42 protein-coding genes (2 of these 42 running past the window's edge) are annotated in these 57,671 nt (G+C 62.8%); 26 read left to right on the forward strand and 16 right to left on the reverse strand.

Annotated features, from left to right (window positions below; all coding sequences use genetic code 11):
- The 4 genes from WCL58_RS03005 to WCL58_RS03020 form a co-directional block, all read left to right on the forward strand.
- Nucleotides 1-322 carry the 3' portion of a DUF1428 domain-containing protein gene (locus tag WCL58_RS03005; protein WP_038871540.1) on the forward strand. It extends 29 nt beyond the left edge of the window, so only the last 322 of its 351 coding nucleotides appear in the window; the start codon falls outside the window, past its left edge; its stop codon occupies nucleotides 320-322.
- Nucleotides 323-333: 11 nt separating this feature from the next.
- A complete protein-coding gene (locus WCL58_RS03010) occupies nucleotides 334-807 on the forward strand; it encodes a VOC family protein (protein WP_060439899.1) in 474 nt (157 codons plus the stop codon).
- Between the two features lie 26 nt (nucleotides 808-833).
- Nucleotides 834-1,523 carry a VIT1/CCC1 transporter family protein gene (locus WCL58_RS03015; RefSeq protein ID WP_038871544.1) on the forward strand — a complete coding sequence of 230 codons (690 nt, stop codon included), beginning with the start codon at nucleotides 834-836 and terminating at the stop codon, nucleotides 1,521-1,523.
- A 108-nt stretch (nucleotides 1,524-1,631) separates the two neighbouring features.
- Nucleotides 1,632-2,969 (forward strand): D-serine ammonia-lyase, encoded by a 1,338-nt coding sequence (locus tag WCL58_RS03020; protein ID WP_336850456.1) that lies wholly within the window; start codon nucleotides 1,632-1,634, stop codon nucleotides 2,967-2,969.
- Nucleotides 2,970-3,017: 48 nt separating this feature from the next.
- Here WCL58_RS03020 and WCL58_RS03025 read toward each other — a convergent pair whose 3' ends face one another.
- The 3 genes from WCL58_RS03025 to tet(41) all read right to left on the reverse strand — a co-directional run bounded on the left by WCL58_RS03025 (nucleotide 3,018) and on the right by tet(41) (nucleotide 6,730).
- Nucleotides 3,018-4,454 carry a 6-phospho-beta-glucosidase gene (locus WCL58_RS03025; RefSeq protein WP_087762786.1) on the reverse strand — a complete coding sequence of 479 codons (1,437 nt, stop codon included), beginning with the start codon at nucleotides 4,452-4,454 and terminating at the stop codon, nucleotides 3,018-3,020.
- Nucleotides 4,455-4,584: 130 nt separating this feature from the next.
- Nucleotides 4,585-5,319, reverse strand: a complete 735-nt coding sequence (locus tag WCL58_RS03030; protein WP_047730675.1) for a MurR/RpiR family transcriptional regulator — start codon at nucleotides 5,317-5,319, stop codon at nucleotides 4,585-4,587.
- 256 nt (nucleotides 5,320-5,575) lie between these two features.
- Nucleotides 5,576-6,730 carry a tetracycline efflux MFS transporter Tet(41) gene (gene tet(41) / locus WCL58_RS03035; protein WP_336850457.1) on the reverse strand — a complete coding sequence of 385 codons (1,155 nt, stop codon included), beginning with the start codon at nucleotides 6,728-6,730 and terminating at the stop codon, nucleotides 5,576-5,578.
- Between the two features lie 76 nt (nucleotides 6,731-6,806).
- On the opposite strand from tet(41), the gene tetR reads away from it, so the two are divergent.
- From tetR to WCL58_RS03060, 5 genes are all read left to right on the forward strand, one after another.
- Nucleotides 6,807-7,448, forward strand: coding sequence for a tetracycline resistance transcriptional repressor TetR (tetR, locus tag WCL58_RS03040; RefSeq protein ID WP_336850458.1), 642 nt, complete (start codon nucleotides 6,807-6,809; stop codon nucleotides 7,446-7,448).
- A 175-nt stretch (nucleotides 7,449-7,623) separates the two neighbouring features.
- Nucleotides 7,624-8,097 carry a (2Fe-2S)-binding protein gene (locus WCL58_RS03045; RefSeq protein ID WP_060418803.1) on the forward strand — a complete coding sequence of 158 codons (474 nt, stop codon included), beginning with the start codon at nucleotides 7,624-7,626 and terminating at the stop codon, nucleotides 8,095-8,097.
- Complete coding sequence (locus tag WCL58_RS03050) at nucleotides 8,094-10,352, forward strand: xanthine dehydrogenase family protein molybdopterin-binding subunit (RefSeq protein WP_336850459.1); 2,259 nt, start codon at nucleotides 8,094-8,096, stop codon at nucleotides 10,350-10,352. The genes WCL58_RS03045 and WCL58_RS03050 overlap by 4 nt, the downstream gene beginning before the upstream one ends.
- A gap of 28 nt (nucleotides 10,353-10,380) precedes the next feature.
- Nucleotides 10,381-11,679: a c-type cytochrome gene (locus WCL58_RS03055; protein ID WP_060439906.1), complete on the forward strand. Its 1,299-nt coding sequence runs from the start codon at nucleotides 10,381-10,383 to the stop codon at nucleotides 11,677-11,679.
- Nucleotides 11,680-11,748: 69 nt separating this feature from the next.
- The gene (locus WCL58_RS03060; RefSeq protein ID WP_038871554.1) at nucleotides 11,749-12,354 is read left to right on the forward strand and encodes a nitroreductase family protein; all 606 of its coding nucleotides are present in this window, start codon (nucleotides 11,749-11,751) and stop codon (nucleotides 12,352-12,354) included.
- Between the two features lie 209 nt (nucleotides 12,355-12,563).
- On the opposite strand, the gene WCL58_RS03065 is transcribed toward WCL58_RS03060, so the two are convergent.
- Together WCL58_RS03065 and WCL58_RS03070 are read right to left on the reverse strand one after the other, a co-directional pair.
- Nucleotides 12,564-13,136 carry a hypothetical protein gene (locus WCL58_RS03065; protein ID WP_060418809.1) on the reverse strand — a complete coding sequence of 191 codons (573 nt, stop codon included), beginning with the start codon at nucleotides 13,134-13,136 and terminating at the stop codon, nucleotides 12,564-12,566.
- 133 nt (nucleotides 13,137-13,269) lie between these two features.
- Nucleotides 13,270-14,181: a DMT family transporter gene (locus WCL58_RS03070; RefSeq protein WP_147839940.1), complete on the reverse strand. Its 912-nt coding sequence runs from the start codon at nucleotides 14,179-14,181 to the stop codon at nucleotides 13,270-13,272.
- A gap of 129 nt (nucleotides 14,182-14,310) precedes the next feature.
- Between WCL58_RS03070 and WCL58_RS03075 the strand changes: the two genes are divergently transcribed.
- Both WCL58_RS03075 and WCL58_RS03080 read left to right on the forward strand, forming a co-directional pair.
- Nucleotides 14,311-14,880 (forward strand): helix-turn-helix domain-containing protein, encoded by a 570-nt coding sequence (locus WCL58_RS03075; RefSeq protein WP_047730677.1) that lies wholly within the window; start codon nucleotides 14,311-14,313, stop codon nucleotides 14,878-14,880.
- Nucleotides 14,881-15,003: 123 nt separating this feature from the next.
- The gene (locus WCL58_RS03080; RefSeq protein ID WP_336850463.1) at nucleotides 15,004-16,929 is read left to right on the forward strand and encodes a DUF3857 domain-containing protein; all 1,926 of its coding nucleotides are present in this window, start codon (nucleotides 15,004-15,006) and stop codon (nucleotides 16,927-16,929) included.
- Between the two features lie 38 nt (nucleotides 16,930-16,967).
- Here the strand turns inward: WCL58_RS03080 and WCL58_RS03085 are convergent, their stop codons facing one another.
- From WCL58_RS03085 to WCL58_RS03095, 3 genes are all read right to left on the reverse strand, one after another.
- The gene (locus WCL58_RS03085; protein WP_047567396.1) at nucleotides 16,968-17,324 is read right to left on the reverse strand and encodes a DUF1937 family protein; all 357 of its coding nucleotides are present in this window, start codon (nucleotides 17,322-17,324) and stop codon (nucleotides 16,968-16,970) included.
- 99 nt (nucleotides 17,325-17,423) lie between these two features.
- Nucleotides 17,424-18,656, reverse strand: a complete 1,233-nt coding sequence (eutH, locus tag WCL58_RS03090; protein WP_033640245.1) for an ethanolamine utilization protein EutH — start codon at nucleotides 18,654-18,656, stop codon at nucleotides 17,424-17,426.
- On the reverse strand, nucleotides 18,649-20,109 hold the full coding sequence (locus WCL58_RS03095) for an FGGY-family carbohydrate kinase (RefSeq protein ID WP_336850465.1): 1,461 nt from the start codon (nucleotides 20,107-20,109) through the stop codon (nucleotides 18,649-18,651). The genes eutH and WCL58_RS03095 overlap by 8 nt, the downstream gene beginning before the upstream one ends.
- A gap of 257 nt (nucleotides 20,110-20,366) precedes the next feature.
- Here WCL58_RS03095 and WCL58_RS03100 point away from each other — a divergent pair, with 257 nt between their 5' ends.
- From WCL58_RS03100 to WCL58_RS03110, 3 genes are all read left to right on the forward strand, one after another.
- Nucleotides 20,367-21,770: an NAD(P)/FAD-dependent oxidoreductase gene (locus tag WCL58_RS03100; protein WP_064291345.1), complete on the forward strand. Its 1,404-nt coding sequence runs from the start codon at nucleotides 20,367-20,369 to the stop codon at nucleotides 21,768-21,770.
- A complete protein-coding gene (locus WCL58_RS03105) occupies nucleotides 21,760-22,983 on the forward strand; it encodes an FAD-dependent oxidoreductase (RefSeq protein ID WP_336850467.1) in 1,224 nt (407 codons plus the stop codon). The genes WCL58_RS03100 and WCL58_RS03105 overlap by 11 nt, the downstream gene beginning before the upstream one ends.
- Before the next feature lie 113 nt (nucleotides 22,984-23,096).
- Nucleotides 23,097-23,867, forward strand: a complete 771-nt coding sequence (locus tag WCL58_RS03110; RefSeq protein ID WP_039566063.1) for a DeoR/GlpR family DNA-binding transcription regulator — start codon at nucleotides 23,097-23,099, stop codon at nucleotides 23,865-23,867.
- Between the two features lie 63 nt (nucleotides 23,868-23,930).
- Here WCL58_RS03110 and WCL58_RS03115 read toward each other — a convergent pair whose 3' ends face one another.
- The 3 genes from WCL58_RS03115 to WCL58_RS03125 form a co-directional block, all read right to left on the reverse strand.
- Nucleotides 23,931-26,225, reverse strand: coding sequence for an FdhF/YdeP family oxidoreductase (locus WCL58_RS03115; RefSeq protein WP_336850469.1), 2,295 nt, complete (start codon nucleotides 26,223-26,225; stop codon nucleotides 23,931-23,933).
- A gap of 205 nt (nucleotides 26,226-26,430) precedes the next feature.
- Nucleotides 26,431-28,104 carry a gamma-glutamyltransferase gene (ggt, locus tag WCL58_RS03120; RefSeq protein ID WP_100395771.1) on the reverse strand — a complete coding sequence of 558 codons (1,674 nt, stop codon included), beginning with the start codon at nucleotides 28,102-28,104 and terminating at the stop codon, nucleotides 26,431-26,433.
- Nucleotides 28,105-28,265: 161 nt separating this feature from the next.
- Entirely contained in the window at nucleotides 28,266-29,129 is an 864-nt protein-coding gene (locus WCL58_RS03125; RefSeq protein WP_126180279.1) for a LysR substrate-binding domain-containing protein, read from the reverse strand.
- Nucleotides 29,130-29,272: 143 nt separating this feature from the next.
- Here WCL58_RS03125 and WCL58_RS03130 point away from each other — a divergent pair, with 143 nt between their 5' ends.
- Entirely contained in the window at nucleotides 29,273-30,409 is a 1,137-nt protein-coding gene (locus tag WCL58_RS03130) for an agmatine deiminase family protein (RefSeq protein ID WP_336850471.1), read from the forward strand.
- A 23-nt stretch (nucleotides 30,410-30,432) separates the two neighbouring features.
- Here the strand turns inward: WCL58_RS03130 and WCL58_RS03135 are convergent, their stop codons facing one another.
- On the reverse strand, nucleotides 30,433-31,101 hold the full coding sequence (locus WCL58_RS03135; protein ID WP_204275783.1) for a TetR/AcrR family transcriptional regulator: 669 nt from the start codon (nucleotides 31,099-31,101) through the stop codon (nucleotides 30,433-30,435).
- 82 nt (nucleotides 31,102-31,183) lie between these two features.
- Between WCL58_RS03135 and WCL58_RS03140 the strand changes: the two genes are divergently transcribed.
- The 5 genes from WCL58_RS03140 (at nucleotide 31,184) to WCL58_RS03160 (ending at nucleotide 39,064) form a co-directional block, all read left to right on the forward strand.
- Nucleotides 31,184-32,698: an MDR family MFS transporter gene (locus WCL58_RS03140; protein WP_060418834.1), complete on the forward strand. Its 1,515-nt coding sequence runs from the start codon at nucleotides 31,184-31,186 to the stop codon at nucleotides 32,696-32,698.
- 129 nt (nucleotides 32,699-32,827) lie between these two features.
- Nucleotides 32,828-33,970 (forward strand): efflux RND transporter periplasmic adaptor subunit, encoded by a 1,143-nt coding sequence (locus WCL58_RS03145; RefSeq protein ID WP_336850472.1) that lies wholly within the window; start codon nucleotides 32,828-32,830, stop codon nucleotides 33,968-33,970.
- Between the two features lies 1 nt (nucleotide 33,971).
- Nucleotides 33,972-37,109, forward strand: coding sequence for an efflux RND transporter permease subunit (locus tag WCL58_RS03150; protein ID WP_336850473.1), 3,138 nt, complete (start codon nucleotides 33,972-33,974; stop codon nucleotides 37,107-37,109).
- A gap of 1 nt (nucleotide 37,110) precedes the next feature.
- A complete protein-coding gene (locus WCL58_RS03155; protein WP_145958030.1) occupies nucleotides 37,111-38,553 on the forward strand; it encodes an efflux transporter outer membrane subunit in 1,443 nt (480 codons plus the stop codon).
- A 157-nt stretch (nucleotides 38,554-38,710) separates the two neighbouring features.
- On the forward strand, nucleotides 38,711-39,064 hold the full coding sequence (locus WCL58_RS03160) for a DUF1493 family protein (RefSeq protein ID WP_049200624.1): 354 nt from the start codon (nucleotides 38,711-38,713) through the stop codon (nucleotides 39,062-39,064).
- A gap of 7 nt (nucleotides 39,065-39,071) precedes the next feature.
- On the opposite strand, the gene WCL58_RS03165 is transcribed toward WCL58_RS03160, so the two are convergent.
- On the reverse strand, nucleotides 39,072-39,641 hold the full coding sequence (locus WCL58_RS03165) for a DJ-1/PfpI family protein (protein WP_004937978.1): 570 nt from the start codon (nucleotides 39,639-39,641) through the stop codon (nucleotides 39,072-39,074).
- A gap of 135 nt (nucleotides 39,642-39,776) precedes the next feature.
- Here WCL58_RS03165 and WCL58_RS03170 point away from each other — a divergent pair, with 135 nt between their 5' ends.
- Nucleotides 39,777-41,315 carry a long-chain-fatty-acid--CoA ligase gene (locus tag WCL58_RS03170; RefSeq protein ID WP_225528777.1) on the forward strand — a complete coding sequence of 513 codons (1,539 nt, stop codon included), beginning with the start codon at nucleotides 39,777-39,779 and terminating at the stop codon, nucleotides 41,313-41,315.
- A 39-nt stretch (nucleotides 41,316-41,354) separates the two neighbouring features.
- Here the strand turns inward: WCL58_RS03170 and WCL58_RS03175 are convergent, their stop codons facing one another.
- Nucleotides 41,355-42,629, reverse strand: coding sequence for a Glu/Leu/Phe/Val family dehydrogenase (locus tag WCL58_RS03175; protein WP_060418845.1), 1,275 nt, complete (start codon nucleotides 42,627-42,629; stop codon nucleotides 41,355-41,357).
- Nucleotides 42,630-43,169: 540 nt separating this feature from the next.
- Nucleotides 43,170-43,517, reverse strand: a complete 348-nt coding sequence (locus tag WCL58_RS03180) for an antibiotic biosynthesis monooxygenase family protein (protein ID WP_060418847.1) — start codon at nucleotides 43,515-43,517, stop codon at nucleotides 43,170-43,172.
- 514 nt (nucleotides 43,518-44,031) lie between these two features.
- Between WCL58_RS03180 and WCL58_RS03185 the strand changes: the two genes are divergently transcribed.
- Nucleotides 44,032-44,652, forward strand: a complete 621-nt coding sequence (locus WCL58_RS03185) for a helix-turn-helix transcriptional regulator (protein WP_060418849.1) — start codon at nucleotides 44,032-44,034, stop codon at nucleotides 44,650-44,652.
- 50 nt (nucleotides 44,653-44,702) lie between these two features.
- Here the strand turns inward: WCL58_RS03185 and WCL58_RS03190 are convergent, their stop codons facing one another.
- Entirely contained in the window at nucleotides 44,703-46,892 is a 2,190-nt protein-coding gene (locus WCL58_RS03190) for a TonB-dependent siderophore receptor (protein ID WP_336850475.1), read from the reverse strand.
- A gap of 201 nt (nucleotides 46,893-47,093) precedes the next feature.
- Between WCL58_RS03190 and fes the strand changes: the two genes are divergently transcribed.
- The 4 genes in view from fes to entS are tightly spaced (at most 60 nt apart) and all read left to right on the forward strand, a layout consistent with a single transcriptional unit that may run on beyond the window.
- Nucleotides 47,094-48,401 (forward strand): enterochelin esterase, encoded by a 1,308-nt coding sequence (fes, locus tag WCL58_RS03195; protein WP_336850476.1) that lies wholly within the window; start codon nucleotides 47,094-47,096, stop codon nucleotides 48,399-48,401.
- Nucleotides 48,402-48,431: 30 nt separating this feature from the next.
- Nucleotides 48,432-48,656 (forward strand): MbtH family protein, encoded by a 225-nt coding sequence (locus tag WCL58_RS03200; protein ID WP_060419694.1) that lies wholly within the window; start codon nucleotides 48,432-48,434, stop codon nucleotides 48,654-48,656.
- Between the two features lie 51 nt (nucleotides 48,657-48,707).
- Nucleotides 48,708-57,218, forward strand: a complete 8,511-nt coding sequence (locus WCL58_RS03205) for an amino acid adenylation domain-containing protein (protein ID WP_336850477.1) — start codon at nucleotides 48,708-48,710, stop codon at nucleotides 57,216-57,218.
- A gap of 60 nt (nucleotides 57,219-57,278) precedes the next feature.
- Nucleotides 57,279-57,671: the start of an enterobactin transporter EntS gene (gene entS / locus WCL58_RS03210; RefSeq protein WP_336850479.1), read on the forward strand. The gene runs 891 nt beyond the window's last position; the window shows 393 of its 1,284 coding nt (coding positions 1-393); it begins with the start codon at nucleotides 57,279-57,281; its stop codon lies beyond the right edge, outside the window.

Below are 57,671 nucleotides of genomic sequence, written 5' to 3' on the forward strand. Positions count from 1 at the left end.
GGTGCCGGCCGCCAACAAGGAGGCTTATCACCGGCTGGCGGCCGCTGCGGCGCCGCTGTTCAAAGAGTTTGGCGCCACGCGCATCGTGGAGTGTTGGGGCGATGACGTGCCCGACGGCAAACTCACCGACTTTCGCGGCGCGGTAAAGGCGCAGGAGGGCGAAGTGGTGGTGTTCAGTTGGATAGAGTACCCCTCCAAGGCGGTGCGCGACGCCGCCAACCAGAAAATGATGAACGATCCGCGCATGAAGGCGCTGGGCGAGATGCCGTTTGACGGCAAACGCATGATCTTTGGCGGGTTCGCGCCGATCCTCGATGCCTGAAGGAGGCGCCGATGGCCAGAATTACGCAACATCTGTGGTTTGAAAAAGACATGGAGGCGGCGCTGAATTGCTACGTCGCGCTGATCCCCGGTTCGTCCGTGAACTGGTTTTCCGATCTGCCGGCGGATACGCCGAGCGGCCCGGCCGGCAGCGTGAAGCTGGCCTCCTTCACCCTGGGTGACCAGCGCTATGCGGCGATCGAGGCCGGGCCGTTGGATCCGTTCAATCACAGCTTTTCCGTGATGGTAGAATGCGACGATCAGGCGGAGGTTGACCGGCTGTGGGATGCGTTGAGCGAGGGCGGCGAGGCTGAGCAGTGCGGCTGGCTGCGCGATCGCTGGGGGCTGTGCTGGCAGATCGTGCCGCGGCGCCTGACCGAGTTGATGAACGACCCCGACGCCGCGCGCGTGCGGCGGGTCACGGAAGCGATGCTGCTGATGGGCAAAATCGACATCGCCGGCCTGGAAGCGGCGGCGCGGGACTAGCGGAAAGAGAACGTGGGAGAGAAAGGATGCATCGAGAGCGGCACAGTATTGAACGCATCGGCTGGCTGCGGGCGGCGGTGCTCGGCGCCAACGACGGCATCGTCTCAACGGCCAGCCTGCTGCTGGGCGTAGCGGCGGCCAGCGCCTCGCATTCCGCACTGATGATCGCCGGCGTCGCCGGGTGGGTGGCGGGCGCGATGTCGATGGCCACCGGCGAGTACGTGTCGGTGTCGTCGCAGGCGGACACCGAGAAGGCCGCGCTGGCCGAGGAACAGGCGGAGCTGCTCGAAGACTATCCGGGGGAGTTCCGCGAACTGACGTCTATCTACGTGCATCGCGGGCTGGACCCGGCGCTGGCCCGGCAGGTGGCGGAAAAGCTGATGGCGCATGATGCGCTGGAGGCCCACGCGCGCGACGAACTGGGCATTTCCGCCGCCACGCGCGCCCGGCCGCTGCAGGCCGCGTTGGCATCGGCCCTCAGTTTCTCTCTCGGCGCGCTGTTGCCGCTGCTGGTGGCGCTGTGGGTGCCGGTTGCCTGGACGCGGCCGGCGCTGGTGGCATCGGCGCTGATTTCCCTTGGCATTCTCGGCGGTATCGCCGCGAAAACCGGGGGTGCGCCGATCTTGCCGGGCGTAGCGCGTATCCTGATCTGGAGCGCCCTGGCGATGGCGGTTTCCTCCGGCGTCGGCATGCTGTTTGGCGTCGCGGCCGGCTAGCGCCGCGCTTGCATCAATCTGTTGCACCTCAAGTTCAGTATTTATCATTTGTCAGCCGCCGGCGTTCGCGGCATGGTGACGGCAACGCCAAATCAGTCAGGGACATTTATGCAAAAATCACAGATTCAACCGTGGGTTGCGCAGCATCCGCTGTTGCAACGACTGGTCGCCCTCGAGCCTATCACCTGGTTCAATCCGCGTGCGACAACGCTGGCCGCAGGCTTGCCCCATGTCGGCCTGACCGCCGCCGACGTCGCCGCAGCGGAGCAGCGCCTGGCGCGCTTCGCGCCTTATCTCGCCGCGGCCTTTCCCGAAACCCAGCCCACTGGGGGGATCATCGAATCCGAGCTGGTGGCGATCCCCGCCATGCAGCAGGCGTTGAATCGGCGCTATGGGCTGCGGCTTGGCGGGAAGCTGCTGCTGAAAAAGGACAGCCATCTGCCGATCTCCGGCTCAATCAAGGCGCGCGGCGGCATCTACGAGGTGCTGACGCACGCGGAGACGCTGGCGCTGGAGGCGGGGCTGCTGCAGACCGGCGACGACTACGCCCGGCTGTTTTCCGACGAGTTTCGTCAGTTCTTCAGCCAGTACCGCATCGCCGTCGGATCGACCGGCAATCTGGGATTATCCATCGGCATCATCAGCGCCCGGCTGGGGTTTGACGTCAGCGTGCACATGTCGGCGGATGCGCGGGCGTGGAAGAAGCAAAAGCTGCGCGATAACGGCGTCACGGTGGTGGAGTACGCCGAAGATTACGGCGTGGCGGTCGAGCAGGGGCGCAAGCAGGCGGCGAACGATCCGCGTTGTTTCTTTATCGACGATGAAAACTCGCAAACTCTGTTCCTCGGCTACGCGGTGGCCGGCGGCCGCCTGAAGCGGCAGTTCGCCGAACAGGGCATCGTGGTGGACGCGCAGCACCCGCTGTTCGTGTATCTGCCGTGCGGCGTCGGCGGCGGGCCGGGCGGCGTGGCGTTTGGCCTCAAGCTGGCGTTCGGCGATCACGTTCACTGTATTTTCGCCGAACCGACCCATTCGCCCTGCATGCTGCTCGGCGTCTACAGCGGGCTGCATGACGGCATTGCGGTGCAAGATCTCGGCATCGACAACCGCACCGCGGCGGACGGGCTGGCGGTGGGGCGCGCCTCCGGTTTTGTCGGCCGGGCGATGGAGCGCCTGCTGAGCGCGTTTTACACCCTGAGCGACGAAGAGATGTTTGCGCTGCTCGGGCTGTTGGACAAGCACGAGCATCTTCAGCTGGAGCCGTCCGCGCTGGCCGGCATGGCCGGGCCGTGGCGCGTTGCAGCCCATGCGAAGGCGCTCAGCGAGCAAGGCATCAGCGCCGAGAGTCTGGCGCAGGCGACGCACCTGGTATGGGCGACCGGTGGCGGCATGGTGCCGCCGGCGGAAATGGCGAAGTATCTCGCCGCCGGGCAGGCGGCGGAATAAGGCGCAGTAAAAAGGGGCGAAAATCGCCCCTGATTGCCTGCCGTGCGGTTACAGCTGTTCGCCGTTGCTGGCGATCACCCGGCGGTACCAGTCGAAGCTCTTCTTGCGCGAACGCTCGAGCGTGCCGGTGCCGTCGTCATGCTTGTCGACGTAGATGAAGCCGTAGCGTTTGCTGTACTCGCCGGTGGTGAACGACACGCAGTCGATGCAGCCCCACGGCGTATAGCCGATCAGGTCTACGCCGTCTTCAATCACCGCTTTCTTCATCTCTTCGATATGGGCACGCAGATAGTCGATGCGATAGTCATCGTTGATCCGGCCGTCCGCTTCCACTTTGTCGAAGGCACCGAAGCCGTTCTCCACGATAAACAGCGGCTTCTGGTAGCGTTCATACAGCACGTTCAGCGAATAGCGCAGCCCGACCGGATCGATCTGCCAGCCCCAGTCGGAGGCTTTGACGTGCGGGTTGGGCACGTTGCCCGGGAAGCCGAACATGCCGTCGCTGCCGTCCACCGCGTTAGCCTGCAGGGCGTTGCTCATGTAATAGCTGAAGCCGATGTAGTCGGTGCAGCCCTCGCGCAGGATCTGCGCGTCCTGCGGCTGCATCTCGATTTTCAGCCCTTTGCGTTCCCAGTCGCGCAGCAGGTAGCTTGGGTAGTAGCCGCGCATCTGCACGTCGGTATACAGATAGCGTTGGTGCATCGCCTCGACGGCGTACATCACGTCGTCCGGCTTGCAGGAATACGGGTAGAACGGCACGCAGGCCAGCATGCAGCCGATCTTGAATTCCGGGTTGATCTGATGGCCGAGTTTGACCACCTGCGCGCTGGCGACGAACTGGTGGTGCAACACCTGGTACAGCGCCTGTTCCGGGTTGTCTTCCTGGGTGTAATCCACGCCGGAGCAGCAGTAGCCGAACAGCGGATAGCGGTAGTTGCTCTGGTTATTGATCTCGTTGAAGGTCATCCAGTACTTCACTTTTTCGCGGTAGCGGCGCATCACCACCTCGCTGAAGCGCACGAAGAACTCCACCACCCGGCGATTTTTCCAGCCGCCGTAGGCCTTCACCAGATGGTAAGGCATTTCGAAGTGGGACAGGGTGATCACCGGCTGGATGCCGTATTTCAGCAGTTCGTCGAACAGGTCGTCGTAAAACTGCAGGCCGGCCTCGTTCGGCGTCGCCTCATCGCCGTTCGGGAAGATGCGCGTCCAGGCGATCGAGGTGCGGAAGCATTTGAAGCCCATCTCGGCGAACAGCGCCACGTCCTGCTTATAGCGGCCGTAGAAATCCACCGCTTCGTGGTTAGGGTAGCGATAGCCCTCGAGCACGCCGTCGGTCATCACGCGATCCACGCCGTGCGAGCCGCCGGACAGCACGTCTGCAATGCTGGGCCCTTTGCCGCCCCGATCCCAACCGCCTTCAACCTGGTGCGCGGCAACCGCGCCCCCCCACAGAAAATCCTTCGGCAACTGTTTCATCGTCAATGTCTCATCGGTTTATTTAATGAAGGGTAATAACGCTGCGTTGAGAATAGAGTAGCAAGACCGAAAGAAATGTCACGATATAACAAATCACCGTGGAAAGTGATTTGTCACAATAAAAAAACAGCCTGTTTTATTTTGCCGAATTAATATGCCCGAGCCGTTTACCGATGGTTTCAATAATGTAAAGTACGGGGATCTGCGTGGTGATATTGTGATGCCCGCCGATCAAATGCTGCGGAACGTGGTAGGAGAGGTTGAAGTCCGCCAGCCTCGCCAGCGAAGAGGTTTCGTTGTTGGTGATGCTGATGATCTTGCAGTGATGCAGGCTGAACTGGCTGGCCAGCCGCAGGATCTCTTCGGTTTCGCCGGTGACCGACAGCATGATCGCCACCGCGTTTTTATACATGTCGCTGTTGACGGGATAATAAGGATCGTCGATGTGGGTGCTGAATTTCCCGACGTTGGAAAAGAAACGCGCGCCATATTTCCCCAACGCGCCTGAGGTGCTGATACCGACGAAAATAATCCGCTCGGCGGCGGCGATATGGTGCACCGCCTGATCGATCAGCTGATTAAACTCTTCGTTGCTGACGCTTTTAAAAAAGCTGAGGATTTCGCCGATGCCGGAATCGGCCGGCGGCGCATCGGTTTGTTCCAGGTACAGCTTGAAACGGATGCGAAATTCCGAATAGCCGTCACAGCCCATTTTCTTGCAAAACCGCAGCACGGTGGTGGTGGACACGCCGGCGGCCTCGGCCAGCTCGCGGATGGTCATGTACATCACTTGATTCTTGTGTTTGCTGACGTAGGTATAAACCATCAGCTCCAGGGCGTTGAGCTCGGCGATTGCTTTATGGGTAAACATGAGTCGGTCCGGCGGCTGAAAACGGGAAGCTTATCTGCGGGTTAACATAGCAAAATTCACCGCCGCTGGCACTGCCGGGCAAAAAGAAAAGCCGCACCAGTCAGGCGCGGCCCAGGGTTCACGACGAACAAATAAAGCAAAACGTTCCGGAAGACATGCCATGAAAACGGGTTTCATCACACCGGTTTAGCATAGGTCAGCGGATCCCGGCGGCAAAATGCCGGTTTCTGCTTTCTAAAGTTAAAGAACGGCAAAGTTATGGCGCCGCATCCCTGGCGCGTGAGCGTGCCAGCAGCGGCGGCACCACCAGGTACAGGGCGGCGGCCAACGCCCACACCAGCCCAGGCCAGACATCGCGCGTGGCGGCATACAGCGCCGTCGCCACCAGCGGCCCCGCGACGCCGATCAGGCTGCCCATGCTGGCGAGCGTTCCTTGCAGCTCGCCCTGATGATCGTCGTCCACCTTGTGCGCCATCAGCGCCTGCAGTGCGGGCAACGCCATGCCGCCCGCGGCGAAGAACGGCGCCCAGCCGCGCGTGGCGACAGACAACAGCGCCAGGCCCACGGCGTCGGCGGCCAGGCCGATCAGCAGCGCCTTGCGCTCGCCGAGCCGCGCGACCAGCGGGCCGATGGCAAAGGCCTGCGACAGCGCGTGGCAGGCGCCGTAGCCGGCCAGCGACAGGCCCGCCACCATCATGCTCCAGCCGAAACGATCCTGACCGTATAAAATCCACAGCGTGGCCGGCGCCTGCGAAACCAGCGCCATAACCAGATAAATGCCGGCCAGCGGCAGCAGGCCAGGCTTGCCGTGCAGCCGGCGCAATGACGAGAAGGGATTAAGGCGCATTTTCTCGGCGGCGCGGGGGCGGGATTTACGCGATTCGGGCAGCAGGAAAAACGCCATCACCAGGTTGAGGGCATTCATCATCGCCGCCGCCAGGAAGGGCGCATGCAGATGCCATTCGCCCAGCGATCCGCCGAGCAGCGGGCCGACGATAAAGCCGACGCCGAACACCGCGCCCACCAGGCCGAAACGCCGAGCGCGCTGGCCGGCGGGGGTAATATCGGTGACGTAAGCGGTGGCGACCGCCATGTTGGCGCCGGTGATGCCCGCCAGCAACCGCCCCAGATAGAGCCAGGCCAGCGTCGGCGCGAACGCCATCAGCAGGTAGTCGGCCGCCGCGCCGGCAAGCGAAATCAACAGCACCGGCCGCCGCCCGAAACGATCGCTCAGCGCGCCGAGGATCGGCGAAAACAGGAATTGCATCAACGCATAGGCCGCCAGCAGGGCGCCGTAATGCACGCTGCCGGCATCGAGACCGCCCAGCGAGCGCAACAGCGCCGGTAGAATAGGCATGATCAGACCGATGCCCACCGCATCCAGCAACACCGTCAACAAAATAACCAGCATGGTTTTTTTCAAAATTGTGACTCTAACAGTGATAGAGTATGGAGTATTCCACAGTTACCCTATCAGTGATAGAGAGATGAGCGAAAAAAATACTGCGGCGCGTTTAACGCGTGAAACGGTCCTGCGCGGGGCGCTGGCGTTACTGGATGACATCGGCATCGATGCCCTGAGCACCCGCCGCCTGGCGCAGCATCTGGGCGTGCAATCCCCCACGCTCTATTGGCACTTCAAAAACAAGGCCGAGCTGCTGAAGGCGATGGCGGAAACCATCATGTTGGACCACCGCGAAGAGGTGCCCGCCGACATGCCCTGGCAGGCCTGGGTGACCGCCAATGCGATCAATTTCCGCCGCGCGTTGCTGGCTTACCGCGACGGGGCGCGCCTGCACGCCGGCACCCGGCCGCAGGAACCGCAATTCGCCATCATCGAGGCCAAGGTGGCGCTGCTGTGCCGGGCGGGCTTTACGCCGGAACACGCCGTTAATCTGCTGTTCGCCGTCGGGCGTTTTGTGGTGGGTTGGGTGCTGGAAGAGCAGCAACTGCAGCCCGATGATGCGCTGAACGAAGCCGATCGCCGGCGCTACCCGCTGCTGTGTGGAGGCTGGGAAAAGCTGCAGGACAAGGGGGCAGACGCGCTGTTCGAAGCCGGCCTCCGGCTGTTGGTCGACGGCGCCGAGGCCGCGTTGGCGAACGCCAATAATCACGGCGCGCAATCATAAAACCAGGCTTATCTATAGGAAATTTATAGAAAATACCCACTTTTCGTTAAAGCCATGGCGGCTACATTCCCTTAACATTATCAAGTCTTTTGATGATAATTATTAGCACGCTGCACAATTATTCATCGCAGTGATGTTACGGATTAAATCCGTTTGCTTAAGGGATAGTTTCACCATGGAAATCAACGTTAACGGCCGGGTGGTTCCACTCGGCGATATCTCGCCCGACACCCCGCTGCTGTACGTTTTACGCAACGATCTGCAATTGAACGGCCCCAAATACGGCTGCGGCCTGGGGGAGTGCGGCGCCTGCACGGTGCTGATCGACGGCGTCGCCGCACGCTCCTGCTCAATGCCGCTGTCCGCCGTAGGAAAAAAATCCGTCACCACGCTCGAAGGCCTGAGTACACCGGAGGCGCTGCATCCGGTGCAGCAGGGGTTTATCGATGAGCAGGCGGCGCAGTGCGGTTACTGCACCAACGGCATGATCATGACGCTGGTCGCGCTGTTCGAACGCGAGCCGGAGGCGGACGAACAAACCATCAAGAAAGAGCTGGCCTACAACCTGTGCCGCTGCGGCACGCATATCGAGATCCTGCATGCCGCCGAGCGCGCCCGCGATCTGCTGGCCGCGCGGAGGCAAGCATGAGCCGCCTCGAACTGACCCGCCGCCAGCTGCTGCAGGCCGGCGGTGTGGTAATGGTCAGCAGCCTGCTGCCCGCGTCGTTTAACGCCTTCGCCGCCGAGGCGGTTGCATCGCCCGCCGAGCTGCCGCTGGATCGGGTGGACAGCTTTATCAGCCTCACCGCCGACGGCCGGGTGACGGCGTTCAATGGCCACGTCGATCTGGGCACCGGCATTCGCACCGCGCTGGCGCAGATCGTCGCCGATGAAATTTGCGTGCCGTTCGAGCAAGTCACGATGATCCTTGGCGATACGCAACGCACGCCGGATCAGGGGCCGACCATCGCCAGCGCCACCCTTCAGGTGACGTCGGTGCCGCTGCGACAGGCGGCGGCGCAGGTGCGGCACCTGCTGACGGCGCTGGCGGCCAAAGCCTTCGAACTGCCGGCCGAACAGCTGACGGCGGCGGCGGGGCAGGTATTTGTGACCGGGAACCCAGGGCGATCGCTGAGCTATGCGCAGCTGGCGAGTGGGCAAAATCTGCACGTGATGCTGGATAAAAACGTGCAGCTGAACAGTGAACGGCAGAACCAGTATGTGGGCCGCGCCGTGCCCCGGGTCGATATTCCGGCCAAGGTCAGCGGTGGGCTGACCTACGTACACGACCTGCGCTTGCCCGGCATGCTGCATGGCCGCGTGGTGCGCCCGCCATACGTAGGCGCCGACAGCAGCGCGCCGTTGGGCAGTGGCCTGCTGTCGGTGGATAAAAGCTCGATCGCGCACCTGCCGGGCATCGTGAAACTGGTGGTGATCAACGATTTCATCGGCATCGTGGCCGAGCGCGAGGAACAGGCAATCGCCGCCATGCGCCAACTGAAAACCACCTGGCAATCCTGGGTCGGGTTGCCGGATCTGTCGCCGGAAGCGCTGCCCGCCGCGCTGGAGGCCAATCCGAAAACCGACCGCGTGCTGCGCGACGACGCGGGCACGGACGCCGCGTTGGCATTGCTGCATACCGAAGTGCAGGCCGACTATGTCTGGCCTTACCATCAGCACGCCTCGATCGGCCCTTCCTGCGCGGTGGCGGAGGTCAAAGACGGGCGGGCGCAGGTGTGGTCCGGCACGCAAAACCCACACGATCTGCGCAAAGATATCGCCAGGCTGCTCGAGCTGCCGCCTGGGCAGGTGCACATCACCCGCATGGAGGCTTCCGGCTGCTATGGCCGCAACTGCGCCGACGACGTCTCGGCGGACGCGGCGCTGCTGGCACGGGCCACCGGCCGACCGGTGCGCGTGCAGCTGATGCGCGAACAGGAATCCGGTTGGGAGCCGAAGGGCACCGGCCAGCTGATTCGGGTGCGCGGCGGCCTCGATGCGCAAAACCGGGTGGCGGCCTACGAATTGAAAACCAGCTATCCCTCCAACAATGCCGTGACCTTGCCGCTGGTGTTGACCGGCAAAGTGGCCAACCGGGCCGACGTGCAGCAGATGGGCGATCGCACCGCCATTCCGCAATACGAGTATCCGCACATGCGGGTGGTCTGCCAGGACGCCGCGCCGATCGTGCGGGCTTCGTGGATGCGCGGCGTTTCGGCGCTGCCCAACGTGTTCGCCCATGAGTCCTGGATCGACGAGCTGGCCTGGCGCGCCGGTGAGGATCCGATCGCGTTTCGTTTGCGCTATCTGAACGATCCGCGTGCGGTGGCCTTGATTGAAGCCCTGAAACGGCAGGCGAACTGGCAAGACGGCCCGGCGCACCGGGCGTGCGCCGCCGGCGCCGAAGTGGTGAGCGGCCGGGGCTTCGCCTACGCGCGCTATTTCCACAGCAAGTTCCCTGGCTTCGGCGCCGCCTGGGCGGCCTGGGTGTGCGATCTCAGCGTCAACCGCCGCTCCGGGCAGATCACGCTCGATAAAATCTTCGTGGCGCATGACTGCGGCCGCATGATCAACCCGGCCGGGGTGCGCCATCAGGTGCACGGCAACATTATCCAGTCCGCCAGCCGGGTGCTGAAAGAGTTTGTGACCTTCAACGAGACGGGGGTGACGTCATTGGACTGGGGCGGCTACCCGATCCTGCGCTTCGACGAACTGCCGCAGATCGATATCCAGCTGATCGACCGTCCGGAGGAAGCGCCGATGGGCGCCGGAGAATCCGCCTCGGTGCCGAGTGCCGCGGCGATCGGCAACGCGCTGTTTGACGCGCTCGGCGTGCGCCTGCGCGAGGTGCCGTTTACGCCGGCGCGGGTGCTCGCCGCGCTGCGCGCTCAGGCCGGCCATTAACCCCCCGTAACGAACAAGGACAGCAAAGATGAGTAAGATGAAAAAAATCTTCGGGTGGGGTGGCTTCACGGCGATCGCCGTTGTGGTGGCCGGCGTTGTCGCCAGCTGGCAACCGGAAATCGCGCCGCTCGCCGCCGATGCGACGCACAGTTTCAGCGAGGCGCAGATCGCGCGCGGCAAAACGCTGGCCGATCTCGGCGATTGCGCGGTGTGCCACACCCGTTCGGGCGGTGAGCGCAATGCCGGCGGGTTAGCGATGGAGATCCCCTTCGGCACCATTTACACCACCAACATCACGCCGGACGTGGAAACCGGCATCGGCAGCTGGAGCTACGCGGCGTTTGAACGTGCCATGCGCCACGGCGTCGATCGCCAGGGCCGCTACCTTTACCCGGCGTTTCCCTATACCGCTTTTACCCGCACCCGCGACGACGATCTGCAGGCGCTGTACGCCTACCTGATGTCGCAGCCGCCGGTCAACTCCCGGCCGCCGGCCACCGATCTGCACTTTCCGTTCAATATCCGCCAGGGCATCTTCGCCTGGAACCTGCTGTTCCTGACGCCGGGCGCGATGCAGGAAGACCCGGCCCAAAGCGCCGCCTGGAACCGCGGCGCTTATCTGGCCGAAGGGCTGGGGCACTGTAGCGCCTGCCACTCGCCGCGCAACGTGCTGTTCGGCGAGAAAACCGGTAGCGACCACCTGGCCGGCGGCGTGGCGGAAGGCTGGACGGCGCCGGCGTTGACCGGCCGCTCGCCTGCGCCGCTCGATTGGACGCAGCAGGATCTGGTCGATTTTATGCGTACCGGCTACTCGGCCAACCACGGCGTGGCCGCCGGCCCGATGGCGCCGGTGATCGAAGAAGGGTTGTCCCGCTTGCCGCAGGCCGATCTGCAGGCGATCGCCGTCTATCTGCGCAGCTATCATCCTGAAACGGCGGCGAGCGCGACGGCGGCCGCGTTGAATGCTCAGGCGGAACGGCAGGTGGAGCCCCTGAGCTCGCAAGGCGCGCGGCTGTTTTCCGGCGCCTGCATGGCTTGCCATGCGCAGGAAAAAGGCGCGCAGATGGCAGGAGTGCGGCCGTCTCTGGCGCTGAACACCAACCTGTTTGCCGAGGCGCCGGACAACGCCATTCGCGTGGTGCTGGATGGCATACAGCGGCCGGCGAACGCCGAACTGGGCTATATGCCGGGCTTCCGCCATAACCTGGATGACGTGCAGATCGCCATCCTGCTCAACTACCTGCGGCAGCACTACGCCGGTCAGGCGCCGTGGCCCGATCTGGCGGCGCAGGTCGGCCGCCTGCGCGCCGAAACCGCGCAGAAATAGCCGCCGAGGGCTGGACAGGCGCGCCGCGTTGGCGACAATAGGGCCTTTCACATGGACAGAGGCAGTAAAATGAATACGTTAGACGCAATCCGCCAGCGCCGCGCCACCAAGCAGTTCGATACGCAGCACGTGATGACGCTCGAAGAGAAAAAAGCGTTGCTGACTATCGCGCTGCAGGGCGCACCCAGCGCTTTTAACCTGCAGCACTGGCGCCCGCTGCTGATCGAAGATCGCGCTCAGCGCGAGAAAATTCGCGAGGCGGCGTGGGGGCAGGCGCAGGTGACCGACGCATCGATGCTGGTCGTGCTGTGCGGCGATCTGTCGAGCTGGGAGTCACAGGTAAAAAACGTTTGGGCCGAGGCGGCGGAGCCGGTACAGCAGTTCATGATCCCGGCCGTCGATCAGTATTATCGCGGTAAGCCACAGGTGCAGCGCGACGAAGTGATGCGCAGCAGCGGCATCTTCGCCCAGACGCTGATGCTGGCGGCCAAGGCGCAGGGCTACGACTCTTGCCCGATGGACGGGTTTGATTTCGACGCCGTGGGCGAAATCATCAACAAACCGGCGCACTATCAGATCGCGCTGATGGTCGCCATCGGTAAGGCGGCGGGGCAACCTTATCCGCGCATCGGCAAACTGCCGTTCGACGACGTGGTAAAAACCGACCGTTTCTGATCTGAACGGTGAATGACAAAAGGGAAGGCTTGCGCCTTCCCTTATTTTTTTGCGACGCACAGTTCGTTCCAGTAGCTGAAACGGATGCGCCGTTGCAGGCGGTGATGCCACATAGAACACTCCTTCTACCCTACACGGTTTAAATAAATAGCACCGCGCCGGGCGCAAGACGAATGCCTTATTGTGCATAGCTTGCCCGCCGGATGGGATTAGCGGTATTTATTGACGTTGGCCACGGCGGAATCTAAAGACGTTACCTTATATTTCCAATAGGTTATTTTATTGGCCTGCGCTGCGCCCACCGCACCGAAATAGGTTTGCCACGCCGTGGCGCTGGTCAACAAATCGCTAAACATCTGCCCCAGGTCGGTCACGCTCCAGACGGTACGGTAGCCTTTCACCGCAGAAGGCGCCGGCGGCGTATGCTGAACATAGCCGCCAACCGAATACCGGTTCTCGTAGGCCATAAATACGGTGTAAACCCGTCCGTGCGGCGCCGTATGCTGGTACCAGGGGATCACCACAAAATGGTGGACGGGCGGGCCAATCATGAAATGCCAAACGGCGGTTTCCGAGTTCGCCCCAGAGAACCCCAGCGCGATATTGATATTCTTTTGCATGTCACGGTTATTTTCGATCGTGGTTCCGGCCCCGCTATCGTCCTGCGTTTTGCCATAAACGGCCCGGCTCATTTGGGCGGGGACGCCAGGGCAATTATTTATTGCCATCAGAGAATTATTGCTGACGATGGCATTGATTAATGTCTCACCGGTATTGCTCATATTGATATTTCTCCACACGCAAGGTAAATATTCTAATTATTTTCATGCTTAATAATTAGAATGGATTAAATAGGCTGAGTGGCGGCATCGATAATAAGGTTAGACATAAAATGCCTTCGGCATTCGTTTATGCTCATTTATTTTTCTGTCTCACGACGGCAGGCTCGGCTGCTGTTGAGATTGAATGGCGTTTATAAAACATCATGCCCGCCGCGGCGCCCAGGATCGCCAGCGTGCCCAGCAGCTGCAGCAGGCTGAGGCGGTGGCCGAACACCGCCCAGTCCACCACGATCGCCACCGCCGGGTAGATGAACGACAGGGCGCCGACCAGGGCCGTGGGGATCTTCTGAATGGCGCCATATAGCAACGTGGACATCAAACCGGTATGCACCAGGCCGAGGGTCGCCAGCAGCAGCCAGTCGAGGGGGGCCGCAGGCGGCGTAGCCAGGCCGGCGAACGGCGCCAGCGCCAACGCGCCGACGGTCAGCTGAATCAACACGATCAGCTGCGGCGGCAGCGCGGCCAGCTGTTTGACGATCGCCGCCGCAATGGCGTACATCAGGGCTGCGCCCAGCGCCAGCGCCACGCCAAGCAGGTAGCCATCGCCGCTGCCGCCGTTTTGCCGGCCGGCGACGATCAACACCACCCCCGCGAACGCCAGCAGAAGCCAGCCCAGCCGATCGGCCGTCAGTTTTTCGCCGAACAGCAGCGCCCCCAGCGCCACCAACATGAACGGCTGAACGTGGTAGGTGACGGTGGCGACAGCGATCGAAGCATGCTGATAGGCGGCAAACAGCAGCGTCCAATTGAGCACCAGGGCGATCCCCCCCAGAATGGCGAAGGCCAGCTGGCGGCGGTTGATCGCGCCTTGTTTCAACTGACCGAGTGCGGCGCAGGTCGCCAGCATGGCCAGCGCGCCGAACGCGCAGCGCCAAAACACCACCGTCGCAGGCGGCTGCCCCAAAACGAGCACCGGCCACCCCACGGTGCCGGAGATGGTCATGGCGAGGATCATTTGCACTGCACCGCGCGTTTTCGTTTTCATGTTGTTTCCTTCGTTGCCTGGCCGTACTTGTGGTGAAGCGGCTTAATCATTAAAATGAACAATCGAACATTATGATGAACACGAACACGAGTGTTCGTCAAGCCGAACAAATGGATGGCATAGCGAACAATGAGTGACGATCGGATGCAGAACATCACGCCTATCGGCCTGCTGTCGGCGGCAATCCGCCGCGAGCGGGAGCGGTTGAACCTGTCGGTGACCGAACTGGCGAAGCGAGCGGGCATCGCCAAATCCACGCTGTCGCAGCTGGAAGCCGGCAGCGGCAATCCCAGCCTGGAAACGCTGTGGGCGCTGGCGATGGCGCTGGACGTGCCGGTCAGCCGGCTGATTTCACAGCCGAGCAGGCAGGTGCAAGTGATCCGCGCCCATGAAGGTACGCCGGCGCTGTCGGAGCAGGGCAACTACGCCGCCACGCTGCTGGCCACCTGCCCGCCGGGGGCGCAGCGCGACATTTACCGGCTGCGGGTGCAGCCCGGCGAAGCCAAACTTTCCCGGCCGCATCCCCCCGGCACCGTCGAGCATGTGATCATCAGCAGCGGGCGGGCGCGCCTCGGGCCGGCGGACCAGCCGCTGGAGCTGAGCGCCGGCGATTACATCAGCTACTCCGCCGATCGCGAGCACGTTTTCGAGGCGCTGGAGCCGGAGACCACCGCCGTGATGCTGATCGAACAGGGGTAGCCCCGGTGTTGAAGGTCCGTTTATTGAAAATGATTCTCAATTATATTAGTGTGCCCGCCTGTTTTGACGCCGGGACGGGCGCGTAGCCCGGCGTCGCCGTTTATTGCCCTTCAAGGACCGAAGATGAAAATCGCTATTCCTTCCCTGCTGTTATTCGCCGGTTTGACGGCAACGCACCCGGCCACCGTGTTGGCCGTTGCACCGCCCGCCGCGGCGGATCAGGGCCAGAACGACACGGCCAACAACGATTTCAGCTTCGTACGCTATCGCGCGGATTACCGCGTCAACGCCAACGCCACCAACGTGAAAACGGAAAGCTACGAAATGCTGCTGAAGACCAAGGCGGCGGTCGAGAAATTCAGCCAGATCCGCCTGAGCTACAGCGAAAAAATGGAAACGCTGGAGGTGGTCGCCGCCTACACGCTGACCGCCGACGGCCAGCGCCACGACGTGGCGCCCGATCGCATCTATACCCAGGAAAGCTACTCCAGCGCCACGGCGCCGCTGTATGCCGACCGCAAAGTGCGCGTCATCGTGTTCTCCAACCTGGCGCCGGGATCGCGCGTGGTGTATGAGCTGCGCCGCACGCAAAACACCCCATACTTCCCCGACTATTTCGGCCTGTGGGAGACGTTCAGCGTTTTCGATCAGTTCGACGACGCCGAAGTGACCCTGCAGGCGCCGGCCAGGCTGCCGATGCATATCTTCACGCGCGGCGTGGAAGGCGGGGACCAGCCGCAGATCCGCGACGGGCAGGCGCACTGGCGCTGGCATTATTCGCGCAGCACGCCGATGAAATCACAAAACTGGGCGGCGGACAGCTGGACCTTCAGCCCGACCATCATGGCCAGCACCTACCGCGAGTGGCCGCAGCTGGCCAAGGCCTACCAGCTGAAGGCCGGCGCGGCGGCGCAGGTGACGCCGGGCATTCAGGCGCTGGCGGACAACATCACCGCCGGCATCAGCGATCGGCGCGAGCAGGCGGAGGCCCTCTATCGCTGGGTGGCGCAAAACATTCGCTACGTGGCGGTGTACCTGGGCAACGGCGGGCTGGAGCCGAATTCGGCGCAGAGCATTCTCGACAACCACTACGGCGACTGTAAGGACCACGTGGTGATCCTGGAGGCGCTGCTCGCCGCCAAGGGCATTGCAAGCTCGCCGGTGCTGATCGGCATGGACGAAGGCCCGATACTGCCTAAGGTGCCGCTGCTCAGCCGCTTTAACCACGCCATCACCTACGTGCCGGAGTTCAAACTGTACCTGGACTCCACCAATCCGTGGGCGCGGTTCGGGCAACTGCCGGAAGGCGACCTGGGGGCACCGGTGCTGCTGACGCGCGACGCCAAACTGGCGCGCACGCCGGGCAGCGACGAGCAGCCGGTCAAGAGCGCGCTGAGCGTCGATTTCGTGTTCGACAAAGCGGGCAATCTGCACGGGCAAACCGAGCGTCGGCTGAGCGAAGTGGAAGAGATTGACCTGCGGGGCTACTTCTCGCAGATCAACCGGCAGAACCGGGCGCAGGCCGAAGCGTCGATCATGTCCGCCTCCGGCATCGACGGCAGCGGCGAGGTGGCGATGAACAGCGATCCGCTGGATCTCAAAAAACAGTTCGGTTACCGCTTCCGCTTCAAGGCGGACGACTACGTCGATTTCAGCGTAGTGGGCGGCATGACGCTGCCGAATCCGCCCGGCGGCAAATCGTTCCGCACGCTGTATACCACCACGCCGGCGCCGGACAACGAAACGCCGTTCTACTGCAGCGCGCAGCGCTACGACGAAACCTACCGTCTGCAGCTGCCGGCCAACGTGCCGATCATCGCCATTCCGCAAGACAGGCAGTTCCGCAATGCGGCGGGCGACTATCGCGTGGCATGGCGGCGCGACGGGCAGCAGGTGATCGTCAATCATCGGCTGCAGGTGAACGCCATTCGCGGCAAGGAAGCGCTGTGCCAGGCGCAGGATTATCCGGCGTTCCGCGAGCTGTTCCAGCAGGTGCGGCGCGGTTTCCGCGGCCAGGTGGTGTACGGCGAATTGGCCAACGGAAAATAAGCTGCAGCCCCGTCGCGCTAAGCGGCGGGGCGCACGCCTCAGTTGAACTCGCCCGCGACCTCGGACCACAGGCTGACGCGGCAGCCGCGCGCGGCGAAAGAGTCCATCTCGCGCTTGATGCCGCCGCTCTCTTGCCAACCCGGCAAATCGAGCACGATCAACTCATCCATCGCCGCCATGAACAGGGCGTCGATCGGCGCCCACAACTTGCCGATGGCGGTTTTGTCGAGCTCTTGCAAACACAGATTGATCGGATGCGACATGCTGACCTGGCTAAAAACGGCGCTGCCGGCGCGCACGATAGCGGCGGCGACGTCGTTGCACGCCATAAAGCGCTGCTGCACGACGTTGGCGTCGGCGTGGCTGTAGGGGCAGGCCAAAAATATCTTTCTCATTACCGTTTTCTCTCTCAATAACTAGAACGTGGGGGAAAAAAGGGCGCAGCTTCCCCGTGAGGCGGCGCCCCGTTTATTTTTTATGGTGCAGGGATAAATTCAGCGAGCGGCGGCGGCGATGGCCGTCGACTGCCTTTGCGTCTGTTCTTTTTCCAGCAATTCGGCTTCCGGCACCGAGATCTTGATGGCGATCAGCACGGCAATCATGCCGCCGAGAAATTTACCCATCATGATCGGCAGCACCAGCGAAGGTTGGAAGTTAGCGGTAAACGCCAGGTGATCGCCCAACGTCGCCTGCGCACAAATACCGAAGGCGACGCACAGCACCTTATCGCGTGCCCGCATACCTTTGAACAGGTGATAAACCGCGATGATATTGGCCAGCACCATAATAAAGCCCAGTGCGCCGGTATCCGACAGGCCGAGTTTTCTGCCGATGAAATGCATCGGCTTACGGCAATAGCGCTGGAACAAATAACAGATGGGGAATGTGCCCGCCAACATAATGCCGATGTAACCGGCAATCTCGATAGCGCGGAATAATTCGTCTTTGTCGGCGAATAACGGATCGAATACCCAGCCGCCGAAGACCTTTTTAAACACGCCGGTAAAATGCTCGATGATGCACAGCGCCAACACCAGTTTGATAAAGGCGTCCGCCGCCTTGCCGAAGATCAGGAACCCTTTCACCATGGCCGCCGGCCGCAGCTTCAGGCCCAGCGCCAGCAGGAAACACAGGGCAAACAGCGGCGACAGCAGCCGCAGCGCCTGCAGGAAATCCAGCTGCAGATAGTGCGCGGCGGGCGAGGTGGTGGAAATGATCTCCCTGACCGGCAGGTTGTTGAAGGTGATGGTCACCAGGGCGATCAGCACGGCGAACGGAATGCTGATCAGGCCCGCCATCGCGCCCAGCGCCAGATATTTATGGTCGTCGCGGTTCAGCATGATAAGCCCGACGGGGATCAGGTACACGATGCTGGCGCCGGAGGTGTAACCCACCAGCATGGCGACGATCCACATGTCGCGGTTGGCGGCGATGGCGTCGGCCAGCTGATAGCCGCCCATGTCCACGGCGATCACCGCCAGCGCGGCGATCGAGGCGTCGGAGCCCAGCGCCGAGAAGAAGGGGCCGATGCTGTACATGATCAGGTAAGAGATGATCGGGATCGCCGCCATGATGCCCGCCTGGGCGAGAAACACCGGGCCGATGGCGTGAATGCCGTTGACGAACTCGCGCCCCAGTTCACCTTCCGGTTTAACGATCGACGCCAGTGCACCGATCAGGGTGCCGGCCATGATGATATAGATGATGAAATTACCGAACTCAGCCATGGTGTTCCTCCTGCGATGAACGTAAGCCGCGCGAGCGGGCGATGATTTCCTGATAGCGGGCGAACCAGACCGCCATATCGACCTCGGCGGGCTCCGTCACTTCATAGCGGTTGAGCACCTTAAGCGGCTGTTCCACGCCCAGCCCTCTGCGCGCCAACTGCGCCACGCCCTGAGCGGTGATCTCTTTGTTGGCGGGCGTAACGATGCGCTTTTGGATCAGGTTGGCGAGGAACTGCGTGAAATAGCGGTTGGCGGACAGGCCGCCGTCCACCGAAATGCTGTCGCCGATCGGTTTCAACTTATCCATGGCGTTGATCACCTCGGCGGAACGCATGGCGATGCCTTCGAGGATCGACTGCAGCAGATCCTTGCGTTCGGTTTCCAGCGACAGGCCGGCCCACATCCCGGCGGCGGAGCGATCCCAATACGGGCAGGCCAGCCCGGAAAGCGCGGGCACAAAGGCCAGGCCGCGCGCGATGGCAGGCTGGGCCGGGAAATCGCCGAATTCATCGAAGTCGTTGAACAGGCCTATCTTTCTCGCCCAGTTAATGGCGGAGGCCGCGTTATAAACGCCGCCGTCCAGGCCATATACCGGCTCGCTGCCGGGCAGCTTCCAGCACAGCGTGGGTAACAGGCCGGACTCGCCGGCGTTGATCGGGCGCGGCCCGGTGATCGCCTGTAAAAAGGCGCCGGTACCGAAGGTGATCTTCATCTGCCCCGGTTGATGGCAGCCGTGGCCGTATGTGCCGGCAAACTGGTCGACGATGCAGGCCGTCAGCGGCACCGGTTTGCCGTTGAGCGCGACGTCGCCGAAGTGGCCGATGTTGTCTCTGACCTCGGGCAGGCTGTCGATCGGCACGCCGAACAAACGGCACAGCTCTTCATCCCACTGCAGGGTATGAATGTTGAACAACGAGGTGCGCGAGGCGGAGTTATAGTCGGTGAGATGCCGGCCGCACAGGTGGAACAGGAAGAAGGCGTCCATGGTGCCGAGCCGCAGGCGGCCGCGTTGCGCCAGCTGCCTGGCCCCCGGCGCGTTGTTCATCAGCCAGCCCATCTTGCTGGCGGAGAAGTAGGTATCGAGCGGCAGACCGGTTTTCGCCATCACCAGCGGCTCGACGCCTTCGCGTTTCAGGCGCTGGATCTCCGGCTCGGTGCGCTGATCTTGCCAAACGATGGCGTTGTACAGCGGCAGGCCGCTGTCGGCGTCCCAGGCCAGCAGGCTTTCGCCCTGATGCCCTAAACCGATGGCGTCCACCATGTCGCACTGGCTGAGACAGCGGCGGATATTCGCCAAAATCTCCAGGGCGTCGTGTTCCACCCAGCCCGGATTGGGGGTGATCTGCTTGTGCGGCATGCTGGCCGGCGAATGGTGCCTGCCGTCTTCGCCGAACACCACGACCCGGGTGCCGGTGGTTCCCTGATCAATCGCGGCATAACGTTGATTCATCATTGCTTCGCTCTCTTATAGGTTTTGTTTTTTATTGTGCCTGGTGTTGTTTGTGTGACTGTTTTAATAATCTATCTTCAATTTCACACATTAAAGCAACATAAATCACAAGATAAAATAACCCCGCGTGATCGACCTCATACTTTTTGCTTATCACCCCATTCTGCGGCTTTTTTTTGGGAGTTATGTTGTTTTTGTCATTTCAAATGCGGTTATTGTGTGGTTTTATTGTGGTTATCACATCAAAACGGGACATCAGCATGATGGAAGAACAAACGGGTTGGGACATTGTCGTGATTGGCGGCGGTGTGGTCGGGTGTGCGGTATTCCGCAAATTCTGCCTGATGGGCGCCCGTACGCTGCTGTTGGAAAAGGGGGGCGATATCCTGTCCGGCGCCAGCAAAGCCAACAGCGCGCTGCTGCATACCGGCTTCGATGCGCCCAGCGGCAGCCTGGAGCTGCGCTGCATGCAGGCCGGCTACCGGGAATTTATCGCCATTCGCGAACGAATGAATCTGCCGCTGCTGCCCACCGGCGCGCTGGTCGTGGCCTGGGACGAGCAGCAGTTGGCGGCGCTGCCCGCGATCGTGCAGCAGGCACATGACAACGGCGTGCCGGACGTGGCGCAGATCGACGCCGCCGAGCTGTATCGCCGTGAACCGCAGCTGGCGCCCGGCGCATTGGCGGCGGTAGAGGTGCCGGGCGAGAGCGTGATCGATCCCTGGAGCACGCCGCTGGCTTACCTGACGCAGGGCGTCAAACACGGCGGCGACTATCGCTTCAATACCGAGGTGACCGGCGCCGAACGCTTGCCGACCGGCTGGCGGCTAACCAGCAACCGGGGCGAGTTTCACGGCAAAATCGTCATCAACTGCGCCGGCAATCAGGGCGACCGGGTAGAAAGTTTCTGCCATCAGCCCGAGTTTGAAATCCGCCCGCGCAAAGGGCAGTTCCTGGTGTTCGACAAGGCCGCCGCCGGGCAGGTCAACGCCATCATCTTGCCGGTGCCGACGGCGATCACCAAAGGGGTGCTGCTGTCGAAAACCATCTTCGGCAATCTGTTGCTGGGGCCGACCGCCGAAGAACAGCAGGATCGCGAGACGGCGACGGTGGACGAAACCAAAATGCGCGAGCTGATCGAACAGGGCACCCGGCTGCTGCCCACGCTGGCAAATTACAGCGTGACCGCCAGCTATGCCGGATTGCGCCCGGCGACCGAACAGAAACACTACCGCATTCAGCCCTATCCCGAGCGGCAGTGGATCTGCGTGGCGGGCATTCGCTCCACCGGCCTGACGGCGGCGCTCGGCATCGCGCAATACGTGGAGCAGCTTTACCGCGACCATTTTACGCCGTGCTTCACGCCGACGGCGCCGCAGACCGTGCATTGGCCGCAGATGCCGATGCTCGCCGACTACGGGCTGCGCGATTACGCGCGCCCGGACAACGGCGGCATCGTTTGCCATTGCGAGCTGGTGACCCAGCGGGAAATCGAGGCGGCGTTCGATTCCGCCGTGCCGCCGGAGTGCATCGGCGGGCTGCGGCGCCGCACGCGCGTGATGATGGGGCGCTGCAACGGTTTTTATTGCAGCAGCCGGGTGGCGGAAATGGTAGGCGATCGTTTTGGCCAGACGCTGGCCGTAGGGAGCATTGATGAAAACTGAGTATCAGGTGGCGATTGTCGGCGCCGGGCCGGCCGGGATCGCGGCGGCGACCGCGCTGCGGCAGGCGGGGATCGAGGATGTGGTGCTCCTGGAACGGGAGCGGGAAGCGGGCGGCGTGCCGAGACACTGTCGGCACCCCACCTTCGGGCTGCAAACGTTTTACCGGCCGATGCTCGGCTCCACCTATGTCGATAAGATACTGGCGCGCACCGGGCAGGTGGAAATCCGCACCGGCGTGACGGTGTTCGTCATCAAGCCGGGCGGCGAGCTGAGCATCACGGATCGCCGCGGCGTCAGCACCTTGAAAGCGCAGCGGGTGATCCTGGCGACCGGCGTGCGAGAAACGCCGCGCCATCCGCGCCTGGTGAGCGGCCTGCGGCCGCAGGGCGTGCTGACCGCCGGCGCGCTGCAGCAGTTCGTCTATCTGCGCGGGCTGCAGCCGGGCAAGGCGCCGGTGGTGGTCGGCACCGAGCTGGTCAGTTTCTCCGCGCTGTGGACGCTGCGCAACGCCGGCGTGCGCGCCGTCGCCATGATTGAAAACGGCGACAGGCCCGTCGCCTGGCGTCTGAGCGCGCTCTATGCGCGCCTGATGGGGGTGCCGATCCATTACTCTTCGCGGGTGACCGATATTGCCGGCCGCGATCGGGTCGAATCCATCGAGGTGGAAAACCGCCGCGGGGAGAAACAGCGCATCGCCTGCGACAGCCTGATCTTCACCGGCCGCTTCACCGGGGAGTATACGCTGATCCGCCAGAGCCACCTGGCGCAGCGGCCGGACAGCGGCTGCCCGCTGACCGATCAGTTCGGCCGCTGTTCCGACACCGCCTATTTCGCCGTCGGCAACATGCTGCACCCGGCGGACATGGGCGACCAGTGTTATCAGGAAGGGCTGCGCGTTGGCGAAGCCGTTGCCCGTTCGCTGCAGCGCACGCTGCCGCCGGCGCGGCAAATTCTCCCGGTGCGACACGACGAGCGGATCCGCCTGACCGCCCCTGCCAACGTGGCGCTGATCGGCAAACCCACCCGAGTCACGATCAATATGCGGGTGGAACGGGCAGTGTCCGGTTCGGTGGTGGTGCGGCTGGGCGAGGAAGTGCTGTATCGCAAAACGCATCGCTGCCTGCCGGAACGGCGGATCCTGCTGCGCAACATCGCTTTGCCGGCCGACGGCGAGCGTGACGCGCTGCACATCAGCATCGAATCCGCCGGGTGAACGGCGGCAACGGCTTGCGTCTAACGCCCTGAAACCCGTAGTATTCCGTCAGTTGACGCCGCGAGTCTCGGCGCAAGCGGTCACTCTTACTTAAGGCAGCGAGTGTAATGTGAATGGATATCTCTAATTCCGTGGATAGGCGCAATGAAATACTGGCGCTGATCCAGGCCAACGGCCGGGTTTACGTGAATGAGCTGGCGGATAAATTCCAGGTTTCGCAGGAAACCATTCGGCGCGATCTCAACAAGCTGGAAGATTATCGGCTGATTAAGAAGATCCACGGCGGTGCGGTCAGCAGCCAGTTCAAATTCGAGCATGAATTCAACGAACGGGCCAAAATCGCCGAGGCCGAGAAGCGCGCCATCGCGGAGAAAGCGGTGACGCTGATCCAGCCGGGCGATACGGTGTTCGTGGATTTCGGCTCCACCACGCTGGAGTTCGCCCGCCAGTTGGCGACCGTCGATCAGCTGACGGTCATCACCAATTCGCCGCTGATCGCCAACGTCTGTCTGGAAAATGACTCCATCGACGTAGTGCTGATCGGCGGGCAGTTCATCGGCTCCAAAATGGAGTGCCTGGGGGCGATCGCGCTGAATAACATCGAGGCGTTTTTCGCCGATTACGCCATCATCGGCGCCGGCGCGGTCAATGTGCAGACCGGGGTGATGGATCAAAACGTCAATGAGGCGGCCATCGCGCGCAAAATGATTGCGCAAAGCCGCAAATGCATCGTATTGGCGGACGAAAACAAGCTGCGTGGGCATGCGATGACGTTGGTGGCCAAATGGCCAGAGATCGATTATCTGGTGACCTCCGACAGCGGCAACGCGTTGGAAGGGCTGGTTTTCCCGGCCAACGTCAATGTGTTGGTCGCACAGGTATAAAGGGTGATGAGAAGCCTTTCTCCGGGCCGAGCAACCCGGAGAAGGCCTCCAAACCGCTTTCCTCTACGCGATGTTGACCTCGCGCACCTCTTTGGATCTCAGCGTTACGCGGATCGGCACCGATTTGTACGAAGGAGTGCCGCTTTCCTCATCGATGTAATGCAGCGGCACCAGCACGTTGGCCTCCGGATAGTAGGCGCCGACCGAACCGGCTGAAATGTTGTAGGCGATCACCGTGATGCCTTCCAGGCGTTGAGTGCAGCCGGGCAGCGCCGTTTCCAGGTCGACCACGTCGCCATGCTCCAGCCCCAAACGTTGCAGATCGCTGTCATTCATGAACAAGACGTCGCGCCGGCCGAAAACCCCGCGGTAGCGATCATCCAGGGCATAGATGGTGGTGTTGTACTGATCGTGGCTGCGCAGCGTAATCAGCCGCAGCGTGTCTTGGTCTGCGATAGTCTCGTCTTCATGCAGCCCGCTGAACACGGAAAACATCGCTTTGCCCGTCGGCGTCGGCCACCGGCGCTCGGTTGGCGGCAACGGCATGCGGAAACCGCCCGGCTGGCGGATGCGCGCGTTGTAATCGTCGAAGCCCGGAATGGTTTTTTCGATCAGATCGCGGATCACATCGTAATCTTCAATCAGCTCATCCCAGGGCACCTTGCTGGCGGGCATCACCGCTTTGGCCATGCCGGCCACGATGGCGGGTTCCGAACGCAGCAGTTCCGACGCCGGTTTGAGTTTGCCGGACGAGGCATGCACCATCGACATCGAATCCTCCACCGTCACCGATTGCCGCCCGCCGGCCTGCAGATCCAGCTCGGTGCGCCCCAGGCAGGGCAGAATGAGGGTTTGTTTCGCCACCAACAGATGGCTGCGGTTGAGTTTGGTGCCGATATGCACGCTTAACTCCAGCGCTTTCATCGCCGGGAAACTCTGCTCGGGGTCCGGCAGCGCCACGGCGAAGTTGCCGCCCAGGCAGATCAACGCCTTCGAGGTGCCGTCGATCATCGCCTGCATGCATTTCACGGCATCATGGCCGTGGGCTTTGGGCGGCGTGAAGCCAAACACCGTTTCCAGCTTCGTCAGAAAATCGGCCGAGGGTTTTTCGGTGATGCCGACGGTACGGTTGCCCTGCACGTTGGAATGGCCGCGCAGCGGGCAGATGCCGGCGCCCGGTTTGCCGATGTTGCCACGCAGCAACAGCAGATCGGCGATCAGACGCACGTTGGCGGTGCCTTTATTGTGCTGCGTAATGCCCATGCCGTAGGTCACGATGGTGGCGTTGGATTTTGCGTAGGCGGCGGCGACCTGTTCCAGATCCCGGCGCGCCAGGCCGCTCTCCGCTTCGATAGCCTCCCAACGCGTAGCCGCCAGATCGGCGGCGAAAGCGGCAAATCCTTCCGTGTGCTCGGCAATAAAGGCATGATCCACGGCATTACCCTGTGTTTCATCCAGCTGCAGCAGCGCCTTGGCGATGCCTTTCAGCGCTGCGGCGTCGCCGCCGGCTTTGACCTGATAGTAGGTTGAAGCGATAGGGGTCGAACTGTAGGTCGCCATTTCGATGACGTTTTGCGGATCGGTGAAACGTTCGAGCGCCCGCTCGCGCAGCGGGTTGAACACGATGATCGGCACCTTTTTGCGCGCCAGTTCATGCAGCGTGCCCATCATGCGCGGATGATTGGTGCCCGGATTGTGCCCGATGGAGATAACCAGTTCCGCGCTGTCAAAGTCATCCAGCGACACGGTGCCTTTGCCGATGCCGATCGACTGCGGCAGGCCTACGCTGGTCGGCTCATGGCACATATTGGAACAGTCGGGGAAGTTATTGCTGCCAAATTCCCGCGCAAACAGCTGGAACAGATAGGCCGCCTCATTGGACGCCCGGCCGGAGGTGTAAAACTCCACCTGCTCCGGCGGCAGGGTTTGCAAGACGGCGGCGATGCGTTGAAACGCCTCGTCCCAGGCCAGCGGGCGCAGAGTATCCGTCCCGGCGTCATAGAACAAAGGGGTTGTCAGGCGGCCATAGTCTTCCAACTGATAATCGGTTTTCTGCAGCAGCGACGTTACGGTGTTTTGCGCCAGAAACTCGGGCGTCACGCGCTTGCTGGTCGCTTCCCAGGTCACGGCTTTGGCGCCGTTTTCACAGAACTGGAAGGTGGATCGATGTTCTTTATCCGGCCATGCGCATCCCGGGCAATCAAACCCGTCGGGCTGGTTGGTGCGCATCAGCGTCACCGGCGCTTCTAAGGTGTCCATTTGCGTGCGCACGGCGATGGCCGTCGCTTTCAGCGCGCCCCAACCGCCGGCGGGCCCATCGTAGGGATGAACCCCGGGTACTGCTCGTCTTTTCGCCATGTTGCTTGCCTCCGACACCGCTTACGATAAATGCAGGTGATTAATTTACTATGAATATTATCTTTATCGTTCAAGACGGACCGCAGGCGCCGTCGCCGTTAAGCGCGGGCCTGTCGATTCAGTATAGATGAGTGAAAAAGGGGGCAGCGGCAGTCTGTGCGGGGAGAGCGGCGGCCCGTTTAACCGGAGGCGGGCCGCCGGGGCGTTACTTTTTCACCACCAGGCCCACGCCGCGGCCGCGCGGATCGGACGCGGTTTCCGGTGTGCGGCCATCGATGCGGATAGCCTGAATGTCCCCCATGTTCCAGCCCTGATCCTCGAGGGTGTAGCCCATGGCTTTCAGCTCTTCCGCCGGTTTGCCGGTCAGTGGCGCAAAGCTGTCATAGTACAGGGTGTCCTTCGGCAACAGCTGATGGTGCACGCGCTGGGCGGCCACCGCCTGCGCCAGCGGCAGATGGTAATCGTAGAGGTTGTTGATCACCTGGAAGATCGACGTGAAGATGCGCGATCCGCCCGGCGTGCCGATCACCAGGCTGACCTCGCCATCGCGGGTGATGATGGTCGGGCTCATCGAGGAGAGCATGCGCTTGCCCGGCTCGATGGCGTTGGCGTCGCTGCCCACCACGCCGAAGGCATTGGCGACGCCGGGTTTGGCGCTGAAGTCGTCCATCTCGTCGTTGAGCAGGAAGCCGGCGCCTTTGACCACCACGCCGCTGCCGAAGTCCCAGTTGAGCGTATAGGTGTTGCTGACTGCGTTGCCGGCGGCATCGACAATCGAGAAGTGGGTGGTTTGGTGGGTTTCCAGCCCTGGCCGCACCTGTTCGGTCGGCGAGATCGCCGTCGGGTTGATTTCGGCGGCGCGTTTTTGCAGGTAGTCGGGGGCGATCAGCTGCGCTTCCGGCACCTTAGTGAAATCCGGGTCGCCGAGGTAGTCGGCGCGATCGGCGAACACGCGCTTTTCGATTTCCGCCAGCAGGTGGATATAGCGCGCCGAGTTCAGCGGCACGCCCTTGAAGTCGGCGGCGCGATCTTCTTTTATCCCCAGCAGCTGCGCCAGCGCAATGCCGCCGGAGCTGGGCAGCGGGGCGGTATATACGGTGTTGCCGCGCCAGCTGATGCGCATCGGCTCACGCCATTTCACCCGATAGTCGGCCAAATCCGCCGCGCCGATCAGCCCGTTGTCGCGCTGCATTTGCGCCACCAGCAGGCGGGCGGTTTCGCCGTGATAAAAATCGTCGGCGCCCGACTTGGCGATGCGCTCGAGGGTGGCGGCCAGCTCCGGCTGTTTGAACACCGTGCCGGGCTTCATGGCGCCGAAATAGTCGCCAAAGTTGGTTTTACCGGCGAACAGCTTGTTGGCGTCTTCACGGTACTGATACTGCTGATCCGCCACGGTGAAACCTTGCCGGGCGTAGCCGATCGCCGGCGTCAGCAGTTCGGCCCACGGCAGTTTGCCGAAGCGCTTGTGGGCTTCCCACAGCCCCAGCACGGTGCCCGGCACGCCGGCGGCGCGGCTGCCCACCAGGCTGAGATTTTCGATCACTTCACCTTTCTCGTTCAGGTATAGGGTTTTGCTGGCGGCCTTGGGGGCCACTTCGCGGTAGTCGAGGAAATAGGGTTTGCCGTCGATATACAGCGTCATAAAGCCGCCGCCGCCGATATTGCCGGCTTCAGGGTAGGTGACCGCCAGGGTAAAGGCGGTGGCGACCGCCGCGTCGACCGCGTTGCCGCCGGCCTGCAGAATGTGCGCGGCGACTTTTGCGCCATACTGATCCGGGGCGGCGACCGCGCCGGCGGTCAGATCGGCGGCAAAGGCGGTGGGAACGGTGCAGGCCAGGGCCACGCTCAGAGCTATCGTTTTCAATAAACCGGCAGACATAGAAGATCCTTTTAGCGATTTTCAGTTATCAGGTGAATTCAACTAATTATTTTGAAACAGCAGGTTAGCGCGTTTTCTTCGGGCTGTTGCGGCGCTTTATTGAAGGTAGCAGCGGTCAGGCGGGGCCGCCTGACCAGAGTAGCGAATCGTGACGTGGCGCGTTATGCGCCGGCGGGCAACGCCGACTGCAGCCATTGGCAGAAGTGCCGGGCGAGCGGGTTGTGTTCGCTGTCGCGGTGCAGCAGCCACGCCCAGTTGGCACCGCGCACGCGTTGCTCGGTTAACGGTTGCAGCAGCCCGGCGTCGCGCGCGTGCTGCGCCAGCAGTTGGCTGACCAACGCGATGCCGAGGCCATTGCAGGCGGCGTCCAGCAGCAGACCGGGATCGGAGAAGTTCAGCCCGCTATCGCGCTGGCCGACGTGCGCACCGCCCGCCACCGTCCAGTGGCTCCAGTCCATCTCCCGTTCGCCGTGCAGGGTCACGCGCTGCTCCGCCGCCAGCGCCAGCAGGCTGGGGTGGCAGGCGGGATAGAGCCGGTCGCTGCAGAGCACGTTAAAGGTGCAGTCCGCCTGCGCGCTGAGATCGTCGCGGATCGCCAGATCGATACTGTCCGTCGCCATATTCGGCGGTTCAAAGCTGGTGAACAGCCACAGGTCGACCTGCGGATGCTGCCGATTGAAGTCGCCCAGCCGCGGCATCAGCCAGTGCCGGGCGAAAGCCGGAGTGGTGTTGACGATCAGCTGATTGGGTTTGCGGTACTGATCCAAACGGCGAATGCCGACCGCCAGCTGTTGCAGCATCACCTGCGCGGTGCTGAACAGATCGTGGCCGGCGTCGGTCAGCGCCACGCTGCGGCCGGTGCGGAAGAACAGCGGCTGCTCCAGAAACGCTTCGAGGCTGCGGATCTGCTGGCTGATGGCCGATTGGGTAAGGTGCAGCTCTTCGGCAGCCTGATGAAAACTGCCCAGGCGCGCTGCCGCTTCGAAGCCGCGTAGCGCGCTCAAGGGGGGCCAGTGTTTTAACATTATCGATAAGCCTGTCTAATCAGATATCCACTAAATATATCGTTTGTTGCGGTGGCAGGGGAAGACTAGCATAAGATTCAACCGCATAATCGTGAATTATTCGGTTAACACTTTGAATTATAAATGATTAAAAGAGGTCTTTAATGTCAACTCGCCGCGTGTTTATTAAACAGCTTTCCGCCGTCGCCGGGGTCGGCCTGACGGCCTCGCTGGGTATTTCGTTACGCGGTCACGCAGAAGCTGCGCTTAATCCGGCCTGGCGGATGCCTGACGAAGGAGAACCGCAGCAGCGGGCATTTCTCGCCTTCGGCGCGCAGCGGGCCATCTGGGGCGAATTCACGGCGGATGTGCAGGCGGCGCAGGGCCGTATTGCCCGCGCCATCGCCGAGTTTCAGCCGGTGACGGTATTTTGCCGCGAGCGTGAACGGCAATTGGCCGAGGCCACCTGCGGCAGTCACAACGTTAGCTATGTCGTCACCGAGCTGGATGACATCTGGGTGCGCGATTTCGGCGCCAATTTCGTCGTCAACGGCGCCGGCGAACTCGGGGCGGTGGATTTCAACTTCAACGGCTGGGGCAATAAACAGCGGCATGCCAAGGATGCGCGCCTGGCGGCGTTTGCCGCCAACCGCTACGGTGCCGCCCAACTGCGCCGCAGCGCACTGATAGGCGAAGGCGGCGGTATCGAAGTGGATGGGCACGGCACCGGCATCATGACCGAAAGCAGCTGGGTGAATGCGAACCGTAATCCGGGCTGGAGCCGGGACCGGGTGGAGCAGGAGCTGAAAGCGATGCTCGGCCTGCGCAAAATTATCTGGCTGCCGGGCATTAAAGGCCGGGACATCACCGACGCCCACGTCGATTTTTACGCCCGCTTCGTGCGGCCGGGCGTGGTGGTGGCCAATCTGGACACCGATCCGGCCTCTTATGACCATGCGGTTACCCAGCAACATCTGGCGATCCTCAAGGCGGCGACCGACGCCGACGGCCGCAGGCTGCAGGTGCATACGCTTTCGCCGCCGCTGGCGCCGCGCGACAGCCGATTCAGCCGCAACAACCCGGATTTTGCAGCGGGCTACATCAACTATTTCGTCATCAACGGCGCGGTGATCGCCCCGGAGTTTGGCGACCCGCAGGCGGACCGGGCGGCGCTTGAGCTGCTGACGGCGCTCTATCCGCAGCGCAAGGTGGTGCAGCTGGAGATCGACGCCATCGCGGCCGGCGGCGGCGGCATTCACTGCGCAACCAACCAACTGCCGGTGCATGGCAGGTCACGCTGAATAGGGCGCTTCGCGCCCGGTGGCTAACGCGCCGGGCCGATGCCGTAACGCAGCAGGGCGACGGCGTGGCGGGCGATATCTTCGGCGTTCAGCTGGCCTTTATCCCGTTCGCGCCGCCATTTCGGCGCGGTGGCCAGCGGCAGCAGCGTGATGCCGAACAGCGTGAAGAACAGCAGGGAAGGCTCGAGATCGGGGTTGAGTTTACCCTGCGCCTGCCAGCGCGCGATGGATTGTAGCGCGATTTGGCGGCGCTCATCGCCGAACCGTTCATCCATGCGCTGTTTCAGCACGCCGCTTTCACTCATGACCTCCCGCAGCCACAGCGGAGCGAACCAGGGGTGTTCCAACGCGATGTCGATAAAACGTTGCGCCAGCAGGGTGAAGGCGGTGACGGGATCGTCCGCGTTGGCGTCGAACACCTCGCCGGCCATTTTGCGCACCGGCAGAAAGCGCTCCTCGATCAGTACGTCCAGCAGCTGATCGCGGTTATGAAAGTAGTAGTGCAGCATGGCCGGGGTGACGTTTGCCTCGCGCGCAATGGCGTTCAACGAGGTGTCTACGATCCCCTGGCGGGCAAACAGGTTCAGCGCGGTATCAAGCAAATGCTCGCGTTTGTCAGCCCCTTTGGCGCCGCCGCTCGGCCGGCCGGGGCGGCGAGGCTTGGCGGGAGTTTGAACGTTTCGTGCTGTCATCGCGGTGAGATCCATTGACCGGAGAAAAGGATGACTCATATATTAATTATGCGATTAATTAATTACAAGTGAACTGACTCCGATGGAGATTGAAAACCCGACAACCCGGCCCGATCACGGCGGGGCGCCAGCCAAGGCGCCTTCGCTCACGTTGCTGTTTTCCGCGTTGCTGCTGGTGATGCTGCTGGCGGCGCTGGATCAAACCATTGTCTCCACCGCGCTGCCGACCATCGTCGGCGAGTTTGGTGGGCTTGAGAAACTGTCGTGGGTGGTGACGGCCTATCTGCTGTCTTCCACTATCGTAGTGCCGCTGTACGGCAAATTCGGCGATCTCTTCGGCCGCAAGATTGTGCTGCAAATCGCTATTGTACTGTTTTTGCTTGGGTCGGTACTGTGTGGGCTGGCGCAAAACATGACGCAGCTGATTCTGATGCGCGCGCTGCAAGGGTTGGGCGGCGGCGGGCTGTTGGTGGTCACCCTGGCGGTGGTCGGCGACGTGATCCCGCCGGCGGAACGCGGCCGTTATCAGGGGCTGTTCGGCGGGGTATTCGGCTTGGCCACGGTGGTGGGGCCGCTGATCGGCGGCCTGCTGGTGCAGCATTTTTCCTGGCGCTGGATTTTCTACATCAATCTGCCGCTGGGCCTGTTCGCCCTGCTGGTGATTGGCGCGGTGTTTCAGTCGCAGGTCAATCGAGTGCGGCATGAAATCGACTTCCTCGGCGCCGGTTATCTGGCGATGGCGCTCACCTGCATCATCCTGTTCACCAGCCAGGGCGGCACGGTCATGGCCTGGTCGGACGGCCAGCTGTGGTGCATTCTGGCCTTTGGCCTGGTGTCGCTGGGCGGCTTTATCTATGAGGAACGGCTGGCCGGTGAACCGATCATTCCCCTTGGGCTGTTTCGCAACCGCACCTTTGTGCTGTGCGGCCTGATCGGCTTTATCGTCGGCATGTCGCTGTTCGGCTCCGTGACTTTCCTGCCGCTGTATCTGCAGGTGGTGAAAGGCTCGACGCCATCGCAGGCCGGGATGCAGCTGCTGCCGTTGATGGGCGGCATTATGGTCAGCTCGATCATCAGCGGCCGGATCATCAGCAAACGCGGTAAATACCGGCTGTTTCCGATCGTCGGCACCCTGTGCGCATTAGGGGCGATGACGTTGCTCGGCACCCTGACCAATAACACGCCGGTGCAGCATCTGTACCTGTACATTTGCCTGCTGGGATTGGGGCTGGGCATGGTGATGCAAGTGATGATCCTGGCGGCGCAAAACAGCGTGGAGCCCCGGCATATGGGGGTCGCGACCTCGAGCGCCACGCTGTTCCGCTCTATCGGCGGTTCGATAGGCGTAGCGGTGTTCGGGGCGATTTTCACGCAGGTGCTGCACACCCGTTTGGCGGCGCTGTTGCCGGAAGGGGCGCAGCTGCCGCGCGCGCTCGGTGCAGAAGCGGTGCACCATTTGCCGGCGGCGCTGCAGCAGGATTACCTGCAGGCCTTCGGCGGGGCGATCCATTCGGTGTATCAAATTGCCGCCGGGGTGATGGCGTTGGCTTTTGCGCTGACCTGGCTCTTGAAAGACGTGCCGCTGCGGCACAAATAATCCCGACGCCGGCCGCTCCGGCCGGCGCTGCCCGACGAACTTTTACCGAATCCTTACGCAACCCTTTCAGAAGCGCATTCCGGCATTCGATATATTGAGAATAGTCATTCTCAACAGGATCGTATTGCAATGCAGAGGAAAACGCTTTTGGTGCTTGGGCTGTCGCTGTTGCTGGCCGCCTGCGATGGGCAAAACGCCGGTGCGCCAGCCGGCGCGGGCGCAGAACAGGAGGTCGGCGTGGTCACGCTGCGCGGCCAGTCAGTGACCCTGAGCAGCGAGCTGACCGGCCGGGTCAACGCCACCATGACCTCCGACGTGCGGCCACAGGTCGACGGCATCATCAAGCAGCGGTTATTTACCGAAGGCGCCGAGGTGAAAGCCGGGCAGGTATTGTACCAAATTGACCCCGCCAGTTATCAGGCCAGCTACGATCAGGCCGCCGCCCAGCTGAAAAACGCCCAGGCCATGGTGCAATCCACCCGGCTCAAATCGCAGCGCTATGCGGCGCTGGTGAAAGAGAACGGCGTTTCTCAACAGGATGCGGACGATGCCAAAGCCGCCTATCTGGCGGCCGTGGCGTCGGTGGCCCAGTATCAGGCGGCGCTGGAGACGGCGCGCATCAACCTCGCTTATACCCAGGTGCGGGCGCCGATCGCCGGGCGTATCGGCATCTCATCGGTGACGCCGGGCGCGTTGGTCACCGCCAGCCAGAGCGATGCGCTGGCCACCCTCCGCGCGCTCGACCCGATCTATGTCGATCTAACCCAGTCCAGCGCTCAGCTGCTTAAACTGCGGCGCCAGCAGGCGGCGTTACAGCGCGGCGCGGTCACGCCGGTCGCCATCAAGCTGGAGGACGGTACGCCTTATGCCCATGCAGGCAAGCTCGAGCTGACCGAAGTCGCGGTGGACGAAGCCACCGGTTCGGTCACGCTGCGCGCGGTGTTCCCCAACCCCGAACATGAGCTGCTGCCCGGCATGTATGTCCACGCCACGGTGGATAACGGCGTCGATCCCAAAGCGATTCTGGCGCCGCAGCAGGGCATAACCCGCAACGCCAAAGGGGAAGCCACCGCGTTGGTGGTGGACGAACAGAACAAAGTGGCGCAGCGCACCGTCAGCGCCGAACGGGTGGTGGGCAGCAATTGGCTGATCGGCAGCGGGCTGAACGAAGGCGATCGCCTGATCGTCGAAGGCACCAGCAAGGTCACGATCGGCGCCGCGGTGAAGCCGGTTGAGGTTTCGGTCGACAAAACCCAACGCGGGGAGCAGTGATATGGCGCAGTTCTTTATCCGGCGGCCGGTATTCGCCTGGGTGATCGCCATCATCATCATGCTGTGCGGCCTGATGTCGATCAATTCGTTGCCCGTTTCGCAGTACCCGGACGTCTCACCGCCGCAGATTTCCATCTCCGCCACCTACCCGGGCGCAGACGCGGAAACGCTGGAAAACAGCGTCACGCAGGTGATTGAGCAGCAGCTCACCGGCCTGGACGGCCTGCTGTATTTTTCTTCGACCAGCAGCTCCAGCGGCTCGGTCAGTATCAACGTCACCTTTGATCAGGGCACCGATCCGGATATCGCTCAGGTGCAGGTGCAAAACAAGGTGCAGCAGGCGGAAAGCCGTTTGCCGAGCGCGGTTACCGCGCAGGGCGTGACGGTCAAGAAATCCCAGAGCAGCTTCCTGCTGATCGTCGGGCTGTATGACGAAAGCGACAAGGCGACGATGGCCGATATCTCCGACTATCTGGTCAGCAACCTGCAGGATCCGCTGTCGCGCATCGAGGGCGTGGGGGACGTGCAGGTGTTCGGCTCGGAATATGCGATGCGTATCTGGCTGGATCCGACCAAGCTGGCGAGCTATGCGTTGATGCCTTCCGACGTGCAGACGGCGATCGAAGCGCAAAACACCCAGGTGTCCGCCGGCAAGGTAGGCGATCTGCCGGCCGCCGCCGATCAGCAGCTGACCGCCACTGTAAAGGCGCAGTCGCGGCTGCAAACGCCGGAACAGTTTCGCAATATCATCCTGAAAAGCGACAGCAGCGGCGCGCTGGTGCGGCTGGGCGACGTGGCGCGAATTGAGCTGGGCAACGAGGACTACTCCGCCAGCGCACACCTCAACGGCCACCCGGCGGCGGGGATCGCGGTCAAGCTGGCGGCGGGCGCCAACGCCCTCAACACCGCCAAGCTGGTGAAGGCCAAGGTGGCGGAATACCAAAGTGCGATGCCGCAGGGCTACAAGGTGGCCTACCCGAAAGACAGCACCGACTTTATCAATATCTCGATCGAGGAGGTGGTGAAAACGCTGTTCGAAGCGGTGGCGTTAGTGGTGGTGGTGATGTTCGTGTTCCTGCAAAACCTGCGCACCACGCTGATCCCGACCATCACCGTGCCGGTAGTGTTGCTGGGCACCTTCGGCGTGCTGGCGGCGTTCGGCTATTCAATCAATACCCTGACGCTGTTCGGCATGGTGTTGGCGATCGGGCTGTTGGTGGACGACGCCATCGTGGTGGTGGAAAACGTCGAACGCGTGATGCGGGAGGATAAGCTGCCGCCGCGCGAGGCGACGGAGAAATCGATGCGCGAAATCACCGGCGCATTGGTCGGCATCGCGCTGGTGCTGTCGGCGGTATTTCTGCCGATGGCGTTCTTCGGCGGCTCCACCGGGGTGATCTATCGCCAATTTTCGATCACCGTCGTCTCCTCGATGGTGCTGTCGGTGGTGCTGGCGTTGACGCTGGCGCCGGCATTGTGCGCCACGTTGCTGAAGCCCGCGCACGACGCGCAGATCGACAAGGGCTTGCTGGGCAAATTCAACCGCGGCTATGACCGGCTGCAGGAGAAGTACGCCGACAAGGTCGGTGGGGTAATCCACCGGCCGACGCGCTATCTGCTGCTGTACGGCCTGCTGTTGATCGCCGCGGCCGTGATGTACCTGCGCTTGCCGACCGGCTTTCTGCCCAACGAGGATCAGGGCACGGTGATGGTGCAGTACACCTTGCCGGCAGGCGCCACCAACGCGCGCACCTCGGCGGTGAGCGAGGCGGTGACCGCCTATTTCCTCGACCAGGAAAAGGCCAACGTCAGCACCATTTTCACCATCAACGGTTTCGGCTTCAGCGGCAGCGGGCAAAACGCCGGCATGGCGTTCGTCAGCCTCAAAGACTGGAGCCAGCGCAGCGGCAGCGCGAACACCGCCGACGCCATCGCCAAACGCGCCATGGCGCACTTCGCCTCGCTGCGCGACGCCCAGGTCTTCTCCATGAGCCCACCGGCGATCGACGGTTTCGGCCAGTCCGATGGCTTCACCTTCGAGCTGCAGGCCAAAGGGGCGACCACCCGCGCCGAGCTGCAGGCGATGCGCGACCAGATCGTTGCCGCCGCCGGCAACAACCCGGCACTGCTGGCGGTGCGCGCCAACACCTTGCCGGACACCCCGCAGCTGCAGGTGGAGATCGACAACGGCAAGCTGCAGGCGCTCGGCCTGAGCGCCGCCGACGTCAACAGCACCCTCAGCAGCGCGTTCGGCAGCACCTATATCAACGACTTTATCGATCGCAACCGGGTGAAAAAAGTCTATATGCAGGGCGATGTGCAGTACCGCGCCAAGCCGGAAGATCTCGACCGCTGGTTTGTGCGCGGCACCAACGCGTCGGGCGCCAGCAGCATGACGCCGTTCTCCGCCTTTGCGTCTTCGCACTGGATCTACGGGCCGGAAAATCTGTCGCGCTATAACGGGCTGTCGTCGTTCGAGATCACCGGGCAGGGCGCCGCTGGCGTCAGCTCCGGAACGGCGATGAGCGAGATGGAGAAACTGGCGGCAACATTCTCCGCCGGCAGCAGCTATTCCTGGAGCGGGCTGTCCTATCAGGAGCGGCTGACCAGCGGCCAGGCGTCGTCGCTGTACGCCATTTCGCTCATCGTGGTGTTCCTGTGCCTGGCGGCGCTGTATGAGAGCTGGTCGATTCCGTTCGCGGTGATGTTGGTGGTGCCGATGGGCGTGGTGGGATCGCTGCTGGCGATCACCCTGCGCGGGCTGGAAAACGACATCTACTTCCAGGTGGCGCTGCTCACCATCATCGGCCTGTCGGCGAAGAACGCCATTCTGATCGTCGAGTTCGCCGAGGAGATGCATCAGCGGGGTGAAACGCTGATTGCCGCGGCGGTCCACGCGGCGCGCATGCGCCTGCGGCCGATCCTGATGACCTCGCTGGCGTTTACCGCCGGGGTGCTGCCGCTGGCGGTATCCAGCGGCGCCGGCGCCAACAGCCGCATCGCCATCGGTACCGGCATCATCGGCGGCACCATCACCGCCACCGCATTGGCCATCTTTTTCGTCCCGCTGTTTTATGTGTTGGTGCGCCGCATGTTTACCCGTCGGCCCGCCAACCCGCCGTCACAGGCAGGAGAATAACGTGTTGCAACGAGTCATGATGTTAACTTTACCGCTGCTGCTGACCGGCTGTCTGTCGCTGGATCCGCACTACCAGCGCCCGGCGGCGCCGGTGCCCGCCAACCTGCCGCAGGGCGAGGCCGGCGGCAACCAGGCGCTGAGCTACCCGGACGTCGCCTGGCGTGACTATGTCCAGGACGCCCGGCTGCGCCAGGTGGTGGCGCTGGGGCTGAACAGCAGCCGCGATCTGCGCGAGGCGATCGCCAATATCGCGTCGGCGCGCGCCCTGTACGGCGAGCAGCGCTCGGCGCTGTTCCCGACAATCAATGCCACCGCCGACGGCAGCCGCGGGCGGGCGCTGACCGGCAGCGGCAACGCCACCGCGCTGAGCCAAAGCTACGAAGCCGCGGCCGGCGTCAGCGCATTCGAGTGGGATCTGTTCGGCAAGAACGCCAGCCTGTCGCGCGCGGCGTTCGAAACCTATCTGGCGAACTCGGAGGCGGCGAAAAGCACCCGTCTGACGCTGATCGCCGATATCGTCACCGACTGGGTGGCGGTGGCGGCCGAGCGCAGCAATCTGGCGGTGGCGCAGCAGACGATGGCGAGCGCCAAACGGTCGCTGGACGTCACGCGCAACAATCAGCAGCACGGGATTGCGTCGCTGGTTGACGTGGCGTCGGCGGAAACCGTCTATCAGCAGGCGCGATCGGACGCTGCCAGCTACGCCACCAGCGCCGCGCAGGCGAAAAACGCGCTGGATTTGGCGGTAGGGCAAAGCGTGCCGGAAAACCTGCTGCCGAGCGGCATCGAGGCGCTGGGCGGGATCATGCGCGATCTGCCGGCCGGCGTCTCTTCGCAAGTGTTGCTGAAGCGGCCGGACGTGCTGCAGGCCGAGCATAACCTGAAATCCGCCAACGCCAATATCGGCTCGGCGCGGGCGGCGTTCTTCCCGTCGATCAGCCTGACCGCCAGCGGCGGCGTGGGCAGCGGTGAACTCTCCTCGTTGTTCAGCCACGGCGCCGGCGTCTGGTCGTTCGCACCGAGCATCAGCCTGCCGATCTTCAGCGGCGGCTATAACACGGCTCAGCTCAACTACACCCAGGCGCAGAAAGACCTGTATGTCGCCACCTATGAGAAAGCGGTGCAGACGGCATTTCAGGAAACCGCCGACGCGCTGGCGCGCAAAGCCACGCTGCAGGAACAGCTGGCGGCGCAAACCGGCTATGTGGGGGCGGCGCAACAATATTATCGCCTGGCCGAGCTGCGTTACCGCCAGGGCGTGGACAGCTACCTGACGCTGCTGGACGCGCAGCGCACGCTGTACACGGCGCAACAGGCGCTGATCGCCGCGCAGCAGACCGCGTACGACAATCAGGCCACCCTGTATAAAGTGTTGGGCGGCGGCGTTACCGCCGAGCGGCAGGGGGATGGCGTCATCGCCGACCAGACGACGCTCAGCCGCTAACCGTCGACCGCGCGCGCCAGGCATTTGGCTACGCGCGGTTTTTTTATGGAAAGTGTAAAGAAACAGAAAACCCGGCCGGCGGCCAGAACTCGCCGCGGTGAGCAGAGTCAGACAGAGAACCGCATTCATCTTTTATTCATACCGGCTCGAGGTCGTCATGGCAGAAGACATTCAGCAACAGGTCATCGCGCTTATCGCCGCCTTCAACGCATCAGGGCGGCTGAAGAAGGGCGTGGCCATCACCCCGGAAACCGAGATCAACACCGCGCTCAACCTGTCGTTCAGCGATTCCAATACGCTGATGCGCCGCTACTTCGATACCTTCGGCGTCGACAGCGGCAACTACAACCACGAACTGTATTTCCAGCCGCCGACCAACACCGGGCGCTGGTTTTCCCCCTCCGCGTGCAAAGAGCATCCCCGGCCGCTGTGCGTGTCGATGCTGGTGCGTTCCGCGCGCGCCAAACGCTGGCTGTACGACATCCACTTCCTGATCGAACAGCTCCGCTAGCGCTGCGTTACTGCTCCAACACCTCGGCGAACTTCGCCAGCCACTGCGGATGCGCCGGCCAGGCCGGGGCGGTGACCAGATTGCCGTCGACGTGCGCCTGATCGATGCCGATCTCCGCATAATGCCCGCCGCCCAGCCGCACTTCCGGCGCGCAGGCCGGGTAGGCGCTGCAGGTGCGGCCTTTCAACACCCCGGCCGCCGCCAGCAGCTGCGGGCCGTGGCAAACGGCGGCGATCGGTTTTTTCGCGGCGTCAAACGCCTGCACCAGCGCGATCACGTCGGGGTTCAGACGCAGGTATTCCGGTGCCCGGCCACCGGGGATCAAGAGCGCATCGTAGTGCTCTTCTTTGGCGGCGGCGAAGTCGGCATTTAAGGTAAAACGGTGGCCGGGTTTCTCGCTGTAGGTCTGCGCCCCGTCAAAGTCGTGGATTGCGGTTTGGATGTAATCGCCGACGGCTTTGCCGGGGCACACGGCGTCCACCCAATGGCCGATCATCTGCAATGCCTGAAACGGCACCATGGTTTCGTAATCTTCGGCGTAGTCGCCGACCAGCATCAGGATCTTTTTCTTGCTCATGATCACAACTCCTGCGGGATAGGGATTGCCTAAGGTATAGCCCAGCGCCCCTGGGAATGCGAACCGCAAAGCGCCTATCTATACTCGTGATACTGCGGCGCTTTTCTCGCCGCTCAACCCCAGGGAGGATCCCCGATGCTGAATCTGGCTACCTTGCTTGAAGAGAGTGCGCGCACCTGGCCGGAGCGGCCGGCGGTGATACAGGACGACAACCCGCTCAGCTATCGGGCGCTTAACGACATGGCCAATCGGGTGGCGAATTTGTTGGCCGCGCGCGGCGTGCGGCCCGGTGAACGAGTGGCGCTGGCCTGCCCGAACCGGCCGGAGTTTCCGGCTATCTATTACGGCATTCTCAAAAGCGGCGCGGTGGTGGTGCCGCTGAATATTCTGCTTAAAAGCGCAGAGTTCGACTATTACCTGGCGGATTCGGCGGCGGTGGCGCTGTTTTGTTTCGAGGGCAGCAGCGGCCTGCCGCTGGGGGAGGAAGCGCTGCGGGCGGCGGCGAAGGCGGAGCAGTGCCGCGAGGTGTTTATCATCGGCGATCGGTTGCCGCTCGAGGGGGAACGTTTCAGCGCGGCGATAGCCGAGCAGGCTACCGAATTCGCTTCGGCGACGACGATCGAAAGCGACACCGCAGTAGTGCTGTATACCAGCGGCACCACCGGCCGCGCCAAAGGGGCGGAGTTGACTCACGCCAATCTGGTGCTCAACGCCTTGGGATCGGTGCGGCTGTTCGACGGTTCGGAGACGGCCCCCGATCGTCACCTGGTGACCTTGCCGCTATTCCACACTTTTGGTTCGACGGTGCAGATGAACGCCGGGTTCGCTTCCGCCGCCACTCTGGTGCTGGTCGAGCGCTTCGACGCCGCGCAGGCCATCGCGCTGATGCAACGGCACGGCATCACCTTCTTCGCCGGGGTGCCGACCATGTATTGGGCGCTGTTGAATGCGCTGGATGAGCACACGGATATCGAAAGCTTGCGCAGCACGCTGCGTATGGCGGTGTCCGGCGGCGCCAGCCTGCCGGTGCAGATCCTGGAGGATTTCTCGCGCCGCTTCGGCGTCAACATTCTCGAAGGGTATGGGCTGTCGGAGACCAGCCCGGTCGCCACCTTTAACCATCCCCATCGGGTAACCAAACCCGGCTCCATCGGCCAACCGATCTGGGGCGTGGAGGTGCGCCTGCTCGACGCCACCGGGCAGCCGGTCGACGGCATCGACCAGGTCGGGGAGATCGCGGTGCGCGGTTACAACATCATGAAAGGCTATCTGAACCGCCCTGAGGCGACGGCAGAGGTGCTGGAAAACGGCTGGTTCCGCACCGGTGACCTGGCGCGTCGCGACGCCGACGGCTTCTATTTCATCGTCGATCGGGCCAAGGACATGATCATCCGCGGCGGGTTCAACGTCTATCCGCGCGAGATTGAAGAGGCGCTGATTCGCCATCCGGCGGTGTCGTTGGTGGCGGTGATCGGCGTCGAGCATCCGTCGCTGGGCGAAGAGATCAAAGCGGTGGTGGTATTGAAAGAGACGGAAGAGCCGATCGAGGAAGAAACGCTGATTGCCTGGAGCCGGGAGCGGCTGGCGGCGTACAAGTATCCGCGTATCGTCGAGTTCGTCGAGCGTTTGCCGATGACCAGTACCGGTAAGGTGTTGAAGCGCTGTTTGCGCTGAGGAAAATCCGGCCTGCCGGGGCAGGCCGGGATACGGGCATCAACCTGGGTAGATGCCGCGCTCTTTACGTGCGGTCAGGATGCGCTCACAGGCCACGATGTAAGCCGCGGTGCGCAGGCTGCACTCTTTCTCGGCCGCCTTGTTCCAGACGTGGACCATGGCGTCGGTCATGATCTTGTCCATACGCTCGTTGATCTCGGACTCGCTCCAGAAGTAGCTCGCCATGTCCTGCACCCACTCGAAGTAACTGACCGTTACGCCGCCGGCGTTACAGATAACGTCCGGGACCACGGTGATGTTACGGGAACGCAGAATGTCGTCCGCTTCTGGGAAGGTTGGGCCGTTAGCGCCTTCCAGCACCAGCTTGGCGCTGAGGATTTCGGCGCGCTGACGGGTGATTTGGCCTTCCAGCGCCGCAGGGATCAGGATGTCCATGTCGACCGACCAGAACGCTTCGCTTTCGATCTCGCTGGCGCCAGGGAAGCCGGCGATCTGCTTGTGCTTGGCCTGGTATTCGGTCAGCGCGGTCAGGTCGATGCCGTTGGCGTTGAACAGGGTGGCGGAGTGGTCCTGGATGGTGACGACGCGCGCGCCGACGCCAACGAACAGGCGAGCCGCTTCGCTGCCCACGTTACCGAAGCCTTGTACCGCCACTTTGGCGCCTTCGATCTGCACGCCCAGACGCTTGGCCACTTCGCTGCCGGTGACGAACACGCCGCGGCCGGTCGCTTTCTCACGGCCCAGGGAGCCGCCGAGGTGGATTGGTTTGCCGGTGACCACGCCGGTGATGGTGGTGCCGTGGTTCATGGAGTAGGTGTCCATCATCCAGGCCATTACTTTGGCGTTGGTGCCGACGTCCGGCGCAGGAATGTCTTTCTGTGGCCCGATGATGAAGCCGATTTCGCTGGTGTAGCGGCGGGTCAGTCGCTCCAGTTCACCTTCAGACAGTTTGAACGGGTCGACGCGGATGCCGCCCTTGGCGCCGCCGTACGGCAGGTTGACCGCGGCACACTTGATGGTCATCCAGGCGGACAGGGCCATCACTTCGTTCAGATCGACGTCAGGGTGGAAGCGGATACCGCCTTTGCCCGGCCCACGCGACAGGTTGTGCTGTACGCGGAAACCTTCGAAGTGACGGATGGTGCCATCGTCCATCTGCAGCGGGATATCGACAATCAAAGCGCGCTTAGGGTGACGCAGCGTATCAACCCAGCGTGACAGCTCGCCGAGGTAAGGGGCGACGCGATCGATTTGTTGCAGATATGTAGCCCAAGCGGTGGTGCTGCTGTCTGAAGCGTAGGATAGCTTTTCCATAACCAACCTTTATATATTAGAGGTATTTATTTCGTTTAACCGTGGATTAGCAAGCGCATAACACTTTGCGACGCTAAATTTACCACTAATTATGCCGGTTGTTAGCCCCCCTCTCATCGGGCCAGCGGACGGTTTTTCGCCGCCTGCAGGGCGGCAAATGAATAGTTAATTACTTTTCATCGACGCTGAGCGTGTGCATGCATACTTTATGCATATAAAGCGCATAAAAACCCTTTTTATCTATTTTTCAGAAGCTTGAATGTGATCAAAAAGTTTCATTTTATTTAACTGCTATGTTGACAATGGCGTTTCCCCTCGGCAGCGTTAAAATCCTGTTAAAACGCCGTCTGCGGCCGTGTTTTTATCGTGCAAAGAGAAGCATAATCCGAGGCTGTTTTAATGTGTTGCGGCCGTCGAGGCAGGGTCTGATAAATGTGCTCACCTGAAACGGACGGGTGACCGCGAGCGGCCACCCGTTCAGGTTTTGCCAATCAGCGTTAAAGAAGACCGCGCCGCCGTGGCGTGGTCATCCGGCACGCATTACGCGCCGGTATGCTGATAGCGTTTTAATTCCACCGGCTCAGCGCCGATACTCGCCAGATATTCTTTGACGGACGCCGGCGCGGAAGCCCGCGTAAATTGGTAGATGTTTTCATCCGCATCCAACAGCGTCTCCCATTTTACAATGTTCACCCAGCGAGGTTCATTGTCTACGCTGATGCCTGAGTCACGCGAAATGAACCCGTTCTGGTTTGAGATAAATTCCTCTTCTACACGCTTGTCCAATACGGCAAACGCTTCAGGGCTGAGTGAGGCCGGCAGTTTAAAACTTGAAACTTCAATAATGTAGCCGTTGGCGGAACAGTCCGCCCTGGATTCATGGTTCATAGTAAAAGTCCTTTAAATTAAATTGCTTATACAACTCAAATTAAGCTGCATCCTTATTGCAGTACTGCAAGTTAAATTTATTCTCGATGCCAGAAGGAAATAGTTAGGAATAGTCCGAATTAGCTTTTTTATTTATGCAAAAGCTGATGATTTTAATGGGATTTTTCTTGGATAAAGGAGTCCGCTAATCAATTCGCGATCGGCATGAAGTGAATAATTCAATAAAGGGGGTGTGGATTAATGTCATTGGCAAAGGTGCGGCTTTTAAATAACAAAACGGCATGTGAATAAAGTGACTTTAAATATTTCCCTTTCCTCTTTCGCCTGGCGGGAGGTATTTTTCCGACGACCGGCAATGGCCAATTCTGATCCCGGGTGTGAACACTAAGGGCGTTTGCAGCGCCGCCGTCGGCGCAGGGGGCGCAAACGCCATCCGCTCGGCAAGCGGCGGCAACTGCGGTATGCTAAGCGGCTGAACAGCAAACCAAACCGGGCTATACGGAGACACCCCAGCGTGCCGAACTCTTCTTCTCAACTCGAACTTTTACGCTCGGTCGCCGACGGCATCGCGGCGCTGTTTTTCCCGAATGCGGAAGTGGTGATCCACGATCTGGCCACCAACAAGATTGCTTATCTGGCGAACAACCTGTCGAAGCGCAAACCGGGTGACGACGCCGGGCTGGACGACTTCGAGCTCGCTGGCGGCGCCGGCGTGACCGGCCCCTATGAGAAGCTGAACTGGGACGGCAAAAAGATGCGCTCGGTGAGCATCGCCGCGCGCGACGAGCAGGGCAAGCCCAGCTATCTGCTGTGCATCAACCTGAGCACCGCGATGTTCGAGGACGCCCGCAACGCGCTGGACATGTTCCTGTCGGTCACCCGGCTGCAGCCGCAGCCGCAAGCGCTGTTCAAAGATGACTGGCAGGAGAAGATCAACACCTTCCTACACGACTGGCTGCGGCGCGAAAACGCCGCGCTCGGTGCGCTGAGCCGCGAACAGAAACGGCGGCTGGTCAGCGATCTCTATCATCAGGGGGCGTTCAAGGCCAAAAGCGCCGCCGACTACATCGCCAACGTGCTGTCGATGGGGCGCGCCACGGTGTACAAGCATTTGCGAGAGCTGAAACAGGAGTAAAGGCGGCGGGAAAGGCGGAAGAAATGGGCGGCGCTGGCCGCCCATTTTTGTTACCAGCGGTAGTTGACCGAAGCGATGATGCTGCGGCCGCTGCCGTAGAAGCAGGCGTACTCGCCGCTGCAGGATGAAACGTATTTCTTGTCCGTCAGGTTCTGTACGTTGAGCTGGAGCGCCGCACCGCGCAGCGCCGACGAGGCCTGGCCGAGGTCATATTTCACCATGGCGTCGTACAGCGTGTAGTGCGGCACATCGTACTGGCCGATGGCGTCGGCCGGTGCATCGCCGATGTAACGCACGCCGCTGCCGACGGTCAGGCCGTTCAGCGCGCCGCTCAGGAAGCTGTAGCTGCCCCAGGCGGACGCCGCGTGGCGCGGGATGCCCGCCGGGCTGTGGCCGATTTCGTCCGCCGAGTTGGAGTCTTTGGTCACCACGTCGGTGTAGGTATAGGCGGCGGTCAGCTTGATCTCCGGCGTCGGCTGAGCGTGCACTTCCGCCTCAATCCCTTTGGATTTCACCTCGCCGATCTGCTCGTAGGCGGAGGTGAGGCGGTTATAGGACGCCACATTGCGCTGGGTAATGTCGAACCAGGAGAGGGTCAGCAGGGTGTTGCCGCCCGGGATCTGGTACTTCACGCCCACCTCGGTTTGTTTGCCGGTGGTCGGCTTGAGCGGACCGGCGCCCGGCGCGCTTGGGTACAGGTTAGGATCGAACGAGGTGCTGTAGCTGACATACGGTGAAATACCGTTGTCGAAGGCGTAAAGCAGGCCCGCGCGGCCGGTAAACTGGGCATCGTTGTAGGTCTGCTCTTTACCGCCGCTGGTGCGATCGCGAGTGTTGACCTGCGACCAGTCCTGACGGCCGGACAGCAGCAGGTTCCAGTTATTCCACTCCAGCTGGTCCTGCAGATACACCCCGACCTGATTCAGCGTCTTCAAGTCGCTGGAAGCCAGCGCCAGCGTGCTGCCATCGATGCTGGGGCGAACCGGGTTGGCCCAGTCGATCGGGTAGTCGTTGCCGCGATCGCGATACATCTTCGAATCGATATGGCTGTAGCGGTAATCCAGCCCGCCCAGCACCGTGTGCTTCACCTCGCCGGTGTCGAACAACCCCTTAAGCTGGTTATCCACGCCAAACTCGTTGGTCATCTGCGTTTCATGCTGCGCCATGCGGGTGACGGTGTGGTCGTTGACCTTCGAGTTTACGTTATAAACCAGATATTTATAGTCTTCATCGCGGTGGGTGAAGCGCAGGTTCTGGGTGAACGACAGCGCATCGCTGAAGTTATGCTCGAGGCTGTAGCCGATCGACGCCTGCTCGCGCCGCGACTTGTTGAAGCTGGGTTCGCTGATGTTGAAGTCGTAGGGCACATAGCCCGCGCTGGTCGGGAACAGCGTGCCGGCGCGCGGCAGGAAGTTGCGCGATCCGGCTTTCGGATCGTTCTGGTAGCTGGTCAGCAGCGTAAAGCTGGTGTCTTCGTTCGGCAGCCAGGTGAAGGCCGGCGCGATGGCCACCCGTTGCTGCTTGCTGTCTTTGACAAACTCATGTTCGGTTCTGGCGATGCCGTTCAGGCGGTAGAACAGGGTATTGTCGTCGTTGAGCTTGCCGCCGAAATCGAACGCCGTTTCCGCCAGATGGCGGTTGCCGGTGCTGAATTTGACTTCGTGAATGCTTTGGGCGGTGGGGCGCTTGCTGGTCATCACCACCACGCCGCCGGGGCTGACCTGGCCGTACAGCACGCCGGCCGGGCCGTGCACCATCTCCACGCGCTCCAGCAGCCAGGGATCGATCTGCCCGGCGCCGCCGTTTTGGCTCGAAAGGCCAAAGTGCAGGCCGTCGAGCAGCTTGGGCGCATAGCGGAAGCCGCGGCTGATCACTTCGTCATTGCGGTTGGAGTTGCCGCGGTAGGTGGTGATTACCCCGCTGGTGTAGTTCAGCGCGTCGGCGACCGACGCCGGCTCCTGGTCGTTCATCTGCTCGCGCGTGACCACTGAGATGGACTGCGGCGTTTTACGCAGAGAGGCGGCGGTCTTGGTGCCGGCGGCGCTCTCTTTGGCGACGATCCCCTTGACCGGGGCGGTCACGCTGTTTTGCGCGTCGGCGGTCACCAGAATCGTCTCGTCCGCGGCGGCGGACGCGTGTGGCGCGAAGGGCAGTAAGGCCAGCGCCGATCCCAGCAATAGACGCTTGGCGGACATCGCCTCTGCGTTCGCGTTTTCTATCCCTTTGTTTTTAATCTTCATTATCTCTCCTGCATACCTGCTTTCGTGTGTCATGCCACCCTGATAAACCCCGAAATGCCGACAAGCGTTCTTCACCCGTCGACGCGGAAACGCCGTGTGTGCACGACGGTAAAAATCCGACAAATAGTATTGAAAATGATAATGAGTATCAATACGATTGTCAGGTTTTGTAAAAATCACTCATGTTATGTAAGGGGCGCTATGGAGTTTTTGCCGGAAAAGAGGCCAGAAAACGGTCATGAGGGATTGGCGGCGCAATGGCTGCGTGAAGAGGCGGCAGGGCAGCCCGCGTGGTGGCAGAAGGTCGCCTCACACGGCACGCCCATCGTCGAGCCGCACGATGACCGCCACGTCAAAATGACCTGGCTGTGGCGCGATCCCGCCGGCGATGAACGGCACTCGCCGATATGCCGCGTTTACGCCGATATCAACGGCATTACCGATCATCACAGCACGTCCCCCAGCAGCCTGACCAGGCTCCCCGGCACCGACGTTTGGTACGGCGCCGCCGTTATCGATCGGCGCTGGCGCGGCAGCTACAGCCTGATCCCCATCACAGAGCGAGATCTTCCCCCCGTCTTCAGCGGCGACGAAGCGTTGCGCGATCGCCAGCAGCGCGCCTGGTGGGTATCGCTGTTCCCGCTGGCGACCGCCGATCCGCTGAATCGCCTTTCGCTGGGGCCTTCGCATCGCCCGCGCCCGGTTTCCCTGGCGCAAGGGCCGGATGCCGACGACCAAAGCGCCTGGCAGGCCGTCGATCGGCCATTGGATGAGGCGCGGCTACAGCTTTTTCAGTGGCGCAGCGAACGTCTGGATAACCAGCGGCGCGTTTGGCTGTATGCCAGCGGCGACGCGGCGGTGAAAGCGAACCGCCCGTTGGTGCTATTGATCGATGGCCAAAACTGGATCGAAAGGCACGCGCTGTTGCCGGTGATCGAGCACGAAACCGCAAAAGGGCGGCTGCCGCCCGCGTGCTGGCTGCTGATCGATGCGATCGACGGTGAACACCGGGAAAACGAGCTGCCCTGCAACGCCGCCTTCTGGCAGGCAATCATCGAAGAGCTGCTGCCGCAGGCGCAGAAGCGCGAAGCGTTCAGTGAGGAAGGGGCGCGCACCGTCGTCGCCGGCCAAAGCTACGGCGGGCTGGCGGCGTTATATGCCGGTGTGCACTGGCCGGAACGCTTCGGCCGCGTGCTGAGCCAGTCCGGCTCCTTCTGGTGGCCCACGGTGCAATTCGTTACCCAGTTCGAAAAACGCCACGAACTGGAGGAAGGCTGGCTGATACGCCAGGTTCGGCAACGCGACGCGGCGGCGCCCACGCTCACCGTGATTCAGCAAGCCGGCGATCGGGAGGCGGACATCGAATTCGTTAATCGCCAGATGCACCAGGCGCTGACGGCGGCGGGGCACCGCGCCGAATACCGCGTGTTTTCCGGCGGGCACGATGCGCTCTGCTGGCGCGGCGGCCTGGTGGACGGCGTGCGCCAGCTGCTTTCCGCGATGGAATAACCCACACATTTTGACAGACAGGTAATGCAAATGACTCAGGAACAACAAAACCCGTTCGATGACGAAAGCCTCCGTTTCACCGTTTTGGTCAACGCGCAGCAGCAGTATTCGCTGTGGCCGCAGTTTGCCGAGACGCCGCAGGGGTGGCGCGTGCTGATGGGGCCAGCGTCGCGCGGCGAATGCATCGACTACATCGAAACGCACTGGCAGGACATGCGGCCGGCGGCGCTGAAAGCGGCGGATGCGGCGCGTTAAGCGCCAGGCAGCCACATCGATACATTCCGTTTGAGGAAAAGGACAGACACCATGTCAGAAACGCTTTCTTTGCCGGATACTCAGGTCGAGTATCGGGAGTATCCGCTGGTTGCAGCGCAACCGGGGATCTGGATCGCCGACCAAATCGCGCTGCGCCGCAACGGCTTCGCCGTGGCGCACTACACCGAACTGCACGGCGCTATCGATCGTTCGTCGTTGGAGCGCGCCATCCGTCAAGGGCTGGCCGAAGCGGATACGGTTCAGGCGCGATTCTTTGAGGCGCAGGACGGCCAGCCGGTGCAGCGTTTGCCGCTGATAGCCGACCCCGCACGCGTGCAGGCGCCGGAGTGGCTCGATTTCAGCGCACGGCCGGACGCCGAACAGGCGGCGCTGGCGCTGATGAACGACGATCTGGCGCAGGATCTGCCGGCAGACGGCGAGCGGCCGCTTTATCGCCATATGGTGATCCGCGTCAGCGCCGATCGCTGGTTCTGGTACCAGCGCTTTCATCATCTGACCCTGGACGGCTTCAGCTTCGAAGCCATCACCCGCCGGATCGCCGATCTCTATCGCGCGCTGCGCCACGGGCTGGCGCCGGCGGCCTCGCCGTTTACCCCGTTCGGCAAGGTGGTGGAAGAGTTTCAGCAATGGCAAACGTCGCCCGCACGTGAGCGGGCGGCCGAATTCTGGCGCCAGCATCTGCGCGATTTGCCGTCGCCGCTGTCGTTATCGACGGAAAACCGGGAGGTTGAACCGGGCGCCCAGCCGCTCAAACAGGCGCTGGTGCTGCCTGAATCGCTGTTTGACGAAGCGCGGCGCGATGATGCGCTGCAGTCGCTGCAACCGGCCGATATCGTCACGGCTGCGCTGGCGATGTATCTGGCGCGCATGAGCGGCGAAACCCGCTTCTCAATCGGTTTTCCTTTCATGCGCCGGATGGGGTCGCAGGCGCTGGCGGCGGTCGGCCCGGTGGTCAACGTGCTGCCGCTGCTGCTTAACGTGACGCCGGATCTGTCGCTGGCGGACGTCTGCCAGGCCACCGTGGCGGAGATCAAGCAGGCGCGCCGCCATCAACGCTATGAGGCGGAGCAGATCAAACGCGATCTCGGCCTGGTCGGCGGCCATCAGGAACTGTATGGCCCGGTGGTCAACGTCAAGGTCTACCACGGCGCCTTGTCGTTCGACGGTCAGGCGGCCGTCACCCATACGCTGGCGATGGGGCCGGTCGACGATCTGGAGTTTGAGATCGGTTTTCGAAGCGGCGTGCTGACGCTGTCTTTGGTCGCCAACCCGGCCAAATACTCGCCGCGCACCTTGCATCATCACGCGGAGCGCATCGGCCATTGGCTGCAGCAGCTGGCGCGGCAGCCGCATCAACCGCACGGTCAACTGGCGTTGATCGGCGAAGGGGAGCTGCGTCAACTCGCGGCCTGGGGGCGTGGCGCAGAGCTGGCGCCGCCGGCGGGCATGGTCTCGATCATGGATGCGTTCCAGCGCCAGGTTGAGCGCCAGCCCGAGGCGTTGGCGGTGGCCTGCGGCGACGTGCGCCTCAGCTACCGGCAGCTTTCCGAACGGGTGATGCAGCTGGGGCGAGTGCTGATCGAAAGCGGCATCGGCGCCGAAGACGTGGTCGCCATCGGGATTCCGCGCTCGGTGGACACGCTGGTCGCGCTGTTCGGCGTGCTGGCCAGCGGCGCAGCCTATATGCCGCTCGATCTGGACTATCCGCGTGAACGTTTGGTGCTGATGTGCGACGACGCGCGGCCGGTGATGTTGCTGACCCACCGCGCCACGCGGGCCAACATGCCGGATCTGCCGCAGGTATTGTGCCTGGACGACGCCCCGTGCCTGGCGCGCTGCGCGGCCGCCGAGGGCACGCCGATAACGGATGCCGAGCGGCGCGTGCCGCTGAGCGAGGCGCATCTCGCCTACATGATTTACACCTCCGGCTCGACCGGCAAACCCAAGGGCGTCATGTCCACCCACCGCGGGCTGCTGAACCTGTTCCTGTCGCACCAGGCCTCTCTGTTCGGCCCGGCGATCGAAAAATTCCAGGCTCGCCACGCGCGCCGCTTGCGCGCCGGCCATACCGCCTCGTTTTCTTTCGACTCATCCTGGGAACCGCTGTTCTGCATGATGATGGGCAGCGAACTGGTTATCTTCGATGAGGAGCTGCGCCGCGACCCCTGGGCGCTGCTGGAACAAACCCAACAGACGCCGATCGATCTGCTGGACATCACGCCGTCGTTCTTCTCGCAACTGGTGGACTGCGGCCTGCTGAAGGGGCAGTTCCCGCTGCCGTCGTTCGTGATGATCGGCGGCGAGGCGGCGACGCCGACGCTGTGGAACCTGATGCAGCAGCATCCGGAGGTGGAGATCCACAACTATTATGGCCCGTCCGAATACACCGTCGATACCCTCGGCGCGCCGGTGACGGCCGCAGACCAGCCGGTGATCGGCCGTCCCCTCGCCAATACCTCAGTTTGGCTGCTCGACAGCCGCCTGCAGCCGGTGCCGATCGGCGCGGCGGGCGAGCTGTACATTTCCGGCAAAGGCATTGCACGCGGTTACCTGCGGCGCCCGGATCTGACGGCGGCGCGCTTTGTCGCCAACCCGTTCGCCGAAGGCGAGGTGATGTACCGCAGCGGCGATCTGATGCGCTGGAGCGCGGAGGGCCAGCTGGTGTTCATTGGCCGGACCGATCACCAAATCAAGGTGCGCGGCTTCCGCGTCGAGCTGGGTGAGGTGGAAAGCGCCTTGGCCGCCTTGCCGGACGTGGGGCGAGCGGTGGTGATCGCCGAGCCGATCGGCGCTACCTATCGCCTGATCGGCTACTGCTCGGTGCAGGATGACGCGCGCCGTGCCTCGCCGGTGCTGCAAAACGAGCTGCTGGAGCAGCTGGCGCAGCGTCTGCCGGATTATATGGTGCCGGCGATCCTGGTGGTGATGCCGGAGCTGCCGCTCAACGTCAACGGCAAGATTGACCGCCAGGCGCTGCCCAAACCGCAGGAGACGCTGGCGCAAAGCATTCGCGAACCGGCCACCGAGCAGGAAAGGCTGATTTGCTGCGCGATGGCCCACCTGTTGGGGATGGATCGCGTCGGCGCCGACGACGATTTCTTCGCGCTCGGCGGCGACAGCATCTCGGCGATGGGGCTGGGCACCGCCCTGCGGCGCAACGGCTATCTGCTGCGGCCGCGCGAGATCTTCGCGCTGCACACCCCCGCGCGCATGGCGCAGGCGATGCAGCCGCTGGTCGTAGACTCTCAGGCCTCACGCAGCGTGCAGCAAGGCCCGATCGACGGGCTGCCGATCCTGCACTGGTTCGCCGAAACGGGCGATATGCATCGCCGCTTTGCGCACGGCGTTTTCCTGCGCGTGCCTGCCGAGCTGCAGCCGGAACAGCTGCGTGATGCGTTGGACCAGCTGCGCGCGGCGCACCCGGCGCTGGGCGCCAGGATCCGCGATGGCCGGTTGGTGGTTGAAGAAGCCGCTAGCGCTGAGTTCATGCAGGTTCAGGCCGTATCCGGCGAACTGGAGCCGGCGGCGGAACAGGCTTTCGACGCCGCACTTGAGCATCTCGATCCGGCGGCCGGCGCCATGATGCAGGCGATCCTGTTGCAGCGCGACGGGCAGAGCCTGGGGCTGGTGCTGGCGATCCACCACCTGGTGGTCGACGGCGTTTCCTGGCGCATCCTGCTCGAGGAGCTGCGGCAAGTGGCCGACAGCGCCATGCAGGGGCGGCCGATCACGCTGCCGCCGGAAGAAACCTCGCTCTATGAGTGGTCCGCGCGTTTACGCGCCGACGTGGAACGCCGGGAAGCCGAGCTGCCGTTCTGGCGGCAAATGCTGGCGGACGGCGTGCCGCGTTTGGGCCGGCGCGCGCTGGAACCGCAGACCGATCGCATCGCCTCGGTGAGCGAGCGGCGCACGCTGCTCGACAGCCGGTTGACCGCCGCGCTGCTCGGCACATTGCCGCAGGATTATCGCGCCCAGGTTGAAGAGATCATGCTGTGCGCGCTGGCTCAGGCCTGCCGCCGCCGTTTCCAGGCCGCTTCGCTGCGTTTCTCTCTGGAGTCGCACGGCCGCGCCGAACTGGACGACGGCCTCGATCTGGCCCGCACCGTCGGCTGGCTGACGGCGGAGTATCCGCTGCGCATCGAACTGCATGACGCCGAGCACAATGAGGCCGTGCGCGCGGTGAAACGGGCGACGCGAGCGGTGGCCGATCGCGGCGTCGGTTACGGCCAGCTGCGTTATCTGCATCCGCAGCGTGACGATCTGGCGGCGCTGGCGCAGCGCAACGCCCCGGAGATTTTATTCAACTACCTCGGGCGCTTCAGCCAGGATGAGGGGCACTGGACGCCGCAGCGCAGCCAAACCCGCTTCCGCGACGCCTTCGCCGTGGCGCAGGATGCGCAGCAGGTGCTGTCTTACGGGCTGGAAGTGAACATCTTTGTCGAGGAACGGCGCGACGGCCCCTGCCTGGCGATCAACTGGAGCTGGCTGGAGGCGATTTTCAGCGAGAGCGACATTGCGCAGCTGCACAGCGGCATCGAGCAAGCGGTGCGCTCACTGTGCGAGTTTGCCGAACGGCATCCCGAACGCGCGGCGGCGACGTTGGTGGCGGCCGAGATCGCCCAGCCGGGCGCCGACGATGAGGCGGTGCGCGCCTGGGAGCGGGAGTGCGGGCCGTTAACCGCGGCGCTGCCGCTGTTGCCGCTGCAACACGGCCTGCTGTTCCATGCGCAGACGGCGCAGCAGGGCGGCAGCTATAACTCGCTGACGCGCCTGAGCCTCTGCGGCGAACTGGACGCGCATCAACTCCAGCAGGCGCTGGATGCGGTGATCCGCCGCCATCCGCAATTGGCCGCCCGATTCAACCGCGAGGGCGAGCCGCTGCAGCTGATACCGCAGCAAAGCCATTGGCCGCTGGACAGCCACGCGCTGCCGCCGCTGACGGAAGAACAAGAAGCGCAGGCACTGCACCGGCTGGAGCAGCAGGAACTGCAGCGCGATCTGTTCAAGCAGCCGGGCGCGATGCTGCATGCGCTGTGGGTCAAACACGGCGATAGCGAACGCTACACGCTGTTCCTTAACGCGCACCACCTGATCGTCGACGGCTGGTCGACGCCGGTGGTGCTCAACGATCTGATGCTGGCCCTGCGTGAAGGCGAGCAGGCGTTGCCGCCGCTGCGTTCGAACTATGCCGATATCGTGCGCCGCCTGACCGCGCGGGATGCCGAAGCCTCGCGCCGCCTGTGGCGCGAGACGCTGCAGGACGTGCGCCCGACGTTGCTGTTCGGTGAAACGCAGGACGAACGCGTGCATGAGCTGGAAATGACGCTGCCGCCGGCCGAGGAAAGGCGCTTGCTGACCCTGTGCCGCGAACGCGGGTTGACGCTCAATACCGTAATGCAGGGCATTTGGGCATTGCAGCTGGCCAGCTGTTGCGGCCAGCAGGACGTGGTGTTCGGCTCGCCGGTTTCCGGCCGTTTTGGCCAGATAGAAGGGATCGAGGAACACGTCGGCCTGTTCAGCAACACGCTGCCGGTGCGGGTTCGTCTGCAGCACGATCGTTCGTTGACGGAGCAGTTGACCGACCTGCAGCACCGGCAGATTGAACTGCTGGAGCACGACGATTTGGGGTTGGGGGAAATTCAGCACCTGGCCGGGGCGGGCACGCTGTTCGATACGCTGTTGGTGGTGGAGAACTACCCGGACAACGACGCTCTGCTGGGCGGCACAGGATCGCTGCGCTGCGACGCCATCCGCAACAAAGGCTATACCCACTATCCGCTGACGCTGCTGGTGCTGCCGGGCGAACGTCTGCGCCTGCTGATGGAGTACCGCGCCTCGGTGCCGCAGCCTGAGCGCTTCGCCGCGCGGCTGATGGCGCTGCTGCAACAGTGGATCGCCCAGCCGGATCTGCCGCTGCCGCGCTGGCAGTTGCAAACCCCGCAGGAGCAGGCGCTGATCGCGGCGGTCAACCGCACCGGGCAGGCGGTGGCGGACACCACCTTGCATCAGGCGATCGCCGATCAAGCGCGGCGCACGCCGGAACGCATCGCGCTGCAGGATGCCGGGCACAGTCTCAGCTACCGTGACATGCAGTGCCAGGCCGCGCTGCTGGCCGAGCGGCTGACGGCGGCCGGCATTCAGCCGGGGGATATCGTCGCGGTGGCGTTGCCGCGCTCCGTGCGCCTCAGCCTGGCGCTGACGGCGATTGTGCAGACCGGCGCCGCCTGGTTGCCGCTGGACACCGGCTACCCGGACGAGCGGCTGGCCTACATGGTGGAGGACGCCAAGCCGCGGCTGATTATCACCGAAAGCGCGTTGGACGCCCGCTTCGCCGCGCTGGCGCCGACGCTGCTGTTCGATGCGCTGGACGAGAGCGGGCGCGAACCGGCGCCGCGCCAACCGGCGGGGAACGGCGATTATCCCGCCTACGTGCTGTATACCTCCGGCTCTACCGGGCGGCCGAAAGGCGTGGTGGTGAACCACCGGGCGATCGTCAATCGCCTGTTCTGGATGCAGCACGAGTATGCGCTCGATGCGCAGGACGTGGTATTGCAAAAAACGCCGTGCAGCTTCGACGTTTCCGTCTGGGAATTCTTCTGGCCGCTGATGGTCGGCGCACGCCTGGTGATGGCGCCGCCGGAGGCGCACCGCGATCCGCAGGCGCTGACGACATTGATCGACAACTATGGCGTGACCACGCTGCATTTCGTTCCGTCCATGTTGGCTATCTGGGTGGAGGCGCTGAACGAACGGGCGCCACAGCGCGCCGCCGCCAGCTTGAAACGCGTGTTCTGCAGCGGCGAAGCGCTGTCGTGTGAACTGGCTTCCCGCTATCAGGCGTTGGTTACCGCGCCGCTGCACAACCTGTATGGCCCGACGGAGGCGGCGGTCGATGTCACCTACCAACCGGCGTCCGGCGCGGCATTGGCGGCGGTGAACGGCGCCGGCGTGCCGATCGGCAAACCGGTCTGGAACACCCAGTTGAGCATTCTCGACGCCATGCTGCGGCCGGTGCCCGTCGGCTGCGCCGGCGATCTCTACCTGCGCGGCATCCAGCTGGCCGATGGCTATCTGCATCGGCCGGGGCTGACGGCGCAGCGGTTTGTCGCCGATCCCGCCGGCAACGGCGCGCGCATGTATCGCACCGGCGATATCGCCCGCTGGCTGGAAGACGGCAGCGTCGAGTATTTGGGGCGCAGCGACGATCAGCTGAAGATCCGCGGCCAACGCATCGAGCTGGGCGAAATCGAGCAGGCGCTGCTGGCGCAGCCGGGGGTAGCGCAAGCGGCAGTGCACGCCATCGAGCTGGGCGAGGGCGCGACGGGGCTAGGCGGCGCCGATATGCGCCAGCTGGTCGCCTGGCTGATCGCCCAACCGAGCGTGACGCTGGATACCGCCGAGCTGCATCAGGCGCTGGAGCAGCGTTTGCCGGCGCACATGATGCCGGTCAGCTATGTCATGACCGACCGCTTCCCGCTCAGCGCCAGCGGCAAGCTGGATCGCAAGGCGTTGCCACGGCCGCAGCTGGCCCTGCAAGCCGGGCGTGCGCCGCAGGGCGACAGCGAACGCCTGCTGGCGGCGCTGTTCGGGGAACTGCTGGGGCGCGAGACGGTGTATGCCGACGACGACTTCTTCGTGCTGGGCGGCCATTCGCTGCTGGCGATGCGTCTGGCGGCGGAGTTGCGTCGCCGCGTGCCTCGGCCATTGAGCGTCGGGCAGATCATGTTCGCCCGCAGCCTGGAGAAGATGGCGCACCTGCTCGATGACGCGCAGGCGGCCAACTCGGCCGAGAGCCGCGGCGTCGGCGAATGCCTGCAGCTGCGGGCCGGCCAAGGCCCGGCGCTGTTCTGCCTGCATCCCGCTTCCGGTTTCGCCTGGCAGTACTCGGGGCTGAGCCGTTATCTGCCGGGGAGCTACCCCATCATCGGGCTGCAGTCGCCAAGACCGGACGGCGCCATCGCCACCTGCGAGGATATCGAGCAGATGGTCGATCGTCATCTCGCTAATCTGCGCCGCCTGCAGCCACAGGGGCCTTACTACCTGCTGGGCTATTCGCTCGGCGGCACGCTGGCGCATTCGATGGCCGCGCGCCTGCAGCAGCAGGGCGAAGAGGTGGCGTTCCTTGGGATGCTGGATACCTATCCGCCGGAAGGCCAGGATTGGACCGGCCCCAGCGAGGAGGAGGCGCAGAAAGAGGTGGCGCAGGAGCAGGCCGAGTTTATGGCGGAAGATCATGGCGATCCGGCGCTGATGGCGGAGAAGGCGGCGATGTTCGACAGCATCGTCGCCAACTACCGCGACGCGGTGCGCATTCTGTCCCAGGCGCGCAGCCGGCGTTTCCACGGCACGGCAACGCTGTTTGTCGCCGACCAGACGCTGCCGCCGGAGATGGATATCGACGCCGTGTGGGCGCCGTATCTGGATGGGCTGATCTGTCATCACCAGCGCTGCGAACACGCGGACATTCTGTCGCCGGCTTCGCTGGAGACGCTCGGCCCACTATTGCACCAGCTGCTGACGCGGCAATACGGGTTGGTATAACGCAACCGGGCCGGGGGGCGTGCGTCCCGGCCCGTACTAAAACATGATATGCAGGACACTATGGCCAGACCTTCTTTTTTTCTTGATTTCAGCTTGCTGAGAAGCAATGCGCATTTCCGCGCGATTTTCTGCGCCCGCATGCTGTCGGTGTTTTCCCTCGGCATGTTGGCGGTGGGGGTGCCGATCCAGATCCAGGCGATGACCGGCTCCACGTTGCAGGTGGGCGTGGCGGTGGCGCTGGACGGGGTGGGCATGTTTATCGGCCTGATGCTGGGCGGCGTGCTCGCCGATCGCTACGATCGCCGCAAGCTGATCCTGTTTGCGCGCGGCACCTGCGGGCTGGGCTTTGTCGCCCTGAGTCTGAACGCCTTCGCCCCGACGCCGTCGCTGTGGGCACTTTACCTGCTGGCGGCCTGGGACGGGTTCTTCGGCGCGCTGGGCATGACGGCGCTA

The organism is Serratia sp. TMDUHS_CL, assembly GCF_037137105.1.
Classification (GTDB): Bacteria; Pseudomonadota; Gammaproteobacteria; order Enterobacterales; family Enterobacteriaceae; genus Serratia; species Serratia nevei.

Excerpts from the sequence above, each read along its gene's own strand:
- WCL58_RS03015 (WP_038871544.1), top strand. The coding sequence starts at position 834 with ATGCATCGAGAGCGGCACAGTATTGAACGCATCGGCTGGCTGCGGGCG.
- WCL58_RS03045 (WP_060418803.1), top strand. The coding sequence starts at position 7,624 with ATGGAAATCAACGTTAACGGCCGGGTGGTTCCACTCGGCGATATCTCG.
- WCL58_RS03065 (WP_060418809.1), bottom strand. The coding sequence starts at position 13,136 with ATGAGCAATACCGGTGAGACATTAATCAATGCCATCGTCAGCAATAAT.
- tetR (WP_336850458.1), top strand. The coding sequence starts at position 6,807 with ATGAGCGAAAAAAATACTGCGGCGCGTTTAACGCGTGAAACGGTCCTG.
- WCL58_RS03020 (WP_336850456.1), top strand. The coding sequence starts at position 1,632 with ATGCAAAAATCACAGATTCAACCGTGGGTTGCGCAGCATCCGCTGTTG.
- WCL58_RS03170 (WP_225528777.1), top strand. The coding sequence starts at position 39,777 with ATGCTGAATCTGGCTACCTTGCTTGAAGAGAGTGCGCGCACCTGGCCG.
- WCL58_RS03085 (WP_047567396.1), bottom strand. The coding sequence starts at position 17,324 with ATGAGAAAGATATTTTTGGCCTGCCCCTACAGCCACGCCGACGCCAAC.
- WCL58_RS03125 (WP_126180279.1), bottom strand. The coding sequence starts at position 29,129 with ATGTTAAAACACTGGCCCCCCTTGAGCGCGCTACGCGGCTTCGAAGCG.
- WCL58_RS03110 (WP_039566063.1), top strand. The coding sequence starts at position 23,097 with ATGGATATCTCTAATTCCGTGGATAGGCGCAATGAAATACTGGCGCTG.
- WCL58_RS03190 (WP_336850475.1), bottom strand. The coding sequence starts at position 46,892 with ATGAAGATTAAAAACAAAGGGATAGAAAACGCGAACGCAGAGGCGATG.
- WCL58_RS03145 (WP_336850472.1), top strand. The coding sequence starts at position 32,828 with ATGCAGAGGAAAACGCTTTTGGTGCTTGGGCTGTCGCTGTTGCTGGCC.
- WCL58_RS03070 (WP_147839940.1), bottom strand. The coding sequence starts at position 14,181 with ATGAAAACGAAAACGCGCGGTGCAGTGCAAATGATCCTCGCCATGACC.
- eutH (WP_033640245.1), bottom strand. The coding sequence starts at position 18,656 with ATGGCTGAGTTCGGTAATTTCATCATCTATATCATCATGGCCGGCACC.
- WCL58_RS03205 (WP_336850477.1), top strand. The coding sequence starts at position 48,708 with ATGTCAGAAACGCTTTCTTTGCCGGATACTCAGGTCGAGTATCGGGAG.
- WCL58_RS03150 (WP_336850473.1), top strand. The coding sequence starts at position 33,972 with ATGGCGCAGTTCTTTATCCGGCGGCCGGTATTCGCCTGGGTGATCGCC.
- WCL58_RS03100 (WP_064291345.1), top strand. The coding sequence starts at position 20,367 with ATGATGGAAGAACAAACGGGTTGGGACATTGTCGTGATTGGCGGCGGT.
- WCL58_RS03180 (WP_060418847.1), bottom strand. The coding sequence starts at position 43,517 with ATGAACCATGAATCCAGGGCGGACTGTTCCGCCAACGGCTACATTATT.
- WCL58_RS03030 (WP_047730675.1), bottom strand. The coding sequence starts at position 5,319 with ATGTTTACCCATAAAGCAATCGCCGAGCTCAACGCCCTGGAGCTGATG.
- WCL58_RS03050 (WP_336850459.1), top strand. The coding sequence starts at position 8,094 with ATGAGCCGCCTCGAACTGACCCGCCGCCAGCTGCTGCAGGCCGGCGGT.
- WCL58_RS03165 (WP_004937978.1), bottom strand. The coding sequence starts at position 39,641 with ATGAGCAAGAAAAAGATCCTGATGCTGGTCGGCGACTACGCCGAAGAT.
- WCL58_RS03160 (WP_049200624.1), top strand. The coding sequence starts at position 38,711 with ATGGCAGAAGACATTCAGCAACAGGTCATCGCGCTTATCGCCGCCTTC.
- WCL58_RS03175 (WP_060418845.1), bottom strand. The coding sequence starts at position 42,629 with ATGGAAAAGCTATCCTACGCTTCAGACAGCAGCACCACCGCTTGGGCT.
- WCL58_RS03140 (WP_060418834.1), top strand. The coding sequence starts at position 31,184 with ATGGAGATTGAAAACCCGACAACCCGGCCCGATCACGGCGGGGCGCCA.
- WCL58_RS03105 (WP_336850467.1), top strand. The coding sequence starts at position 21,760 with ATGAAAACTGAGTATCAGGTGGCGATTGTCGGCGCCGGGCCGGCCGGG.
- ggt (WP_100395771.1), bottom strand. The coding sequence starts at position 28,104 with ATGTCTGCCGGTTTATTGAAAACGATAGCTCTGAGCGTGGCCCTGGCC.
- WCL58_RS03115 (WP_336850469.1), bottom strand. The coding sequence starts at position 26,225 with ATGGCGAAAAGACGAGCAGTACCCGGGGTTCATCCCTACGATGGGCCC.
- WCL58_RS03075 (WP_047730677.1), top strand. The coding sequence starts at position 14,311 with ATGAGTGACGATCGGATGCAGAACATCACGCCTATCGGCCTGCTGTCG.
- WCL58_RS03130 (WP_336850471.1), top strand. The coding sequence starts at position 29,273 with ATGTCAACTCGCCGCGTGTTTATTAAACAGCTTTCCGCCGTCGCCGGG.
- WCL58_RS03200 (WP_060419694.1), top strand. The coding sequence starts at position 48,432 with ATGACTCAGGAACAACAAAACCCGTTCGATGACGAAAGCCTCCGTTTC.
- WCL58_RS03080 (WP_336850463.1), top strand. The coding sequence starts at position 15,004 with ATGAAAATCGCTATTCCTTCCCTGCTGTTATTCGCCGGTTTGACGGCA.
- WCL58_RS03010 (WP_060439899.1), top strand. The coding sequence starts at position 334 with ATGGCCAGAATTACGCAACATCTGTGGTTTGAAAAAGACATGGAGGCG.
- WCL58_RS03055 (WP_060439906.1), top strand. The coding sequence starts at position 10,381 with ATGAGTAAGATGAAAAAAATCTTCGGGTGGGGTGGCTTCACGGCGATC.
- fes (WP_336850476.1), top strand. The coding sequence starts at position 47,094 with ATGGAGTTTTTGCCGGAAAAGAGGCCAGAAAACGGTCATGAGGGATTG.
- WCL58_RS03060 (WP_038871554.1), top strand. The coding sequence starts at position 11,749 with ATGAATACGTTAGACGCAATCCGCCAGCGCCGCGCCACCAAGCAGTTC.
- WCL58_RS03135 (WP_204275783.1), bottom strand. The coding sequence starts at position 31,101 with ATGACAGCACGAAACGTTCAAACTCCCGCCAAGCCTCGCCGCCCCGGC.
- WCL58_RS03095 (WP_336850465.1), bottom strand. The coding sequence starts at position 20,109 with ATGATGAATCAACGTTATGCCGCGATTGATCAGGGAACCACCGGCACC.